The following is a 57671-nucleotide window of genomic DNA, read 5'->3' as shown; positions in this document are numbered from 1 at the left end:
ATTCTACTTGGCAACGTATTTTGCGGTTCCCAATTTCGTTTCACAATCGACAATGTGTTTCGAACTCTTTCACTTGAAAATGGTAAAAACGGTTCAAGGAGATTTGCAAAATTAGCGATAAGATACACACAGTTATAAATCGTTTCTTCACATGAAACTGGATCATCTTCTCTTTGTTTCCAAGGCTGCTTTTCATCAAAGTATTTATTTGCAAAACGTACTGCATCAAATATTGTTTCTAGCGCCACCTTAAATTTAGTTTGCTCAATCGCCTCTCCTACACGCTTATATAATCCTTCTACTTTATCTTTCAGCTCTACCTCAATGCTTCCCTTCGGCACGATACCACCATAATATTTTTCGATAAACTTTAATGTCCGGTTCACAAAGTTCCCGTATGCACCTAATAATTCACTATTATGACTGTAAATAAATTCCCGCCATGAAAAATCAGTATCGCGATTTTCTGGTGCGTTGACGGTTAAAAAGTAACGAATAGAATCTGGATCATAGCGTTCTAATATGTCAGGCACCCATACTGCCCAGTTTTTACTTGTAGATAATTTTCTTTTTTCAACTGTTAAATATTCATTCGAAACGATATGACGCGGGATTGCTTCCTCCCCTATTCCAAGTAATACCGCTGGCCAAATGACGGAATGAAACGGAATATTATCCTTTCCGTGCACATAATATGTTTTCGCTTCGCTATCCCAAAACTCTTGATCATCTTTCCCTGTTTCTTCAGCCCAATGTTTACTCGCTGAATAATAGCCTGTCACTGCTTCAATCCATACGTAAATTTTCTTATCTTCATACCCTTCTACTGGAATTGGTACTCCAATTGGTAAATCACGTGATACGGCCCTATCTAGTAATCCTTCCTTTACATATCTCTCTGTTAGTTGAATCGCATTGTCGCGCCATGTCCCTGTTTGCTTGGCAATTTCTACAGCCCTTTTAATTTGCTCCTGAAATGTATGCAATGCGAAATAGAAATGCTCTGTTTCCTGTACAGATGGTGTACTACCACATAACTTACATTTCTTTTCTAACAAATCGAGTGGATCTAAAATAGCAGAACACGCATCGCATTGATCTCCTCTTGCTGCTTCATGGCAATGTGGACATATTCCTTCTACATAACGATCCGGTAAAAACTGCGTACACGTTTCACAATACGCTTGTTCCACTATTTTTTTATAAATATGTCCTTCTTCTAATAAACGTAAAAAAACATTTTGAACCGTTTCATGATGGTGCTCACTATCTGTACGTGTATAGCAATCATAAGTAAAACCAAGGCTACGAAAACATCGCTGGAACTCTTCATGATACTGATCAGCAATTTCCTTCGCCGTCACACCTTCTTGTTTTGCCCTAATTGCAATCGGTGTTCCATTACAATCACTTCCTGAAACATACAGCACACTCTCACCTTTTGACCGGTAATAACGTGCTAAAATATCTCCAGGTAATAAACTCGCAATATGACCAAGATGTAATGAACCATTCGCATACGGCCAAGCGCCCCCAATAAAAATACTCATCTTACATTCCTCCTTTAAAATATAAAAAGCCCCACCCCTATCTTAAAAAAGATAAGGGCGGGGCTGTATAAACAGTCGCGGTACCACCTTATTTCGCCAATTACTCACATAATTAGCCTTAACAAGTACGGAGCTCTATGCTCTTATACTGTGGTTTTGATAACGAGTACCAACTCTCGTCGCCGCCTACTATTATCATTTGATAAGTTCAGGACGAAGCTCAAAGGCCATTGTTCAAATGAATATTCTTGCTTCTTCTCAGCTACCGAAGCTCTCTGGAAAGAATATTTCCATTCTACTTTTCCTTTTCAACGCTTTTACGTATAACACGTATTTTACGACTAACTAACAGAAAAATCAAACTTTAAATCAAAAAAACAGGAAATCCCATCCTCCCGCCGAATACCTATACGTTCACAAAAGGAGTGATAACATTGAACCAAAAACAACTAAGCACTATAAATGAAAAAAGCTGGAATACAGCTGCTTATGAAGCTTGGACGAATCGCCATGGGGCACCGGAGGATTATGCGAAAAAAATCATGGAAGATCCCACACGCGAAGTAGCACATTATTTACCTTACATACAATCTCCAAAAGGAAAACGTATTATTAACTTACTCGGCTCAAAAGGAAATAAAGCTGTCGCACTTGCCCTTTTAGGCTCTAACGTAACAGTTGTTGATATTTCAGCAAGTAATGCAAAATATGCAAATGAACTTGCGGACGCAGCAGGTGTCTCTATCCAGTATGTCGTTTCTGATGTATTAAATGTGCAGCTCTCTGAATCATTTGATATCGTATTGCTGGAACTTGGTGTACTCCATTACTTTCTAGATTTAAAACCACTCTTTCAAAAAATTGCTACTTTACTTAAGCGAGATGGAATGCTTATCCTTCGTGACTATCATCCTGTTTACACGAAATTATTAGGAGTCGACCACCCATCATTTCAGGCCAATGGAAATTATTTCGATGAAGAATTAATTGAAGATGATGTTGCTTATAGCATCCTTCTTACAGAAGCACAGAAAGAATCGCTACCTAAAACAACCATCCGTCGCTGGACGCTAGGAGAAATCATTACAACACTTGCGGAAGAACGTTTTAAAATTGAAAAACTAGTTGAAGAACATGGATCTCATCAAAGATGGGTCTTCCCTTCTACTGCACCAGAAGGAATCGAAGAACGTATCCCTGGTCTATATACAATAATTGCGACAGCATGCAAAAAAGGATCCCTTCACGGATAGGATCCTTTTTGCATGCTCACGCATATAAGTTGAGGTTGGAGATTACCATAATTCTGTAGAATAGGACACAAGATATTTCAACATTTCGTCTCTGACTTACGTCGTCAAAAAGGGGTATGACCAACATAACGAAGAGTAATGTTTTTAGTTGATACTGATAATCGTTATCAATTAATTAGAAGTATACATGATGTCATTTCAAATTTCAATAGCATTTCTAATATTTATTTATGAATTTTATGATATGCAAATGTATACATTTTAAGAACTTTTTCTAATACCAATCTGACCCCTTCCATTATCTGCTATAATTTTTATTGAACAGATTAATAACTTCATAATAATGTTTTTATTAATTTTGTTTTAAATATCTATAAATCATAATAAATAGTTTAAATGAGGGTAGGGGTAACGATGAAATATGTTAGTATTCGAAAAAAACTACTGTTCACACTCTTAAGCATTTCTTCTTTATTTAGCATTGCTCTTATTGTTATTCTTTCATTCGCCATGAATCAAGCAAGTGAAATCGAAACGTTAAAAAATGATGTATCGAAAAGAGCGACGATTTTAAAAGAACGTGGCGATTGGTTCCAAGCACAAGTTGCTGGTTTACAAGAATATTTGCTATCACATGATCAAAAAGGATTAGATAAGTTCAACCGAGAAGGGAAAAAATTAGCTGATACTAGAGAGAAAGTAACAAGTGACAAAAAGCTCCCAGAAGGAATGAAAGAAGCCATTTTAATGGGAGGAAAATGGCGTAGCGTCATAGATAATGAGGTACTCCCTCTTGCGCGTGAAGGAAAATGGGACGAAGCATCCAAAATTGCTTTATCACAAACAGATTATGTAAATGATCTTTTAGGTCGTTTTAATAAATATACAAATGAAGAAAATGAGAAACGTGACGCATTAATTGCTGATGTCGAGTCTTCTTCATCACTTATTCAATATATTATTTTCTTCTCACTCATTACATGTACATTAACGTCTATTTTATTAGCATGGTGGTTCTCTGGTAAACTCGTTAAACCAATTCGAAAAATTGATGAGAAGTTAAAAGAATTAGCTTCTCAAGATGGAGATTTAACGGCTAGATTACACGTAACGAGTAAAGATGAAATTGGTGACATTGCAAATTCCTTTAATCAAATGCTCACTAACTTACAGCATATAATAAAACAAGTTCAACAAACATCAACAAGTGTAAAAGAAGCTTCCGAAAATGTATTTATCGAAACAACCGCTTCTATGGAAAATACGGCAAGGACCCAAGAAACTATGAATGCTCTTGAACACAATATTCGTTCACAAGTTTCTAGCATTGAAGAAAGTTCAACCGCAATGGATGACATGGCAACGAGTGTTCAGCGTATCGCTGAGTCCGCCTCTTCTGTTACTAGTTTAGCTGTCACAACGTCAGAAAAAGCAGATGATGGGAATAAAGTCATTGAGAAATCTATTACACAAATGCATACAATTAACGAAGCTGTTAACGCTACATCACAAGTAGTTGAGCGACTCATTACACATACAAATCATATAGATACTGCACTTCAATCTATTTCGAATATCGCCGACCAAACAAATTTACTCGCTTTAAACGCTTCTATTGAAGCAGCTCGTGCTGGTGAACACGGCAAAGGATTCGCTGTTGTTGCCGATGAAGTTCGAAAACTTGCTGAACAATCTCAACTAGCCGCAACTGACATTAACCATTTACTTCATCAAATTCAAGCTGATACAAAAATAGCAAATGACATGATGACACAAGGTCAAGCAGAAGCTTCTGAAGGAATTACGGTTATTCGTACCGCCGGATCTTCATTCTCAGAAATTGTTAACCACATTAACAAAGTCTCTACGCAAATGCAAGAAATGTCTGCAACTGCTGAAGAGATGGCTGCAAGCTCTGAAGAAATGAATGCAGCTTTAAATAATATCGCTTCCATTTCAAACGAAGTTGCTGCAGAAACATCACAAACAGCACATTCGGCTGGTGATCAAGTAAACAAAATGAGTATCGTGGCTAACAAATCATCTGAAATGAAAACAATCGTAGTAACTACTCAGCCACCTTTCGGTGTCTTTTTTAAATTTTACTAGTTTCATATGCCTCCCATTTGTAAATACTGAGTATATCAAACAGGGGAGGTGAATCTTATGGTCGATCGAAAAATTATTTTAGATACATATAAAAAAGGACCTGAAGCTGTTATTTCTTTATTTGAAGAAACATTTTCTAAGTTAGAAAAACGTATACAAGAACTAGAAAATGCTTCAAAAAAAAACTCCAAAAATAGTCATAAGCCACCTTCTACAGATGGTTTGGGTAAGCCCGTTACAAAAAGTTTGCGCAAACCGTCTCATCGTCAAACGGGTGGCCAGTTGGGCCACAAGGGACATACTCTTGGTTTGACAGCGACTCCAGATCATACGATTACACATTCTCCTACATATTGTACTTGTTGTCATACTTCCTTGAACCACGAGCCTGTAAAAGGGTATCGCATTCGCCAAGTGTATGACTTACCACCTATTCAGATCGAAGTGACAGAACATAAAGTAGAACAGAAAGAATGCCCACATTGCCATTCTATCCAAGAAGCCCAATTTCCTTCGACAGTATCTCGTCCTGTTCAATATGGTCCAAATATAAAAAGACTGATTCCCTATTTAACGCATTATCAATGCATTTCTTTGAAGCGAACAAAAGAATTCTTTCAGGATTGTTTTGGACATTCTATAAGCGAAGGAACCCTGGTAAATCATACACAGGCTTTCGCTTCTCAATTGCAGCCATTCATAAAAGAAGTAAAGGAAAAGATTCTGCAGTCTCCTGTTGTCCATTTTGATGAAACTGGTATGCGTGTAGAAAACAAAACACAATGGTTACATACTGCCAGTACACCGGAGGTGACATTGCAACATATTCATCAAAAACGTGGAAAAGAAGCAATGGATGCTGGAGAAATCTTGCCATCTTTTTCTGGAATTGCGATGCATGATGGTTGGAAATCGTATGATGCGTATACAGATTGTCGTCACGTTTTATGTAATGCCCATCTCTTACGAGATTTACAAGGAATTATAGATAGTACTGGAGAACAATGGGCACAACAGATGCAGAAATTTCTAACGCAAGCGTTGACGATGAAAAAGCAATCCGAAGGTACCATGCCAAAAGCGACGCAAAAGAATCTGTTTATTATGTATCAATCCATATTGAAAGAACAACAGATTCTTTCCACGAAACAAAAGAAGAAAGGAAAGCAGACGCCTTCTCAAAATTTATGGAATCGCTTCGTCAAGTATTCTGACAGAATTCTAGCGTTTTTAGAACATCCAGCCATTCCATTTGATAACAATCAAGCAGAACGGGATATTCGGATGACGAAAGTAAAACAGAAAGTGTCTGGGACTTTCCGAAGTAAGAAAGGCGCAGAATCTTTTTGTCAGATACGAAGCTTTATGAGTACCATGAAAAAACAAAAACAATCGGTCTTACAAGCGATAAACCAAGTCATAGAAACTAGAACGGTTCCTTGGAATAACACGACTTCATAAGAGAATTTCTCTATTTGGCATAGATTCTTTCTCTGATTGGAGTATTTTCTTTTCATGTTTTCGAATCGGAAACATGTATTTGGCCTGTTTTTTTATTTGAAGAAGCTGAGTAGTTACGAATTATGTATGTTATTTTGTTTCGCCAAGTTCACCTTCTTTTTGTTCGATCGAACTGCTGTTACGATTATTCCAACTACAACAAATAATAGTATGACAATAATAAATCCCATATAAAAGCCTCCCCTATTCCTCGAATAATTGAATGATTCTCTCTAGATTTTCAAGTGAAATGAAGCGTGATTCACGAAGAATTTCTTTTCCATTATGAAATAATAAAATTGTTGGTCCTGTAAATACTCCATATCGCCCCGCAATCTCTTGCATGTCTTGTAGTAATATCTCTATTTTCTCTACGTAATCATAATTCTCTAATACGCAATTTACTTTTCTTAGCATAACATCACAAACACCACAATTTTCCGTTTTAATAAACAGAAGTACCAATTGTTGTTCTTCGATATAGGTCGCTAATTCTTCTATCGTTTTAAATGTAGTCATCTTATCCCTCTTAGCGTAATTTACGAAATAATTTGCCTTGATACATACGAAAAGCTGAACTATCTTTAATCTTGCTCTTTTCCATTACCTGCTGAAAACGAAGAGTTTTTGCTGTTAACTCTTCTCGTAATTTCTTTCTCTCTTCTTCATCATAACAGCAAGCAATTAGATCCTCTATTTTTAATATATCTTTTTGTAGTTCCATTTCTGGTGGAATCATTCCCGCATTTTTTAAAATTTTATAACTCATTCTAAGTTCTGGAGGTACCATTGAAAGATCTTCTAATTGTAGTGGTTTTCCTTTTCCCGGAAGATAATCAAGATCACCATTCCGTATTGCTTGTCGAATTTTTTCTTCAGCAATGTTCAAAAACACATCCACACCATTCCCTCCTTTACATATTTTTACTATTATTTTACATGATATTTCCTTATCTTTCTACGTCTTTAATAATTGGCTCCATACAATTTTTTCTCAAATTTATTTATAATGAGCTTTTTCTTCCCATACCAATCTTTCGTTTTCATATATAGTTTGTATTCAAGCCTTTTTGTATTGAGAAAGTCTTTTTCAACTTAATAAAGCGTTTACACTAAATCTTACATTTGTTACGATTTAATCACCCCCAGCTCCCTTGTATAGACTTCGTGATGTCTGATCATTTTATCTAGACGTTTCATACGTCTAGATTCATTTTGGTTTATTGGCGTATGCCTTTAAATATATCTTTTATTTTGAAAGGAGAAATGGCTATGAGGTCTCAAAAATTCACACTGCTATTACTATCTCTACTACTTTTCTTACCTCTTTTTCTCACAAATTTTATTACTCCAAATCTCGCATTAGCAGATTCACCAAAGCAAAGTCAAAAAATTGTTGGGTACTTTCCTTCGTGGGGCGTTTACGGACGTAATTATCAAGTTGCTGACATTGATGCATCAAAGCTTACTCACCTTAACTATGCTTTCGCGGATATTTGTTGGAATGGAAAACATGGAAACCCTTCTACTCATCCTGATAATCCAAATAAACAAACGTGGAGCTGTAAAGAATCTGGTGTACCATTGCAAAATAAAGAGGTTCCTAATGGTACTCTCGTACTCGGTGAACCATGGGCTGATGTTACCAAATCGTATCCTGGCTCAGGGACAACTTGGGAAGATTGCGATAAATATGCCCGTTGCGGAAATTTCGGGGAACTAAAACGATTAAAAGCTAAATATCCTCACTTAAAAACAATTATTTCCGTTGGTGGCTGGACTTGGTCTAACCGCTTTTCTGATATGGCCGCTGATGAAAAAACAAGAAAAGTATTTGCTGAATCTACAGTAGCTTTTCTTCGCGCATATGGGTTTGATGGCGTAGATTTAGACTGGGAATATCCGGGCGTTGAAACGATTCCTGGTGGTAGTTATCGTCCTGAAGATAAACAAAATTTCACTCTCCTTCTTCAAGATGTCCGAAATGCTTTGAATAAAGCAGGTGCTGAAGATGGCAAACAATATTTACTAACAATCGCTTCAGGCGCAAGCCAACGCTACGCTGATCATACAGAGCTAAAGAAAATTTCTCAAATACTCGATTGGATTAATATTATGACATATGATTTCCACGGCGGATGGGAAGCTACTTCTAATCATAATGCAGCTCTATATAAGGATCCAAATGACCCAGCAGCAAATACGAATTTTTACGTAGATGGTGCTATAAATGTTTATACAAATGAAGGTGTTCCAGTCGATAAACTAGTATTAGGCGTACCCTTTTACGGACGTGGCTGGAAAAGTTGTGGCAAAGAAAATAACGGACAATATCAACCTTGCAAACCAGGTAGCGATGGGAAACTTGCTTCTAAAGGTACTTGGGATGATTATTCTACCGGTGACACAGGTGTGTATGATTACGGTGATTTAGCAGCCAATTACGTTAATAAAAATGGTTTTGTACGCTACTGGAATGACACAGCTAAAGTACCTTACTTATATAATGCGACTACAGGCACATTTATTAGCTACGATGACAATGAATCTATGAAATATAAAACAGACTATATAAAGACGAAGGGTTTAAGTGGAGCAATGTTTTGGGAACTAAGCGGGGATTGCCGTACAAGTCCAAAATATAGTTGTAGTGGTCCAAAATTACTTGATACGCTAGTAAAAGAATTACTTGGTGGACCTATTAGTCAAAAAGATACTGAGCCACCAACGAATGTTAAAAATATTGTAGTTACGAATAAAAATTCAAACTCAGTTCAATTAAACTGGACTGCATCTACTGATAACGTAGGGGTTACGGAATATGAAATTACTGCTGGAGAAGAGAAATGGAGTACAACAACAAATAGCATTACAATTAAAAACTTAAAACCTAATACGGAATACACATTTTCAATAATTGCCAAAGATGCTGCTGGAAATAAATCACAACCTACCGCTCTTACTGTCAAAACGGATGAAGCTAATACGACACCTCCTGATGGAAATGGTACTGCTACATTTTCAGTCACTTCGAATTGGGGCAGCGGTTATAACTTCTCGATTATAATCAAAAATAATGGAACGACTCCTATTAAAAATTGGAAATTAGAATTTGATTATAGCGGTAATTTAACACAAGTTTGGGATTCTAAAATTAGTAGTAAAACAAATAATCATTATGTAATTACGAATGCAGGATGGAATGGTGAAATTCCTCCTGGTGGATCTATTACAATTGGCGGTGCAGGAACAGGTAATCCTGCCGAACTTTTAAATACCGTCATTAGCGAAAACTAGACGTAATATCCATTAATTAATTCACTAAAGTTTGAATTTAGGTTTGAGCAATACCTCCTAAATTCAAACTTTTAATTTTACGAAAAATCAAAAATATCATAATAACCTATTATAATTATATTTAATTTCTAATATGGAGTTTATATGAAGTTCATTTGAATTTTACATGAATTTCCTTTAATTTCTATTGTCTTCCTATAATATCCATATTATCCTTTACATAAAGGAATTATTTTCATTCCATTTTGAACTATCTATATATATAAAGAAAGATAGTCACCTGTTAGGGAAAGGCTTTCGTATTATAAATATAACAAAAGAAAAAGCACGCTTATAAGCGCACCATAAGAGTGCTTCTTCATACAATTCTCATGTAAGAGTTCTCGAAAATCATGTTAATCACAAAGAAAAGGCATTAGCTCCTAAAAGCTAATGCCTTTTCTTTATTCATATTGTTCAGTATTCCAATCTTCTATATTCCATACTTTTGTTATCCACGATTCATAGAAAGAAGGTTCATGTGAGACAATTAAAACCGTTCCTTTGTATTGTTGTAACGCTTCCTGTAAAGCCATCTTAGTTTCTACATCCAAATGATTAGTCGGTTCGTCTAAAATTAAAACATCAGCTTTTTCTATTTTTTCATATAAGGAGCTAACACACTTAAAATCTCTTCTTTATCCTTTTTTAATTCGAGTGATGTTAACATATCCATCGTTCTCGGCCTAGGTAATTTCACTTGTACCTCGCCAACTATTGACGCTGGTCTTTGAGATAAAATAAATACGCGATCTGAAAGCAAGATTGCCTCATCTAAGTCATGTGTCACCATAACGATTGTTTGCTTTTCTTGATGCCAAGAGTTTAAAAGCCAGCTATGTACTTCCATTTTTGTAAATGCATCTAATTTACCAAAAGGCTCATCCAGCAGCATAATTGGCTTTTCACATAAATATGTGCGCAGAAAACTAATTCTTTGACGCATACCACCAGATAATTCATCTGGATAATGGTCTGCATATTCATCTAGTTGGAACTGCTTTAATGCTTCCATTCCTTCTGTCAGCCTTTGTTTTTTCAGCTTTCCTTCAATTTCTAACGGAAGAACGATATTTTGCAAAGCTGATCGCCACGGTAGTAATAAATCTTGTTGTGGCATATAACTAACAACATCTTGCTCTTGTACTTGCTTATCGTTATACGTTACGTTCCCGCTTGTTGGTTTTTCAACATTTGCAATCATGTTTAATAATGTGCTTTTCCCGCAACCACTCGGTCCTACAAAGGAAACAAACTCTCCCTCTTGTATAGAGGCACTAATATTCTCTAATACATTCTTTCCGTCAAAAGATTTCACTATATTTTTTATTTGTAATCCGCTCATTTTTCACTTGGAAGGAATTCATTTGTAAAAGCATCTTTTACATCGATTTTCTTTTTAATAACTTTGTTGTCATATAAGAAATTCATGTAATTCGTCCAAATTTCTTCCTTCTGTACTCCCCATGCTTTAGCATCATCTTGATACTTCGTACTTAACCATTTTTGGCTTTCTTGAACTAAATCTTTATTTACATCTGGAACAGCTTTAATTAAAATATCAGCAGCCTCTTTCGGTTCCTTAATTGCAAAATTATAACCTTCTGTCGTTGCACTCATAAACTTTTTCACAAAGTCTTTATCTTGCTTCGTATGTTTTTCACTCGTAATAATAACAGGACTATAGAAATCAAGCGCTGGATCTAAGTCCTTCACCATAATCGTATTTAACTCTTTTCCTTGGCGCTTTGCTTCAATACCATCCCAACCGTAATAAATCCATTCGAAATCTGCATCACGACCGATTGATTTAAAGAAATCTGTTTGTCCTAAGATGATTTTTTCAACTTTATTAAAATCAGCTTGATGTTTATCCATAATCGTCTTTAATGTCGCTTCTTCCGCTGGTCCTCCCCAGCCGCCGTAACGTTTACCTTCAAAATCTTTCGGTGACGTCATATTATCTTTCTTAAGCGATGCAAACGCTGAAGTGTTATGCTGAATAATCGCTCCTACAGATACAACAGGAATTCCTTCCACACGAGCTAACGTTACATTTTCTTGTGCGCTTATTGCGAAGTCTGCTTTTCCTGATGCTATCATTTGCTCTGCTGTTACATTGTCACCTGGTTGAATAATTTCTACATCTAATCCTTGCTTTTTGTAATAATCTTTCGTTTGCGCTACATACAAGCCAGTATGATTCGTATTTGGAAACCAATCTAATACTACTTTTACTTTTTGATCTTTACTTGCACTTTCTTCTTTCTTCGCCGGATTACATCCAGCCACACCTACCGCTACTAAGGCAGCTAACATAACTTTCAAACCTTTTTTCATTTTCTGCCGTCCTTTCTATATATCCATGGTGCTGTTATTCTTGCCATAAACTCTACGATAAAATACAGGCATAATGTCACCATAACGATGATTGCTGCAACACCAAATACTCGGGCAGTCAAAAAGGATTTTGTAGCCCTCGTAAGCATAACGCCTAATCCTTCACTTGCACCGAGCCATTCTCCGATAATTGCCCCCATTACGCTATATGTAACTGCAATTTTTAAACCTGAGAAAAAGTATGGAAGCACTGCTGGAAATTTTACTTTCTGGTAAACTTGCCATTTTGTCGCCTTCATTGTTTGTAACAGTTTCAGCATGTTTTTATCTACTGTTTGAAAACCTTCTAAAATACTAAGCGCAATTGGGAAGAAACAAACGAGTATTACGACCATTACTTTCGGCAACATCCCATATCCAAACCAAATAATAAATAGCGGTGCAAGTACAACAATTGGAATTGTTTGCGAAATAACGAGCAATGGATTTATTAAAATACGAAATAACGGTATAACGTCCATAATAATTGCGATGCTCGTCCCCAATAAAATTGCAAAGAATAGTCCAATTATAACTTCCTGCAGTGTTTGCATCGTATTTGGTAATAGTAAATCTTTCATCCCAATTAATTCTTGAACAATGGCAGAAGGCTTTGGTAAAATCCACGGTTCGATTTTAAATAATGAAACAGATCCTTCCCATATCGCAATGAGAAGGATAAGCCAAATAGTTGTAATAAGTTTAGATTGCTTCTGGTTTTGCATATTCATCACGGTACTTCCAAACCTTTTCATCTATCGTTACACCAGTGCTTGGACGATAATGGATTTTAATAGAAGTAATCACTTCTTCTGCTCCAGCATCGACGCAAGCTTGTTGCGCACGTTTAACGACATCAAGAAGTACATCTAATTCTCCTTCCAAAGTTGTTTCCATTGCCCCTACTTCATAACGAACTCCCGATTGTTGCACAACTTCAATTGCTTTATCGACAACAGAATATACATCTTTCGTTTTTGCTTGTGGTACTACTGAAAATGACATTGTAACTTGTTGTGACATAATAAAATCCCCCTTATAAAAATAAATTTCAAAAATAAGAAAAGGCTTTCCTACTGCGTAGGAAAGCCTTGTATGCAAGTTATTACAGAATAACATATGCTACATCACTTTAAGTAACTCCCTACGCTGGCATTATCCAGATCAGGTTGAGGGTCGATGTTTACTTACATCCTCTCAGCCAATTGGCTCCCCGGTCCTTAATTCGTTTTCATTGTAGCATGATTTATTTTATTGAACAAACAAAAGCATGCATAATCATTTCATTATTTTTGGAAAATAACCAACTTTTTCACCATGAGCTAATAACTGCTGAATAAATTCTTTATTAATTGCTGGTACTATCAATTCTTTTTTCTTAATCCATTTATTCGTTCTACGCGTACCCATTACAATTTCAGATTGCTGCGCTCCATCTCCTGCAACTTGAGAAGCAATTAACTCTGCTATTACTTCATTTCCCTTCGCTAATGCAAGTCCGGTATTTACATATTCTGAAAGTGGAACCATTTCAAGATTGTATCCACACTCTCCAATTAGCTGTATAAATTGTTCAAACTCAATTTGATGTGGATGACAAATATGTAACGTCTCTCCTATAATTTGCGCATCTTGCAAATACGATACAATTGATTTACTAGCAAAATCAATTGGTGTGAAATCAACTTTCCACTTCACATTTGGTGCTTCCCCAATTAATAGCATTGTTTTAATAAGACGATAAAATGCGTTTCCTTCAATATTTTGTTGGAACGAACCTGTTTCTGAATGACATGCTAAATTACCTGCACGATAAATATTTCCACGCAAACCATTTTTCATTGCTTCACGAACAATGTTTTCCGCTTGTAGTTTACTATTTGAATATACATTCTCTAAGTCTACACTGTAATTAAAATCACCAGTTTTCATGTATGTATCCCATTGATCTACCGCTAATTCTAACGGGATACCAATTGTAGAAATAAAATGGAATGTAGCACCTTTCTCCGCTAATGTTAGCATACGGCTAGTTCCTTGGACATTTATATTTTCAAATTGTTTTACATCTCCAAAATGTCTTACATCTGCACCGCAATGAATTATCGTATCCATCTTAGAACTGATGAACATAAATTGTAACTACTCAGCCACCTTTCGGTGTCTTTTTTAAATTTTACTAGTTTCATATGCCTCCCATTTGTAAATACTGAGTATATCAAACAGGGGAGGTGAATCTTATGGTCGATCGAAAAATTATTTTAGATACATATAAAAAAGGACCTGAAGCTGTTATTTCTTTATTTGAAGAAACATTTTCTAAGTTAGAAAAACGTATACAAGAACTAGAAAATGCTTCAAAAAAAAACTCCAAAAATAGTCATAAGCCACCTTCTACAGATGGTTTGGGTAAGCCCGTTACAAAAAGTTTGCGCAAACCGTCTCATCGTCAAACGGGTGGCCAGTTGGGCCACAAGGGACATACTCTTGGTTTGACAGCGACTCCAGATCATACGATTACACATTCTCCTACATATTGTACTTGTTGTCATACTTCCTTGAACCACGAGCCTGTAAAAGGGTATCGCATTCGCCAAGTGTATGACTTACCACCTATTCAGATCGAAGTGACAGAACATAAAGTAGAACAGAAAGAATGCCCACATTGCCATTCTATCCAAGAAGCCCAATTTCCTTCGACAGTATCTCGTCCTGTTCAATATGGTCCAAATATAAAAAGACTGATTCCCTATTTAACGCATTATCAATGCATTTCTTTGAAGCGAACAAAAGAATTCTTTCAGGATTGTTTTGGACATTCTATAAGCGAAGGAACCCTGGTAAATCATACACAGGCTTTCGCTTCTCAATTGCAGCCATTCATAAAAGAAGTAAAGGAAAAGATTCTGCAGTCTCCTGTTGTCCATTTTGATGAAACTGGTATGCGTGTAGAAAACAAAACACAATGGTTACATACTGCCAGTACACCGGAGGTGACATTGCAACATATTCATCAAAAACGTGGAAAAGAAGCAATGGATGCTGGAGAAATCTTGCCATCTTTTTCTGGAATTGCGATGCATGATGGTTGGAAATCGTATGATGCGTATACAGATTGTCGTCACGTTTTATGTAATGCCCATCTCTTACGAGATTTACAAGGAATTATAGATAGTACTGGAGAACAATGGGCACAACAGATGCAGAAATTTCTAACGCAAGCGTTGACGATGAAAAAGCAATCCGAAGGTACCATGCCAAAAGCGACGCAAAAGAATCTGTTTATTATGTATCAATCCATATTGAAAGAACAACAGATTCTTTCCACGAAACAAAAGAAGAAAGGAAAGCAGACGCCTTCTCAAAATTTATGGAATCGCTTCGTCAAGTATTCTGACAGAATTCTAGCGTTTTTAGAACATCCAGCCATTCCATTTGATAACAATCAAGCAGAACGGGATATTCGGATGACGAAAGTAAAACAGAAAGTGTCTGGGACTTTCCGAAGTAAGAAAGGCGCAGAATCTTTTTGTCAGATACGAAGCTTTATGAGTACCATGAAAAAACAAAAACAATCGGTCTTACAAGCGATAAACCAAGTCATAGAAACTAGAACGGTTCCTTGGAATAACACGACTTCATAAGAGAATTTCTCTATTTGGCATAGATTCTTTCTCTGATTGGAGTATTTTCTTTTCATGTTTTCGAATCGGAAACATGTATTTGGCCTGTTTTTTTATTTGAAGAAGCTGAGTAGTTACCATAAATTCTTCTTCGCTCATCCCAAGATACTCTTCTCCCAGATCACCAGCTACGGCTTGTATACGCTGTAACCATTCTTCACATATATCATTAAAGTAGCCTGTTAATGTATCTATAATTCTTTGCTGCACATCTTTAGTTGGTCTTACTAAACAATAAATAGTAGCAGATGTATCTCTCAACAATTCATATAATATGTGTGATCCTAAATAACCAGTAGCTCCTGTTAAAAAGACATTTGAAATCTGGTTTTCTTCCAAAACGTTTGCATACGTGATAGTATCTGGTTCGTGAATCACTTTATATTCACGAAATACTTCTTCTTTCTCTACTTTTACTTCTCGCTCAATTCGAGCTAATCCATATATCGTTCTTTCTTTAAAGAAATCTTGAATTGTTAAATGTGAGAAATCTTCTTTTAACAATGTTAAGACTCGTAATACTTTTAATGAATGTCCACCAATTGTAAAGAAATCATCATGCACTCCAACTTTTGAAATTCCTAATACTTCCGCCCAGGCGTTCGCTATTTGTTTTTCTGCTTTATTAGAAGGTGCAACATATTCTTGTAGCCGAACCGGTTCATACTTTTCTTCTAACTGAGCTAACTTCTTAGCATCAATCTTTTTATTAGGTGTAAGTGGTAATTCATTAATATAAATTAGTTTAGATGGCACCATATAATCTGGTAATTGCTCTTGTAACTGATAAACTAATTCTGGTATTTCTTTTTTATTTAAAGTTGTATAGAACGCGATTAAATATTGGCTACCTTCCTTACTCTTCTTAGCAAAAACAGCATTTTCTTTTATATTATGATTTTGAGAAATTTTACTTTGGATTTCGCCTAGTTCAATACGATGTCCTCTAATTTTTACTTGATCATCTTTCCGATGTAAAAACTCTATATTTCCATCCTCTAGCAACTTAACGATATCACCTGTTTTATATATATATTAACTATAGGATTAAAAGGGTTCGGAATAAAAGCTTCAATTGTTTTATTAGGCTTATTAAAATACCCTTTTGCTAATCCCACTGAATCTATATATAATTCACCAGGTACACCAATTGGACAAAGATTCATATTCTCATCTAAAATCATAACTTGATAATTAGCACATGGTTTACCAATGGGAATACTCGCAACATCCTCATTTAACTGACTAGGTATTTTATAGGTTGTCGTCACTACAGTACATTCTGTCGGTCCGTATACATTATGAATTTCAACATTTGTACCTATTCTTTCTCTCCACAATTTAATAACCTCTACAGGCAACATTTCACCGCCAATCGCAATTCTTTTTAGGGAAGCTAGCTTATATATATCTTCTTCTGCTAAATAAGTTGCTACTTGTCGAACAAAAATTGTTGCTAATGCCAAGATTGAAGTTGCTTTCACTTTATAGATTGCATTTGCAAATGCCTCTACAGACAATCGCTCTTCCTCTAATAGTACATATAAGTTTCCTCCACAGAATAAAGAAGCAAATGACTCCCATACAGAAGCATCGAAACTAAAGGAAGGAAATTGGGCAAATACATCCTCTTCTGTCAATTCATATTGCTTTTTCATCCAAGTATACAGATTAACAACGCCTCTATGTGCTAACATCGTTCCCTTTGGATTCCCTGTTGAACCAGATGTATAAATCATATAAGCTACATCATCACAATGAATAGACAACTTTACATCTGTATCTTCATAAGTTTCACTATCATACATTGAAACTGTTTGAACCCCATCACATGTTATAGGCGTCTCTTTCATCAATATAACTTTCGCTTGGCTATCTTGAATAATGTACTGTATTCTACTTTCCGGATAATCTGGATCAATCGGAACATACGCTGCACCAGCTTTTAATATAGCTACCATACTTACTACTGTGTCTATGCTACGTTTCATAAATATTCCAACATAGTCTCCTAATTGGACGCCGTTTTTAATTAACATATGAGCTATTTGATTACTTTTTTTATTTAGCTCCTCATAAGTTAAAGTACCTTCCCTTGAAGATAAAGCTATACGATTTTGAAATTGAGTAACAGTATTATAGAACATATCGACGATACTTTTCTCAGGATATACTGCTGTCGTATCATTCACTTGACTATAAAGTGCCATCTCGGCCTCTGTAATAACATTAAAATTATTTATATGATTATTATTATTTTGTGATTTATTAATTAAAACACCTTGTATTTGTTGTGCATAACGAGTAATTGTTGTCTCTTTCCAATTAACACTATTAAATATTATTTCTACACTTTGCATATTTTTACTAAATACAAATTGTAATGTATTCGTGTCTTTTAGCTCATAATATGTTTCACCAATAATAATAGGTGACATTTCATATAACGTATTACCGTTTTGAAACTCTTCTATTTCTTCCTCATTCATTTCTTTAATTTGCTCCAGTTGCTCTTCAATTTGTAAATTTAAACTTTCATAGGAGAGAAAATTAGAAACTTCAATAGTAATCGGAAATAAACTTCCTCTTACATGATAAAGCACGACAATATATTTTTCTTTAGAAATATGATATAACCACGTTGCAGTCGCTCCTATTAAATCTACAATGTGAGTCAAATTTGAAAACAGTTCCGTTTTCCTTTTTATCCTAAGTTCTGTTCCTTGCACATCTTTAGGTATTTTAATACTTCCTTCTACTTTTCCTAAAAATTCTTTTACCATCTCACTATAAGAAATTGCTAATTTCATATTTATGTAAATTCCTCTCTTAAATATAATAAAGGGCAGATTCGTTCAATTCATAATCAGTAGCGGAGATACCCCCTTGATTAGAATTGAACTTTCTCCTTATTCGCTTTTAAACTCACCAATAAGCTCTTGTAATTCCTGAGAGAGCCAACTTAAAGAAGTCGCTAATTCTGCAATATCTTGTACTGATATTTCTTGCTCTTTCATGCTTTCTTCAACATTACTACTGCTGTTGGCATAAGTATTTGCAATATGTGATAATTCATTTACGACTTGAACAATATTTTGGCTATTTTGTAAAATATCACTCGAATTACCAGAAACAGCTTTTACTTGATCTGTAACAGATTGCGCTGATTTTGAGATTTTTTCAAAGAAATCTCCGCTACTTTGAACAAGCGAAATTCCAGTTTCTACTTCTTTTGAACCTTTTTGCATGGAAACTACAGCATCTTCTGTCTCAGCTTGTGTTTCACCAATTAATTTCGCTATATCTTTAGCAGACGCTTCCGTCTGTTCTGCTAATTTTCGTACTTCATCAGCAACAACTGCAAACCCTCTTCCAGCTGCTCCAGCACGTGAAGCCTCAATAGAAGCATTTAAAGCTAATAAATTTGTTTGATTTGAAATGCCTGTAATTACAGTTACGATATCACTAATTTCTTTTGACCTTGTTTCTAACGAATAAATGATGGAAGATAAATCTTGTACTGCATTTTGAATTAAACTCATTTGATTAATAATTTGTCCAATCACTTCATTACCTTCAATTGAATGTTGCTCCATACCTTCAGAAGCAACCGCAACTTGTTTCGCAGCCCCAGTTATCTCTTCTACCTTATCTTCCATTCCATGTACAATCCCTAAACATTGTTGTACTGAAGTTTTTTGAGACTGTGCCCCTACTCTTAAACCTTCAATAGAACTTGCAATCTCTTGAACTGCCATGCTGTTTTCCTCTGTACTCGCCGACAATTCTTGTGAAGAAGAAGAAACTTGCTCAGCAGTTTGCCTTACTTTATCTATAATCCCTTTAAACTTTTCAATCGTGTTATTGAAATAAACATTAATAATTCCAATATCATCTGGTCTTTCTTTTAATTTAATACTCAAGTCACCTTCACCAATTTTACGTAACCCTTCTCGTAAATCTTTTAATGGAGCTAGCGAGTGACGCACGATAAAGAATTGAGTAATAGTCGCAATTGCTAATGAAATAATGATAAAGAGTAAACCCTGTATCATAAACTTCTCTTTTGTAATAGGAACAATGGAAGCATCTAAGTCAGCGGCAACAATTGCAATAATATTGTTTTCTCCATCTGTAATTGGTTCTAATATTGTCACCCACGAACCTATTTCATCTTCATATACTTCTGTCATTTGAGCCTTTTTCGTATCAATCACTTTATCGTATGCCTTCATCCAATGAGCGGGTTGTTCATAATAATCTCCCGGCTTTATAGGAAACGCATTTGTTAACTCTGTAGTCAAACCAACGAGTTGTAATTCTCGCTTTTCATTCGGCTTTGCTCCTGTAACATACGTTTGTCCAACGCTTTTCAATTCTTTTGATACTTCATCTAATTTCTCTGTTAACTTTTCTTTTTTCACTTTTTCGGCTGTAGGATCTTTCGCCATGTCTCTAACTAATTCTACATCCAGTTTTTTCAATACTATTTCTCCTGTTTCAATAGACTGCCTTTCAAATAAAGACATCATACTATTTTGAAACATATTGAAACTTAATGCACCCATACTTCCAACAAGTGTCAAAATAACTAATACGGTTAATAAGACGTTCTTTTGAAGGAACGATAACTTATGCCAATATTTTTTCATTAATATCCACCTTCCTTAATCAACGCAAACAAAAAAACAAAATATATGGATATTTTGTTTGAAAATGTTTCTCAATATGTTCGAGAATAAAAAAAAGCCAATGTAAAAGCATTGGCCAAGACCAACCCTATCCGTCCGGTAACTGGCTAGCGTAGCCTTTCGACCTTAGCTCCTGTAGTTTTGCGCCCTCATGTTTCCATCAGTTTGCCTTTCTCGCTGAACGAGTTGAACGATATGGGAGTTCTATGAGAATTAATTTATTCTCTTTCAAAGATTACAACATATAAATCAAAATGTCTACTTATTTAGAGATATAAATACAAATTTTTAATGCATTGCTTTTTCGAAATAATTTCAAAAAGTACGTGAATGTTACTTTTTTTGTGTTATATAATAAAAAATGTATAAATAACAAGGATTTCTTCGGGTATTTATTTAATTTTCATTCAAATTAAACTATTCGAATATATCTTAACTAATGAATTTCGGAGGTAGTTTATCATGTTTTGGCTACAATTTCTTACCTTGTTACTCTGTATTTTTATTGGTGCACGCCTAGGCGGAGTTGGTTTAGGAGTAATGGGTGGAGTTGGTATGGCAATACTCGTTTTTGTCTTCCACCTACAACCAACCGCGCCTCCTATCGATGTAATGCTTATGATTTTGGCAGTAATTACAGCTGCTGGTGCTTTGCAAGCTGCTGGAGGAATGGACTATCTTGTTCATCTAGCTGAAAAGGCATTACGAAAAAATCCAAAGCGTATTACTTTTTTTGCTCCAATTGTTACTTATTTATTCACACTATGTGCAGGTACTGGTCACGTTGCCTATTCTGTACTTCCTGTTATTGCAGAAGTCTCTCGTGAATCAGGGATTAGACCGGAACGCCCAATGTCGATTGCCGTAATCGCTTCTCAACAAGCAATTACAGCTAGTCCAATTTCAGCTGCCACAGTTGCTCTTTTAGCAATGTTAGCTGACTATAAAATCACTTTATTAGATATTTTAAAAGTGAGTATTCCTTCCACTTTCATTGCTTGTATGTTAGCAGCATTCGTTGCTAGTAAGATGGGAAAAGAATTAAATGAAGACCCTGAATACTTAAAACGATTAAAAGAAGGAATGATTCCTAAGCTTGAAGAGAAAAAAGAATTTGTAGGTGTAAAGGGCGCAAAATTATCAGTTATCCTTTTCCTTGTAGGAACCTTCCTTGTTGTACTTCTTGGTTCATTTGAAGCACTTCGTCCAGGATGGATAGTTGATGGGAAGTTAGCCCGTCTTTCCATGCCGAATACAATTGAGATGGTTATGTTAACTATCGCGGCTCTTATTATTATTTTCTGTAAACCAAATGTAGAAAGCATTGTGTCTGGTAACGTCTTTAAAGCGGGGGCAACAGCAGTTGTTGCTATTTTCGGTATCGCTTGGATGGGAGATACTTTCTTTAATGGAAACTTAAATATGATTCAAGGATCCATTCAGCATTTAGTAACAAGTGCACCTTGGCTATTTGCCATCGCACTATTCATTCTATCTATTCTACTGTACAGCCAAGCAGCAACTGTTCGTGCCTTAATGCCACTTGGACTATCCCTTGGTATTCCACCAGCGCTACTGATTGCGATGTTCCCTGCAGTAAATGGATATTTCTTCATTCCAAACTATGGAACAATCGTTGCTGCTATTAACTTTGACCGTACTGGTACAACAGGTATCGGTAAATACGTATTAAATCATAGCTTTATGATTCCAGGCTTAATCGCAACATTTACTTCTATCGGAATTGGAATGCTCTTAATTTCAATTATGTTTTAAAGAAAAAGCACAAACCTTTATTTAAAAAGGTTTGTGCTTTTTTAATCAAACGTTTGTTTAAATTTTGGGGCAGTCTATTTCTCCATGTAGCACTTAAAATACTACACGTCCTTCCCTACAAACTTCTCTTTACTTCTTCAGCTAATTTTCTCGTACTTTCATACGCAGATTCAGCTAAACTAATTGCTGAAATAACTGAAACACCTTCCGCACCCGCTTCTATAACTGCCGCTGTATTTTCAATTGTAATCCCACCAATACCAACGATTGGCACTGTAATTCCTTGTTCTCTAAAATAGGCTAATCCTTTCGTTCCTTGAACCGCTTTCGTATCTTTTTTCGTACTCGTTGGGAAAATAGGTCCAACGCCTAAATAATCTGCTCCATTTTCGATTGCAAAGCGTGCTTCTTTAATTGTATGAGCAGATACGCCGATAATTTTATCTCCCATTTTTTCACGAACAGATGTAATTCCTTCATCATCTTGTCCTACATGAACACCATCTGCATCTAATTCAATGGCTAATTCTACATCATCATTTACAATGAAAGGAACACTATATTCCTTACAAAGCGTCTGCAATTCTTTTGCAAAGCGCACTCTATCTTCTCCGATTAAAGAACCTTCCCCCTTCTCGCGAAACTGAAAAATTGTCACTCCACCATCTAACGCTTCTTTCAATACAGCTAAAGGATCCCTCGTGCAGTTATTACTTCCCATAATAAAATACACTTGCAATAGCTTAGACATTTTATCTATTTCAATGCGTACCATTTCTTTCACTCCCTCTTACTCTAACTCCTCAATCTTTCCATACTTCTCAATATCACCAGAAGTAGTATTCGCTAACTGATTTAAAAATTCAATTTGGAAACTACCAGGTCCCTTTTCCACGGTCTTAGCAGCTGCCAGTTCCGAAGCTACACCATAAAACGTTAATGCTGCTACTGCTGCTTTTACATAATCTTTTTCCACTGCTACAAATGCTCCTATTACAGAAGTTAGTAAACAACCTGTTCCCGTAATTTTCGTTAAAATAGGGTGACCATTTCGAATAACAATAGTTCTCTCTCCATCTGTAACAACATCTTCTTTTCCAGTAATGACCGCAACTGTATTTAGTTCATCTGCTGCCTGCCTTGCAATACTTACAACATTTCCATTTCCAGTACCAGCGTCTACCCCTTTAATTTCCCATTTCTCATTAATAACATTTGCTATTTCAGCTGCATTTCCGCGGATAATTGCTAACTCAATTTCAGCCGGAATATGTCTCGCAACTTCTGTTCGATATGAAGTTGCTCCTGCACCAACTGGATCAAATAGTACTGGCACATTGTTCGCATTTGCTGATTTACCCGCGAGTAACATCGCTTCTACTTCTTCAGGACGAAGTGTCCCCATATTTAATACTAACGCTCCAGCAATGCTAGCCATTTCTGCTACTTCTTCTTTTGCATACGCCATTACAGGCGATGCCCCAAGTGCCAACAAACCGTTAGCAGTAAAATTTGTTACAACAACATTTGTAATATTATGAACAAGCGGATTAGATTCTCTCACCAAATCCACTACTTTACTAATTTCTTTCATATTCATCCTTTTCATCTCCTAACTATAATGATGGGAGATACACAAAAAGACACTTTGCGCGTACGCAAAGTGCCTGAATATGTGCTTTTACACTCTCCCTACGCTGGCATTATCCAACAGGTTCAAATGGTCAATGACGGACTAGTAGCCATACTCTCAGTTTGTATCCACAAACTCCCATGTGTTTCTTATTCATCTACTTCAAAGTCTACTCTTATTCTAGTAAAATAACAAGTTCTTTACTTTTCTATTTGATATAGAGGCAACTGATAAAGTGAAACTTTAATCAGTTGGGATTTTGTTAACTCCATTAAAAACAGCTGAAATATGGAGCGAAACTGAATCTCAAGAAGATGTATGCTATATTTAACTTATGGAAATTTGAAAGGATGTTTTTAATATGTCAAAAAGCGTTGTAATCGCTGAAAAACCTTCCGTTGCACGAGATATTGCTCGTGTACTGAAGTGTGATAAAAAAGGAAACGGCTATCTTGAGGGTAGTAAATATATTGTAACTTGGGCTTTAGGCCATCTCGTTACATTAGCAGACCCAGAAAGCTATGATGTGAAATATAAAAAGTGGAATTTAGAAGATTTACCGATGCTACCGGAGCGTTTGAAATTAACGGTTATTAAACAAACTGGGAAACAATTCAATGCTGTGAAAAGCCAGCTACTTAGAAAGGATGTAAATGAAATTATTGTAGCGACAGATGCTGGACGTGAAGGAGAATTGGTCGCTCGCTGGATTATTGATAAGGTTCGCATTAATAAACCGATCAAACGTCTATGGATTTCATCTGTAACCGATAAAGCAATTAAAGATGGTTTTGCAAATTTAAAACCAGGTAAAGCCTATGACAATTTATACGCTTCAGCAGTTGCGCGTTCAGAAGCTGACTGGTATATCGGTCTTAATGCAACTCGTGCTTTAACGACTCGCTTTAATGCCCAGTTAAATTGCGGCCGTGTACAAACCCCTACTGTTGCTATGATTGCTAGTCGTGAAGATGAAATAAAGAACTTCAAAGCTCAAACTTACTACGGCATCGAAGCTCAAACAATGGAGAAGCTCAAACTTACTTGGCAAGATGCAAATGGCAATAGCCGTAGTTTTAATAAAGAAAAAATCGATGGTATTGTAAAAAGTTTAGATAAACAAAATGCTACTGTTGTGGAAATTGATAAGAAACAGAAGAAGTCATTCTCTCCTGGTCTTTACGATTTAACTGAATTGCAACGTGATGCAAATAAAAAGTTCGGTTACTCTGCTAAAGAAACATTAAATATTATGCAAAAATTGTATGAACAGCATAAAGTACTAACGTACCCTCGTACAGATTCACGCTACATTTCATCTGATATCGTTGGAACACTTCCAGAACGTCTAAAAGCATGTGGTGTTGGAGAATACCGTCCCTTCGCACATAAAGTATTACAAAAGCCTATCAAACCTAACAAATCATTTGTTGATGATAGTAAAGTAAGCGATCATCATGCGATTATTCCAACAGAAGGATACGTTAACTTCTCAGCATTCACAGATAAAGAACGCAAAATTTATGATTTAGTTGTAAAACGTTTCTTAGCTGTTTTATTCCCAGCATTCGAATACGAACAACTAACGTTACGCACAAAGGTCGGCAATGAAACATTCATTGCACGCGGAAAAACGATTTTACATGCTGGTTGGAAGGAAGTATACGAAAATCGATTTGAAGACGATGATGTAACTGATGACGTAAAAGAGCAGATTCTACCTCACATTGAAAAGGGCGATACATTAACTGTAAAGTTACTTATGCAAACATCAGGTCAAACGAAAGCACCTGCACGCTTTAATGAAGCAACTTTACTTTCAGCAATGGAGAATCCTACAAAATATATGGATACGCAAAATAAACAACTTGCTGATACGTTAAAATCGACTGGTGGATTAGGTACTGTAGCGACACGTGCAGATATTATCGACAAACTTTTCAATTCTTTCTTAATTGAAAAACGTGGTAAAGATATTCACATTACATCAAAAGGTCGTCAATTACTTGATTTAGTACCAGAAGAATTAAAATCACCTACACTAACTGGTGAGTGGGAACAAAAACTTGAAGCAATTGCAAAAGGAAAATTAAAGAAAGAAGTATTCATTTCGGAAATGAAGAACTATACGAAAGAAATTGTTTCTGAAATTAAATCCAGTGATAAAAAATATAAACATGAGAACATTTCAACGAAGTCTTGTCCAGACTGCGGTAAACCAATGCTAGAAGTAAACGGCAAAAAGGGAAAAATGCTCGTATGCCAAGATCGTGAATGTGGTCATCGTAAAAATGTATCTCGTACAACAAACGCTCGCTGTCCGCAATGTAAGAAGAAACTAGAATTACGTGGTGAGGGTGCAGGCCAAATTTTCGCATGTAAATGTGGCTATCGTGAGAAATTATCAACATTCCAAGAACGACGTAAAAAAGAATCTGGAAACAAAGCCGATAAACGCGACGTTCAAAAATATATGAAACAACAGAAAAAAGAAGAAGAACCATTAAATAACCCATTCGCAGAAGCATTAAAAAAATTAAAATTTGATTAAACAAAAAGGTTCCTACCTCTATCGGTAGGAACCTTTTATTTTAGTGAATGATTTTACTTCCTTTTGCATTCTCAACAAATTTTTCACTTGATTTGTTAATTGGTGTTTTCAGTAATAACGCAGCAACAATCATAACTACTACGAAAGCACTTAACACAAGTAAATCTCGTGTTACGATATCCCAAAGCATTCCGCCAACTGTTTCACGAATTGCGCTAATTGCGTATGTGAATGGTAAGAACGGATAAATCGCTTGGAAGAACGCTGGTGTCATTTGGATTGGGAATGTTCCGCCCGATCCTGCTACTTGTAGTACAAGTAAAATGATCGCCATCGATTTCCCAACGTTTCCGAAAATAGAAACGAGTGAGTATACGATACAAACGAAGACTCCACCAATAAATAAACTAAATAACACAAACCAGAACTTATCGACTACGTACGTACCGAGTAAGAATATATCTCCCATCGATACGATAAACGCTTGTGAAAGACCTATCGTTAAGAATGTTAATAAACGTCCGAAGTAAATTTCATGGCTCTTATAATTCGCGCCCTCTTCGTGTACTTCTACCGTTAATAATGAAACCATTAATAATGCGCCTACCCATAATGCAAGCACTGTATAGAATGGTGACATCGCTGAACCGTAGTTCGGCATCGCAAATAATTTATTTTCTTTTAAATTTACTGGATTCGCAAAGTAATCACTTTGCTTTTCAACATCATTTTTCAATAAACGTATGATGTCTTTTAAATCCTCTTCAGATTCAAAATCACGAATTTTATCTGCTAATTCTTTAATCTTTTTCTCAGTCTCCGGCATTTCAGCTTTAATATCTGCCAATTTCTTTTTCCCGTCTACTAAGCCTTTTGATGAATCTTCTAGTAATTTTTTAACATCTGGAAGCTTTTTATCTGCCTCTTTTAAAATTTGAGATGTGTTTTTGGACATACGTTTCGTACGTTCAATTGCTGTGTTAAAGTTTGGAACGATTTCTGAATCATATGTTGCTAAGAAATCACCTAATTGAGCTGAAGCATTTTTAGTCGCTTCATTAATGCTTTCTACAACCTCTTTTGTAGGCTTCTGTCCATTATTAATTAGTGTAGTTGCTTTATTCGTTGCATCTATACCTTTTTGAACAGAATTTTGTATTTTGTTCAATTTTGCAATTCCGCCATTAAGGTTTTTTCCGCTATTTACATCTGCTAATACCTTATTTGTGCTTTCTAGAACCGGAATCGCATCACCAATTAGATTATTAGTAGCTTGTAGTTGACCATTTAAATCGTTTAAAGCCACTTTTGTACTATCTAATCCATTAACACCTCTATTATTTACGTCTGCTATAACACCTTCTAAATTATTTTTTGCCTTTTCATATTCATTTTTCACACTATCGTATGCTTCATTTGCATCAGCTTTAGCTTGATCGACTGTGCTGACTGCTTTTTTATAATCTGCTACAAACGTTTCATTATAATCTTTTTCCGCTTGATCAATTAATCCATTTGCTGCATCTAACTTTTGATTCGCTACATCTGTTACATCTTTCTTTACTTCTTGTCCTGTACCGATAACATTTACAATATCTTTAATACCCTTGTTTGCATTTTCCATACCGCTTTTTAGCTTAGTTAAGCGATCCACTCGCCCTTGGAAAAAGCTTTGACCAAAATCAGTCGTCGCTGACTTTTGAAGTTCAGTAAATACATTAATAAGATATGCAATACTATCTGTACGCCCTTGAAGATTTTCAGAAACCGCATTAAGGTCTTGTTTTGCCTTTTCTGGATCAAACTGACCATTTTGCAATCCATTCACAACACTTTTTCCGTATGCTGTTCCTGCACGTGCTGAGTTTAAAACGTTATTAACTGTTTGATTAATGTTTCTTGCAATGTTTTTATAACCTTCATCATTCATCTTTGAAAGATCAGGGCGTGCTGGGAACTCCGGTAATCCCTTCATACCAGAAAGGTCTATCCCTGGATTCATTAAAAAGTTCGTAAAAGCATTGGCCTTATCCATTACATCTTTTGCTACAGTTAAATTGTTTCTCATTGTTCCAGGTGCGTTCTTTAAAGTTTCATCATTATTTGCAAAGAATTTATCTAAATTCCCTAACGCTTCTTGCCCATCATTCATAACACTCTCTACAACTGGCAACTCTTTTTGCGCTACTTTCACAACATCTTCTGCTCGAGTTGCATCATCTAACGCCTTATCCATAAGTGTATTCATTTCTGGGAACTGCGCTTCTAACTTAAAGACAAGATCTTTTACTTTCTCGATACTTGGTAAGTTTGTTTCTAAATCGATTCCAAGGTCATTGAAGATTTTAAAAATCTCACCGTTCGCTGTTTTAACGAAGTTTTTACTAATTTCTTCCGTAATACCTGATGCACCTTTTGCTGTAATCTTCGGTGCAATCGCGTTTACTTTTTCATTCACATAGTAATCCAGTTCTGGTTTTTTCGGATTTTCATCCAGAACAGTTGCGATTTTTTCAGAGAAGTCTTTTGGAATCGTAATACTTGCATAATAATCCCCACGCTCAACTCCGTAAATTGCTTGTTTTTCATCTACAAATTTCCAGCCAAGATTTTTGTTTTTCTTAAGGGAATCTACAATCTCTTTCCCGATATTAATATCTTTCCCTCTTAAATTAGAACCTGCATCTTGGTTAGAAACTGCAATGGGAACCTCTTTTGTATTTCCATACGGATCCCAAGAAGCTTTAATGTTAAACCATGCATATAACGATGGTAAAATCATTAATCCTAAAACAATAACAATTGCAGCCCAATGTTTGGCTACATTCCGTAAATCTGTCTTATAAATACGCCAAATTTGTTTCATAGAAGTTATCACCTAATTATATATTTTTCCTTCTTTAGAAAATGATACATGCATTTTGCAATTATATCACTTTCTACATCGTGTATTAACCAAAAACGTACTATTTTTTCCCATTAACTTTCACTTACTTCATTATATAACGAAGTGAGTCAAAGTATGAATACAAAATGACCAAATCGGTTTTACATTCAATAATAACAAATATATATGAAATGTCATAAAAAATACAAGTATTTTCTCTTGGAAATACTTGTATTCCTAAAAAAAATCCTCACAGCTTTTATTCTCTGTGAGGATTTCTTCTATTATATATCCAATTGAACCTCTACACCGAAATGATCTGAAATTACATTTCTGTTTGTACCATTAAAAATAACTTTTGAAGAATGAACTTTTTTACTTTGGTTACACAATATTAGATCGATTCGCAAATTATGTTTATTTTCATCCCAACCAGCAATCTCACCTTGGACAGTCGTTCCTTCATCCTTCTCTATTGCTAATTCATATGTGTCATACAACCCTTTTTGCATCATATACTCATAACCTTCGCCTTCCAACCGAGCATTGTTATTAAAATCCCCCATTAAGAAGGCGAGCTTATTGCTATCTACACGCTCCATCAAACGATCGACTTGACCTTCGAATGACTCTTCTTCATCATTCCACCAACCGAGATGGCAAGAGTAAAACGTTATATCCTTACCATTATAAGCAATTGTTGCACTTACAATTTTACGCGTTTTCCAATACGTTGTATCCTCGTTTTCTGAAATGAAGAACGTATCTTCTTTTATAATATTATGCTTCGTTATAATTGCTAATCCTTCTTCATACACGTCATAACCAATATGAGAGAAATCCCAAGTAATATTGTAATCTTTTACATGTAGCGCTTTTAACTCTTCTAATAGTAAAAGTCCAAAATTATCTTCTTTCTTGTTACCGCATACATTTTCAGCTTGTATGGACTGACTTACTTCTTGCAATGCGATGACATCGTACTCTTCTTCTTGAATTACTTTAGCAAGGTATTGTATCTTTTCTATTTGATTCTCTTCTTGCCAAGAATGACAGTTTAAAGTTAGCAATTTCATATTATTACGCACCTAACATATCTTGAATGTCTGACTTTAATACGTCAGCTTTCGGACCATATACCGCTTGTACACCTTTATCTTTTACAATAAGCCCTAAAGCACCATTTTGTTTCCACTGTGCTTCTGGTGCAACAACATCTAAATCTTTTACTGTTACACGTAAGCGTGTCATACAAGCATCTACGTCAGCAATATTTTCTTTTCCACCTAATAAATCGATAACTTTTGTTGCTAATGAACCGTCTTGTACATTTCCTGTTCCTTCTGATGCCTCATCTTCATTATCAATATAGTTACCTGCACGCCCTGGTGTTGGTAAATTGAATTTTTTAATTAAGAAATTAAATAGTGTAAAGTTAAGACCGAAGAACACTAATGAAACAATAACAAAGTTGATTAAGTCTCTTGTTAAACCTGCGTTAACCATCATTGGCGTACGAGTAATTAACTCAATAAATCCAAATGCATGAACACGTAAGTTAATTAAATCAGCTAGCGCGAATGCAAGTCCTGTTGTAATAGCATATACAACATATAATACTGGAGCAATAAACATGAACATGAATTCAATTGGTTCTGTTACACCTGTTAAGAATACTGCTAATGCTGCTGATAAAAACATTGGTTTATATTTTGCACGCTTTTCTTTATCAACGTTACGGAACATCGCAAATGCAATTCCCATTAAAGCTGCTGTTGAGCCGATAACTTGTCCAGCTTTGAAACGAGCTGGTACAACGTTATTTAATAAATCGTTATATGCCTTCGTATCTCCATTTGCTAATAAATTATTTAAATCTGTAATCCATGCAAGCCATAATGGATCTTGTCCTGCTACAACTTGTCCAACTTTTGAACCAGTTAGCATCGTATATGTTCCGCCTAGCTCTGTATAGTTCATCGGAATCGTTAACATATGGTGTAAACCAAATGGTAATAATAAACGCTCTAACGTTCCATATACAAACGGTGCAACAACTGGTGCACTATCTTTTGAAGCTGCAATCCAGCGACCAAATTCATTTAACCCACTTTGGATGAATGGCCATAGAAGTGATAATACAATCGCAGTAACTGTAGACCAAAGAATTACAACGAATGGTACAAATCGTTTTCCATTAAAGAATGCTAATGCCTGTGGCAGTTTATTATAGTTATAATATTTGTTATATAAAGTAGCTCCTAAGAAACCTGTGATAATCCCTACGAACACTCCCATGTTTAATGCAGGTGCACCAAGTACAGAAGTAAAGTAATCTTTTACAATTAAATCTCCCGCTATTACTGAAGAAACTTTCGCTTTTGAATCCGCTAACATTTCAGCGTTTACCCCAAATATAGCTCCTGTAATTCGGTTTGTTAAGACGAATGCTAATAGCGCTGCAAATGCACCACCTGCGCGATCTTTCGCCCAAGATCCCCCAATTGCTACTGCGAATAAGATGTGTAGATTTGTAATGATTGCCCAACCGATGTCTTCCATTACGCGAGCGATTGTATGAACTGCGTTAACATCCCCAGCAGACATACCAATTAACTTACCGATGGAAATCATTAAACCAGCTGCTGGCATTACGGCTACAACAACTAATAACGCTTTCCCGAACTTTTGCCAAAAATCAAAAGACGTAATTTTCATCTGTTCTTCCTCCCCTTTATTTATAAAAACATAATGATTTAAATTATAATTTCTGTTCCCTTTATGAAAACGATTCCTTATGTTACTTTATTTTTATCTTTACGCAACCGTTTTCATAAATCTATTTTAATAAAAGCGTTTTCACTTTGCAATAGAAATTTATTTTTTTTCATAAAAAAAGATGCTCAAAGAGCATCCTTTTTTATTATGAAATGCGATAAACCCTTGTTTCATAAGGCTTTAAAGCAATTGTTGTTACTTCTTCATGTTCCGCAACTTCATAGTTATTTAAAAGCAAACGTTTGCGTTCTAGTGCAAATGAACCCTCATTATACACAGCTTCCTCTTTTGAGATATTACTAATTACAATGACTTTTTCATCCTGTAACGTACGTGTATATGCATAAATTTGTGGATCGTCTTCTAAAAGTAAATCATACGTACCATAGTTCAGTACATCGTGCTCTTTTTTCAGGGCAATCATTTTCTTATAGAAATTGAAAATAGACTTTTCTTCATTTTTTTGCTTTTCAACATTAATTTCTTTGTAATTTGGATTCATGCTAAACCAAGGTGTACTTGTTGTGAAACCAGCATTCATCTCATCATTCCACTGCATAGGTGTACGTGAATTATCGCGGCAAGAAGCCCATATAATCTCCATCATATCTTGATGTGGTACGCCCTCTGCAATTTTCTCGCGATATAAATTTTTAATTGCTACATCATCGTAATCTTCAATATTTGGTAACTGAACATTTGTCATACCAATTTCTTGGCCTTGATAAATAAAAGGTGTACCGTGCATAAAGAAATACATCGCCCCTAGAGCTGTTGCACTTTCACGCCAATATTGTTTATCATCTCCCCATGTTGAAACGATACGTGGTTTATCGTGATTCTCAATATATAAAGCGTTCCATCCTTTATTTTCTAATCCTTTTTGCCATTTCGTTAATACTTTTTTCAATCCTACAACATCAAGGTCTTTCTTCTTCTCTGCATCCCATAAACTTAAATGTTCAAATTGGAATACCATATTGAACTTACCTTGCTCTTCTCCAACCCAAAGCTCAGCATCTTCAATCTTAACACCATTTGCTTCACCAACAGTCATAATATCGTACTTAGAGAATGTATTTTCTTTTAGCTCTTCTAATAAAGGTTGAATACCTTTCACATTCATATGTTTATCAAAAGATGGCACATATTTTAACCCTTTTGGATTTGGCATATCCTTGAGGCCTTCTTCTTTTTTAATATGACTGATCGCATCAACGCGGAAACCATCAATACCTTTATCAAGCCACCAATTAACCGTATCGTATAGTACTTCGCGAACTTCTTTATTCTCCCAGTTTAAATCTGGTTGTTTACGTGAGAATAAATGTAAATAATATTGTTCTGTTTCTTCATCATATTCCCATGCCGAACCATTAAAAATACTTTCCCAGTTGTTTGGCTCCGCACCATCTTTACCATCATGCCAAATATACCAATCACGCTTCGGATTATCTTTAGATGAACGTGATTCAATAAACCATGGATGTTCATCACTCGTATGATTAATAACTAAATCAATAATAAGCTTCATATCACGCTTATGAACTTCATCTAGTAAAGCATCAAAGTCTGCCATTGTACCAAACTCATCCATAATATCTTGATAATCACTAATATCATAACCATTATCATCATTAGGCGACTTATACATTGGACAAATCCAAATTACATCTATACCTAAATCTTTTAAATAATCCAGTTTTGCAATAATACCTTGTAAATCTCCAATACCATCACCATTTGAATCCATAAAGCTTCGTGGATAAATTTGATAAGCAACCGCTTCTTTCCACCATGTCTTATTCATAGTCATTCTCTCCTTTTGCATCCCATCGGAATTTTATGCAAACGTTTTCGTAACACTATCATAACAAAATATGAACAGTTTGCAACTGTTTTCATTGAACTCTATGTAGATTCTTTATTCTTATGCTTTATTTATTTCTCACAAAGGTAAATCTCATTCTTCACCTCTCCTTGTCCACGCGTATTACAGACATTTTTCATATATTAATAAAAAACTCTGATTATTTTAGAAAGGAGTAATAAATTGAAGCAAACAAAATTAACAGGTCGTATCGTTGTTCCCACAGATCCTGACTACGACGTAGCCCGAATGAATTTAAATTTAAGTATTCCAAAACTCCCTTGTATTATTGTTTTTTGTCAAAATAACAAGGATGTCTGTAACGCCTTAAAATGGGCACGTGAACGTCATATACCATTTCGGTTAAGAAGTGGACGTCATAGCTATGAAAATTTTTCTCTTTTAAATAGAGGACTTATTATTGATGTGAGTGAAATGCATCGCATTACATTACTGTTAATACAGAGAAATTAACAGCAACAATTGAGGCTGGTGCAAATCTTGGCACTGTTTATAAAGAACTTTGGAATTACGGTGTTACAATTCCTGCTGGTACAAGTGCAAGCGTTGGAGTTGTTGGATTAGCACTTGGCGGTGGTATTGGTATGCTTTCGCGCTTATTTGGATTAACATGTGATCAATTAATGGAAGTGGAAATGGTACAAGCGTGTGGAAAATTTGGTGCAAAACTCATTCGTGCAAATGAACAAGAAAACTCTAACCTTTTTTGGGCATGCCGTGGTGGCGGTGGTGGAAACTTCGGAATTGTCACTTCCTTAACTTTTCGAGTCCACCCGATAAAAAATGTATCAATTTTCTCAATTACATGGGAATGGGAAGACTTTATTGCTGCATTTCAAGCGTGGCAAAACTGGGCACCTTATATAGATGAACGTCTCACTTCATCGATCGAATTATTCGCCAAGCAACGAAATAAAATTGAAGCACAAGGCGAGTTTGTCGGTTCTCCCTCTGAACTCCATTCCCTATTATCCCCTCTTCTTGAAACTGGTAGCCCCTCTCTCTTTATAGAAGAAGTTCCTTATATAAAGGCTGTTGAATTTTTTAATGGAGGTAACATCCCTGAAAATTTTAAGCGCTCTGGTTCCTATGTCTATAAACCTATTCCCCTTAAAGGCATTCAAATCATGCAATCCTTTCTTTCTCATGCACCAAATAAAGATGCTAGTATTTGGCATCAATCGCTCATAGGTGCTGTTGAAAATATTTCGCCGAATGAAACGGCTTATTTTCATCGTAAAGCAATTATTGCTCAAGAATACATTACCTCTTGGAAATGCGATGATGAAGAAAATCGAAATATACGCTGGGTTAAAGGTTTACGAGAAAGCTTAGATCCTTATACACTAGGTGACTATGTGAACTGGCCCGATATCGACATTAAAAATTGGCAAACTAGTTATTATGGCTCTAACTTTCACAGATTACGTAAAGTAAAAACCATGTATGATCCTTGTGATGTTTTTCATTTCCAACAAAGTATTCCTCCTTTTCATACGTGAAAAAAGGGGATAACATAAAAAAATCATCCAATATACCGTTACCTCGCAGTATGTTGGATGATTCAAGTTGATTTTCTATATCGTTTCAAATTCTTGCTCCTACTCATAAACTTTTACTTACAGATTAATTGTATTTCGTATCATTTTCATGCAATGAATGTAATTTAATATTTGGTACTTTATCTTTTTCAATACCTCTATTATAAGAAACAGGAACTTGAAATTCAAATTGCTTTGTCTCATGTTTTTGTAAATAGACTGGTTTCGGTACTGGATAGCTTTTTGAATTCTCGTTTGCATTATCATATAAAACAACTTTTAATGCTTGTGAATGATTACGATAATTTTTTAAAGTAACAATGCACTTCGGTTGGATATTCTCTCCATTTTTCTCCATTCTACACTGGCTATCTTCTTTTTTATATTCTATTGCTTCTACCCCTGTTTTTCCTGCATAATACCATGTTTTATTCAATGTCTGGAGGATTGTATTTAAAATAAACGGCATCATTACAATCAAAATACTAGTACCTACTACTTTTATTTTATTCATTTTTCTAAATGTACTAGACTCCTTTTTTCCTAGCCATTTTAAAAATAATATAAATGCAATTACATGTAGTATGAAAGAAACAATCAATATATTTGAGACTTTATAATCCATATAAACATACGTATGTATCGGAATCTTATAGACATTGAATAGTTTTTCCCCAATTAATTCATTATCATTTGGAATTTTTAATAATAACAAAACCCCTATACTGTAACAAATAGCTACTAATCGATCATACTCAATACGAATCATTCTTTCTCCCCTTCACTTTGTATTTTATTATCGATTTTAGCTATTATTACCATACTATACAATCTTTTTATAGAGGATAACGTAAAAAAGTTCCTTATAAATATATAAAGAACCTTATTAATATACACTATGAATTAAAAAATCAATATACAATTTTCACATAGAGATTTCTTCAAAATATGTTGGATCATGTATTGTAATTTTTTTATCTAAAATTGTAACAATGCTATCATTTTTTAATTGTTTTAATACGCTGCTAACTGTCTCTCGAGATGTTCCAGATATTTTGGATATTTCAATTGTTGTAAGTGGACATGAAATTACAATCTTTTCTCCGCTCTGTTCTCCTAAATCCTGCATTAAATAATTTAACGTTTGGATAACACGATCTTGTGCATTAGGAATTGTAATATTTTGCACTCGATTTTCGTTCAATTTTAATATAGATGATAATTGCTGAACAACGTACATCAATTGTGTTCTGCTGGACTTTACCATATCTTCAAAGATTACCGTTGGAATATAATATACCTCCACATCCGTCATTGCTTCTGCTGTATAGTTATATCCTCTGTCTGTAAACATACCACCATAAGGAAAAATAGAATACCGCTTTACATAGTCATCGTATAATAAGTTCCCATTTTGATTAACCCGCTCTAACTTTACAAAACCATCTAACATGAAGTAAATTCTTTCCCTTGAATCCCCTTCTAAAAATAAAAATTGACCTTTTTTATAAGTTCGCCAATAAACAAACTCTGTTAAGCCTTTCAATTTTTTTTCTGTTAAATGAGCAAATAATTCGAACTGCTTTAAGTCTTTCACTACGTTCCGTCTATTCATAAAATTCCCTCTCTCTTGCTGTATGTTGGAGCGAAAAATCAAGAAAGCGTATTCAATTTGAATTTTATCATAATTAACTTGTATATTCAGATTTCATCATGAAAACTTTATGAACAATGAGTACAAAAAATATTAATAAATAAAAAGAATGAAGTTATTAACCTCATTCTTTTTTTACTACTAAGTAGCGTACATAATAATTTAAACATACATGCATACATTCTGTTTTGAAATAATAGTACCGGCTTTTTCTTCTAGTGCTTCATATACTTTTTCTAAAGACGTAATAATCGTTTTTCTTTTTGGATTTGTATTAACAAAATTAATAGCAGCTTCGATTTTTGGAAGCATGCTTCCCGCAGCAAATTGTTGTTCTTCAATATATTCTTCTAATTGATTCACTGTGACATGCTCTAATTTTTTTTGATTCGGTTGATTATAATTTACATACACATAATCAACTGCAGTTAAAATAACGAGCGTATCGGCATCTACTAATTCTGCTAATTTCTGCGCAGCGAAATCTTTATCGATAACCGCTTCAGTTCCTTTTAACCCTTCTTCAGAATCAATTACTGGAATTCCACCTCCGCCCACAGCTATCACTATGTTTCCATCTTCGACCAAAGAATTAATCACTTTATGTTCATGAATACTTACAGGCTTCGGTGATGGAACAACACGTCTCCATCCTCTACCAGCATCTTCTTTAAACACTGCTTTTGTTTCATCCATTAATTTTCTGGCCTCTTCTTCTGTATAAAAAGGACCAATTGGTTTAGTTGGATTTTTAAATGCCTCATCTTTTTTATCCACAACAACACGTGTTATAACCGTTGCTACATCTTTGTTTATATTCCGTTTTTTCAATGCCTTTTCAATTGCATTTTCCATCCAATATCCAATCATCCCTTGGCTCATTGCCCCACAAGTATCTAATGGCATTGCAGGTGTCTTTTCCGTTTCTGCAGCTTTTTGCTGTAATAAAATATTCCCCACTTGTGGGCCATTTCCATGCGCAATTACTATATCCACATCATTTTCCATTATTTTCACAAGTTGTTCTGCCGTTTTTTCCAACGCTTCTTGCTGCGCTCCCGCAGTAGCTTCTCCAGACTGTATCGCATTTCCCCCTAGTGCAACTACAATTTTTCTTCGTGCCATATTCCAGCCCTCCAGTTGATTTCGCTTTCACAGCGCTTTATAAAGTAATACTGCCTGTAATTAATCCATAAATCGCAAAGAATGCTAAAGCACCAATTGCTACGGATGATGCTAATTCCACTCGAGTAAATATTTGCTTCGAACTCTTTTGCTTTTGAACATTGTAAAAAATAAAAATACCTGGCGCATATAAAGTCATTGTTAATAATAAATACTCTAAACCGGCTGCATAAACTAACCACACGCCATAAATACTTGCGATCAAGCCAATTATTATATTTTTATTTCGATCTGCTTCTTCAGACTTTAAGCTATGCTTCAGTTGATAAAATGCTGAAAAAGCATATGGGATTAAAATAGCTGAAGATGCTAAAGAGAATGCAAAGTTATACGCCTGATCAGAAACGACGAATGTTAACAAGAATATTTGTATTAAACCATTTGTTATCCATAATGAATTTACTGGAGCCTTATTTTTATTTTCTTTTGCGAACCATTTTGGAAATACTCCATCTTTAGCCGCTAAATATGGAATTTCAGAAGCGAGCAAAGTCCAACCTAACCAAGCACCTAATACAGAGATGACTAAACCTAAATTAATAAAGATAGCACCCCATTTTCCAACAACACTTTCAAACAAATAAGCCATAGCCGGATTTTTCAAACCTGCAATGTCTGCTTGCTGCATAAGTCCAAGAGACAATAATGTGATTAAAATGTAAATGATGAGTGTACCAATTAAGCCAATAACGGTTGCTTTCCCTACATCACTTCTATTTTTTGCTCGACTGGATAAAACAACAGCCCCTTCTACCCCAATAAATACCCATAAAGTTACAAGCATTGTACTTTTAACTTGGCTGCCAACTGCTCCCCATGAAAAAGAACCAGTTTGCCCCCAAAATCCATCTAAGAACGTATCAATATGAAACGCAAAGATTCCTATGACAATAAATACAAATACAGGTACTAATTTTGCGATTGTAGTTACTAAATTCACAAGGGCTGCTGATTGAACTCCACGTAAAATTAACATGTGAACACACCATAATAATACGCTTGCACCAATAATGGATTCTACATTTTGACCGCCTTCAAAGATCGGGAAGAAATATCCTAATGAAGAAAACAATAATGTACCGTAAGCTACATTCCCAAGCCAAGCAGATAGCCAGTATCCCCACGCACTATTAAACCCCATAAAATTACCAAACCCTGCTTTTGCATAGCTAAAAATACCACCATCTAAATCTGGCCGTTTTACAGTTAGATTTTGAAAAGATAATCCGAGTGCGATCATCCCAATTCCTGTTATAACCCAGCCAATAATAATGGCTCCAGCACCAGCACCTTTTGCCATATCACTCGCTAAATTAAAGGCTCCACCGCCAATCATAGACCCAACTACAAGAGCCGTTAGTGTAAACAACCCTAATTTCTTATCTTCACCCATTCCACTCACCTGTTATGAAGTGACCTTTGTCAATAGTTTTTCACCCATAATATTTTTCTTGATGGCATACAAAAGCTTCAGAAATAAGATCTATCGACAGTTAACCACTCTGTTATTCGTGGATTGGTTACCTCAGGTTAATGGTTCGTCGTTAGGCTCTTATAATCTCACTGCGTGGATCACACCTTTTCAAATTCTAATAAATAGCTTGTTTATCAGAATTTCAGCCATGCCAGAAGAGGTGAGTCATAGATAGCCAGACCTGTAATTCACTATCTCTGAAGCTCATCTATGCCATCAATTGATACCTTTGGTTTCTAACTATGAATGAATCAATCAACTTCATATCCTTCCCTCTTTATTTTCGGTGAATTTTACCTGTTTCTAATCCCCATATAAAACACCCCAGTTCTCTTGCGATAGCTGTAACGGCAACATTTCTAGGTTTCCCTTGATATATCATGCGATAATATTTTCTTTGTAACCTTTCTACAGCCTGATCCGCATAAGCAATCACTTCGCTTCGTTGCCCTTTTTGTCTTGCTTTCACTCGCTTCGATTTTAATCCGATTGTTCCTTTTACCAACGCATTTGCACATTCTACAAGAGTAGACCTAACGGTCGAATTTCCTTGTTTTGTAATCGAACGTCGACTGATTTTTTCTCCACTTGAGCTTTCGCTTGGTGTCAATCCTACATAAGCCATAAATGCTTTAGCCGTGGGAAAACGAGTGAAGTCTGCAATTTCCACATGAACAGTCATTGCCGATGTTGTATCTATACCTTTTAAGCATCTTAAATTTGCGATTGGTTCTTCGTACCTTTCACGATGAGATAATTCTTCTAATCTCAGACTGAACCGCTCAATTTTATCGACTAGAACATCATACTGTAATAGGTATTCGCCTAACGTTTCTTTGAATAATCCTTGTAGATCAAGATTCTTTAACCATTTCATATAAGCGATTGTCCAGCTTGATTTCCCTTCATACACATAGCCATGCCTTAAAAGGAATGCTTTTATCTGTTGTTTTATTTTTTTCAAAGATGTTTTAAAATCACCTAACATGCGGATATACTCTTTCACGGCAACATCCTCTTCTTCTGGAACATATACTTCTTTATAGGTGCCATTTGCTAAATTAAGAGCAATCATTTTGGCATCGAATTTATCATTTTTAACCATTTTATTTTTTGATGAACTGTACATTGTTGTGGGAGCTAAAATATCACAATCAATTCCATTTTGTTCAAGAAGATTATGAAGTGAATACCCTAAACAACCAGCCTCATATCCAGCTTTAATTTTTATATCTTCACCATATTTTGTTTTCAGTTTCTCAACGAATTTTTTTACGAGAGATACATTTGAAGCACATCGTGCTTCTCTTACAATTTCCCCAGTTGTTCCGTGTAGTGCACATAAGCTAAAACTTTCCTTGTGGACATCCATCCCAATATAGATTATATTTTCCATAGTGGCCTCCTATTATCATAGGGTATAACCCCATTCATAATGTTTTCATTCATTATTATGGGTTAAAATCCCTGACTTGATAATCTAGGAGGTCGCTTCATATTATCTCTCTTTAATTGCAATAACAATACAAAAGCAATAGTGAATGATAGTGTCTAAAGGAGGAGAAAGAAGAAAGGAAGACTCCCTTTCTTCTTTACTCCATGTTTCCTAAAGTAGCTGCCATAACCGCTTTAATTGTATGCATTCTATTTTCAGCTTGATCAAATACTTTTGAATGTTTACTGCGGAATACTTCGTCAGTTACCTCCATTTCTTTCAACCCATATTTCTCATAAACTTCTTCGCCATACATCGTTTCAACATCATGAAATGCAGGTAAACAATGTAAGAAAATCACGTTTTCATTCCCTGTTGCTTTAATCATTTTCATATTTACTTGATAAGGTTTCAATAACTCGACACGTTCAGCAAATTTTTCTTCTTCCCCCATAGACACCCATACATCTGTATAAATTACATCTGCATTCGCAACAGCTTCTTCCACATTACTTGTTATCATTACTTGTTCATTATATTTTTTTGCTAAATCAATTACTTCTTGTGCAGGCCATAAAGATTCCGGTGTACAAATACGTACATCCATTCCAACGATTGCTCCACCAACTAGTAAGCTATTAGCAACATTATTTCGCCCATCGCCAACGTAAACGAGCTTCACATTTTTCAATTTCCCTATATGTTCTCTAATTGTTAATAAATCTGCTAGTGTTTGTGTTGGATGCCACATATCTGTTAATCCATTCCAAACTGGCACACCAGAATTTTGTGCTAAAGATTCTACAGTTTCATGATTAAATCCACGAAACTCAATTCCGTCAAACATACGCCCTAACACTTTTGCTGTATCCTCTACAGATTCTTTTTTCCCAAGTTGAATATCACCTTTCCCTAAATATTCAGGATTTGCCCCTAAATCTGTACATGCTACTGTAAATGCACAACGCGTACGAGTAGAAGTTTTTTCAAATAAGAGCGCTACATTTTTACCTTCTAAATAATGATGCGGGATACCGTTTTTCTTTTTCTCTTTTAATTCTGCTGCCAAATCTAGAAAATATAACAATTCTTCTTGTGTAAAATCTTTTTCTGCTAGAAAGCTTCTTCCTTTTAAATTTGGTCTAGTCATTAACATAATTCATCCCTACTTTCTCCGTTATTTATACTAAATATCTTTACGAACAATTGGCATACTCATGCAACGTGGACCCCCACGACCACGAGATAATTCCGAACTTAGCACCTCAATCACTTCTATACCGTGTTCACGTAATAACGTATTAGATACATAGTTACGATCATATGTAACAACTACACCTGGCGCAATTGCTAATGTGTTCGAGCCATCATTCCATTGTTCACGAGCAGAAGCAATTACATCTCCTCCTCCACATGGAATAAGAACTAATTCACTTAAGCCTAATACCTCTTTTAATGCTTCCATTAAAGAAGTACGATGTGTAATTTTAAGAGTTTCCTCATCTGATCCTTTTTCTAAAATATAAATATTCATATTCCCTTTTGGCCCTTGAATGGCTGGGTGAATTGTAAACTTGTCATAATCAACCATTGTAAATACTGTATCTAAATGCATAAATGCTCGACATTTTGGAATTTCTATTGCTAACACTTTCTTAATTTTATTTTGTCGGCTAAAAAGATTTTTAGCTAAACGTTCAATTGCTTTAGCTGAAGTACGAGCAGATACTCCAATCGCAATTGTTTCTTCATTTAAAATTAGCTCGTCGCCACCTTCAATTGGAAATTTATAATCACGATCTAACCAGATTGGTACATTATGTTTTGCAAATCTTGGATGATATTTAATGATGTACTCCATGAATAATGATTCACGTCTACGCGCTGGTTCTCTCATCTTATTTATCGTTAAGCCATCGCCCACGCTAGCTGCTGGGTCACGAGTAAAATATAAATTAGGCATTGGATCTAAGTAAAACGGATAGTGATCTTCCATTAATTCATATAAATGTGTCTTCTTACTTGTTTCAATTTCGTTTTTCCGTACACCGCCCATAATTTTTTGAATTAATTCTTCATTTGAAAAGGAAAGTAAATATTCTTTTAAAGTTTGATGTGCAACATTTACGTCGGCCTGTCCTTCTTTTAAAATACGATCAACAAATTCTTCTCGAAGTTTTTTATCTACTAACGCCTCAGCGGCTAGTTTTTCTAAATAAAGAACTTCAACACCCCGATTGCGTAACGTTTGTGCAAAATAATCATGCTCTTTTTGAATAATTGGTAAGTATGGAATATCGTCAAATAATAATTGCTGCAAATAATCTGGCGTCAAGTTTTCCACTTCTTTACCCGGTCGTTTTAATAAAACCGTTTGTAATTCCCCAATTTCTGAAGTAACATGTATCGGATGTTTCATTTGTTGTACCTCCTTTTAAATATGTTTGATGTCTTACAAGTACATAATAAATGCTCTGTACTTTCATCTTTGTGAAAGCATCCACATTATCATTGTGAAATATTAAACAAGTTATTTTTTTAAAATCATACGAATATGTATTTTTATAACAAACTATCTTGCTTTCTCAATAAAAAATACATATATTACGCATATATATTGAATATTTAACTTCCGTATTTAAACAAAAATCCTGTTTTTAATTTTATTAAAAACAGGATTTTTGCATCTAAATAATTAAATTTAATCTTTCTTCTATAATCTCCCTATCTGATTTCGACTGTGAAATTATAAGGCATGTATCATTTCCACATATACATCCTATTTTTTCTTTCCAATCTAACTCATCAAATAAAACACCAATAACATGTGCATTACCAGGTAATGTTTTAATAACCATTAATTGATCTACACAATCAATTTTTACAACAACTTCTCGTAATTTTTTCTTTAACTTTATATCAGTTTGTAAATGCTCTTCTGAGAAAACTTTATATATCATTAATCCTTCTTGAGAAGGTACCTTCGTTAAGTTTAACTCACGAATATCGCGAGAAACCGTAGCTTGTGTTACTAATACATCTTTTTTTGCTAACAATTCTACTAATCTTTCTTGCTTATCTATTTCATACTCCTTTACAAATTGTTTAATTAACCGTTGTCTTTTTTCTTTTTTCATAAAAGACACCCCTTTTAATATTATAGCTCGCTATAATTTTCATCCGAAAGGGACAGAAAAGAATGTTGCGGAAACGTTCATAGTTTAACTGTAAATATTAAATCAAGCTAAATAAAAAAGAGAAGAACAATATTCTGTTCTTCCTTTTACATTGAAAATCGTTCAATTGTTTGTTTCAAATCAGTTGCTTGCTTCTCTAAATCCTTTAATAATTGATCGATTACTATCATATTTTTAGATTGTTGTAGCGTCACACGTGCTACTTCTTGCGAACCAGCTGACGTTTCTTCAGCAATTGCTGCTACAGCTTTTGTTTGTGCTCCTGTTTGATGAATGTGGCTCACTTGTTCATTCATATAACTACTAATTTGCTGAGTTGCATCGGCTACTTCCATAACACTTGATGACATTTCTTTTAAAATTAATTCCGTAGCTTCCCCACGTTTCGCCTCTTCTTTAGCTATTTTCACTTGTTCTGTCATTTTCATTGCAACTTGTTGTACTTCATCTTGCATATTCCGTAATAACTGCGATATGTTTCTTGCAGAATGATCACTTTCATCAGCAAGTTTACGTACTTCTTCCGCAACAACCGCAAAGCCTCTTCCATGCTCTCCTGCGCGAGCTGCCTCAATAGAAGCATTTAGTGCTAATAAATTCGTTTGGCTAGCAATCGCACTCACAACAGACACAATATGTTCTACTTGTTTCATTCGTTCTTCTAACTTCTGTACATTTTGCATTGAATCTTCATTTTCTTTTGCCAATGTTTGAATACCTTGAATTAAAGACGTAAAGACACGAGTACTATGCCCTAAAGCTTCAACCATTTCTGAAGACAATGTATCAGACTGCTTCGCTTTTTCTTCTACTTCACTTGCAATAGAAGTCGTTGTATCAACAGCAGAAACAATTGCTTGAATTGATGCCGCTGATTGCTCAGCGCCTGAAGAAATCTCTGCAAGTGTCTCAGATACACCTTGCGCTTGTCTCGTTGCTTCGCCTGTTTGTTTTCTAATCTGCTGTACTTGATTATTTGTATACGAAAATGTTGTATCAATATTTTTTACCATGCCCCTTAAGTTTCCTAACATCATATTAAATGCAACACTTAAAGATTTAATTTCATCATCTGTCTTCGGTAATGGAACATCTTCACGAATATCACCCTCAGCTGCTTTTCTTGCCGCTTCCTCTAACTTGCGAAGCGGTTTAATTAAAAATACGGCTGCTCCATATGCTAAAATTCCAGACCATACTACCCCTAATAACATAACGATAATATTATATACAGTTTGACTTACATAACTTTGAAAATAATCGTATATCACGTAAATAAAAAATATACTTGTTGAATATGTAATGAAAGCTAAAACTGTAGTGAATAGCATAAGTTGTGTACGTAATCCAAAAGAAAATGTTTTTCTTTCTTTTTCCATCTTCCCTTTCCCCCTTTTTATAAGCAATATAAATACTACCTATATATTATCATCCATATTTTCATTATAGAAGGATATAGAGATTTTAAAAATCATTATTTCTTTGAATATCAAATTGCACGAAAAAAATAAAGGATTCTGACAATTTATGACTAATAACAGAAATACAGGGCAACATTTGTAAAATATATTTTTAACTGGGGGTTTTGTATGATTCAAGTTCGAAATCTAGTAAAATCATTCGGTTCACTTGATGTGTTAAAAGGAATTGATTTAGAAGTAAAAGAAAAAGAAGTTGTTGTTTTAATTGGTGCCAGTGGTTCTGGTAAAAGTACATTACTTCGCTGTCTTAACTTTTTAGAAATGTACGATGAAGGCGAAATTCACTTACAAGGTGAGCGAATTGATCCAAAGCATTCAAATTTAAATAAAGTCCGTGAAAATGTCGGTATGGTTTTTCAGCACTTTAACCTCTTTCCTCATATGACCTCACTAGAAAACATCATAGAAGCACCTATTCACGTAAAAAAATTAGAGAAAGCAAATGCACAGGATATTGGAAATCAACTTCTCCAAAAAGTCGGCCTTCAAGATAAAGCGGATGTAACTCCTCATCTTCTTTCAGGTGGTCAAAAACAGCGCATTGCCATTGCACGAGCTCTTGCAATGAGCCCTAAGATTATGCTATTTGATGAGCCTACCTCAGCTTTAGACCCTGAACTTGTTGGAGAAGTATTGCAAGTTATGAAAGAACTTGCTGAAGAAGGGATGACAATGGTTATTGTTACTCATGAAATGAATTTCGCAAAAGATGTAGCTGATCGCGTCATCTTTATGGACGATGGAAAGATTGTAGAAGATGCTCCGCCAGTACAATTCTTTTCAGCTCCATCACATGAACGGGCAAAACAATTTTTACGCAACGTTTTATAATGTAACTTTTGTTTCAAACGAAAAGGAATACATTCATACGGTGCACAACTAATCATCCAAATAAAATATTTCAATAACATACTAAAAAACTATCCGTATGATCAATATATAGGAGGGGTTTTATGAAAAGAAAACTATTAACCATTGTTGCGAGCATTACACTATGTACATCCTTCATACTAGGAGCTTGTAGCAAAGAAAGCTCTACTACTTCATCAAATAGTGAAAAAGAATTTCGCTATGCGATGAGTGGATTATACAAACCTTTTAACTATAAAGAAAATGACGGCAAACTTGTCGGCTTTGATGTAGAAATCGGTGAAGCTCTTGCTAAAAAGATGAACATGAAGGCTACGCCCGTTACAAACCCATGGGAAACGCTGATTCAAGGTCTTCAAGCGAAGAAATATGATGTAATACTGGGTAGTATGGCAATTACAGAGGAGCGCTTAAAAGCTGTTAGTTTCTCAAATCCGTACTATCGCTCTGGCGCCCAAATTTTTGTGGCTAAAAAGAATACCGCTATCTCTTCTCCAGAAGATTTAAAAGGTAAGAAAATTGGTGTTGTAAAAGCTAGTACCTTTAAAAATCTTGTTGCAAAATATACAGATCAAATCACAGAATATGACAGCGATATTACTGCTCTTATGGACTTAGAGCCTGGGCGTGTTGACGCAGTAATTACGGATCAAATGGTTGGTCTACGTATGATAAAAGAAGGAAAATCGAAGATAAAAGAAGCCGGAAAACCATTAAATCTTGATGAAATGGGAATTGCTATTCGCAAAGATGATAAAGAAATGGTTGAGAAAGTAAATAAAGCGTTAGATGAAATCATTAAAGATGGTACGTATGAAAAGATCAGTAAAAAATGGTTCGGGCGTAATATTCTCGGTGAAGAGGAAAAAACGAAGTAAGTTAGCCATTCAAAAGATTTATAAACAATGCCCCACTGATTAAATGTTCATTTTATGTGGGGCATTTCATTCTCTACTAAAATCTATACAATATGAGGTGAAACGCATGTTTGAAATTTTTATCTCTTCCTATCCCACACTCTTAAAGGCTACTATTGTCACATTACAATTAACATTAACTTCCCTAGTACTCGGTTCATTAATTGGATTATTATTCGCTTTCTTTCGAATCTCTAACAATAAAGTTTTAAATAGTATCGCTCATGTCTACATTGCTATTATTCGTGGTACACCTTTAATTGTTCAAATTGCCATTCTCTATTTTGGAATTACATCCGTTGTTGTTTTCACCCCTTTTTGGGCAGGTGCAATCGCTTTAGCAATTCATAACGGAGCATATATTACGGAAATTTTCCGTGGATCTATTCAATCCGTTGACCGGGGACAATTAGAAGCAGCTCGCTCTTTAGGCATGCCTTATCCTTTAGCTATGCGACGAATTATATTACCACAAGCATTTCGTCTGTCTCTTCCTCCTCTAGGAAACCAATTTATTATCGGATTAAAAGATTCTTCACTTGTTGCTTATGTAGGAATGTCCGAATTATGGGGTTCAGGTTTATCAATTGCAGCAGGTAATTTCCAACAATTAGATACTTACATAATCGTTGGTGCATACTATCTCATACTTGTTCTTCTATTTACTTATTTTGTTAATCTTTTAGAAAAACGACTACAACGAAAAGAAACTAACTCCGTCCAAGTCCATAAAAGGAACAAAAAGGAAGTTTCTTTATAAGAAAAAGCAAGCCTGAGATGGCTTGCTTTTTCATTGCAAAAATATATTAATTTTTACTGATTTACTTTTTTAATACTCTTTTCTTCTTCTATATGTTCCTCACGATATGAAATATTATGAGGATCTAGTCCATTTCCTAAAGAACCATAGAAATGCTCTCTATGCGGATCCACTAATTCACTTCCTTGATAATACACACGTGGTGTATTCCATAGCGCTGCCAAAGCTTTTGTCATCGGCATCTCATGATAGCGTTCCGGCCACATTTCTTTAATCTTCTCTTTTACTAACGGATAGTATTTAGAACTCATAGCGGGAAACAGATGATGTTCTGTATGATATGAGAAATTGAAATGTAAAACGTCTACCCAGCGCGGCACTGTTACTGACAAACAGTTTGCTAACGGATCATTTACTGGAACAATTGGATTTAAGCGGTGATTTGTTGCGATATATGCCATTACAATAAAGTTAGCAATTAACAACGGAATGACATATGCAAATAACCATTTTCCAGGTCCCATAATAAACAATAAACTAATCCAAACTGTCCAAGGCAAAAGAAGTTGAAGCCATACAGATTTTTGATTGGATGACTTGAACTCTTTTATAAAATGAAAGAACATTCGAGTCGAATGCAATGTAAATTGAATTGTTAGTGACAAAAAACTAAAGAATGAACGTACATGTAAAGGCATACGATATACCCAACTCAAAAACTTACTCTTCTTAAGTTTCTCAAGTGTCGGCCATGCATCTGGATCATTCTCTTCATGCTGTGTATGAACATGATGCGTTGCATTATGCCACTTTCGCCAAAGCTTTGGCCCTGTTGATAATGGCATAAATGCAATCGCGCCTAAGAAGTCACGAAGCCATGCCTTTCTTACAACAGTTCCATGTAAAATTTCATGCCCTAAAAATCCTAGTGAAGCAAAACATAATCCAAGAACAATCGCAATTCCTAGATTCGCCCACACATTCAATTCAAATACACCAATCGATATTAACCCCGCCAATGCCACAAGCAAATAAGCCAGTCCACCAAATAAACGAGTAGGCACTGGTTTAAATGCTTTTTTCGGCAAATGTGGTGATACACGTGCTGCATACCACCCAAACGTATGAAGCTCCTTCATCCTTTTGCTCCTTTCTTATGCCGCGCCTTGCGCAACTTACATATATCAATTCTTGCTTCCAGATTGATTTTACTAGATGATCCAAAAAGCATCTATTATAAGGAAAATATACTCACTCTATCGTCACTTATTTTTCGCTTTTATTATCAATGAAAAACATTTCTCTTTTTACTCTCTATCAACCTTTCCACATGATGAATCATAACAATAGAATTTCTATATTGTCAACACCTTTTATGACCTAGTAATAAAAGGTGGTTATATTTTTATAATCATACTTTATTTCACTAAAGAAAATGTATAGATTCCATAAGGATTTACCCACTATATATAGACATTTTCTTAAACGCCATAGACTCTATCTCATTCAATAACTCCCTATGTAATCAACAAACAGAATCACTTGAATTTAGTTTTATATAAATCCTACTACATCATAATGCCCCACCTAATTAATTATATTAAAATAATTTATAACCTCTTTTAATAAAAATAGACTACTTCTAAAACAACACACATGAATTTCATATAATATGGAAATATTAAAAGGAAAATTGTTCTAAAATCAGGAGGTTTCCGCAATGACAAGTGATACATTTCCACAACTGCCGCTATCTTATTGGATTGAATCTACTCAGTTTCCTACTTTCCCTCGTTTATCCGAAAATATAAAGACGAAAGTTGCTATTATCGGTGCTGGTATTACAGGTATTACTACTGCCTATTTACTTGCAAAAGAAGGCATCGATGTTGTTTTAATTGATTCTGGTCGTATTTTAAATGGAACGACTGGGCATACAACAGCGAAAGTAACAGCACAACATGATCTTATTTATGATGAATTAATAAATCATTTCGGTGTAGAAAAGGCCCTGCTTTACTATGAATCAAATAATCAGGCTCTACAATTCATAAATAAAACTGTTCAAACATATAAAATCGACTGTAATTTCTCAAATGAAGATTCATATTTATATACAACTGCTGATAACGGATTAAGAAATTTATCGAAAGAATATGAAGCTTATCAAAAATTAAATATACCTTGTGACTATGTTCAATCTCTATCGATTCCTATTCCAGTACAATCTGCGCTTGTAATGAAAAATCAAGCACAATTCCATCCCCTTCTTTATTTAAAAACACTTTTAGAAAAGTTTGTGGAGATGGGCGGAAAGGTCTACGAACAAACAACAGCTATGGATGTGGAAAAGGGCGATTATTCACAAATAATTACAAAAGAGGGCCATCATATCACTTGTGAATATGTCGTCTCTTGTTCACATTTTCCTTTTTATGATGCGAATAGCTTTTTCTTTACGCGAATGTACGCAGAACGCTCCTACGCTCTTGCAATAAAAGCAAAAACGGAGTATCCAGGTGGCATGTATTTAAGTATTGATGATCCAAAGCGCTCCTTACGCTATATAACAAACAATGGAGAAAAATTAATTTTGATTGGCGGAGAAAGTCATAAAACAGGTCAGGGAATAAATACGATGCTTCATTATGAAGCACTCTATTCTTTTGCTGAAGCCACTTTTGGAATAGATGAAGTTCCTTATAGATGGTCAGCACAAGATTTAATTACTCTAGATAAGCTTCCTTATATCGGACATATTAACGAAAGAAATCCAAATATATTTGTTGCAACTGGATATCGCAAATGGGGAATGACAACTGGAACTGCTGCCGCTCACCTACTGAAGGACTCCATCCTAAAAGTTCACAGTCCCTATAAAGAACTGTATGCACCATCACGCTTCCATGCAAATCCAGATATAAAAACGTTCCTCTCCCAAAACATTGATGTTGCGAAACATTTAATTGCAGGAAAGATTGAAACCGCATTACGTAAGCCAGAAGATCTCGAAGTTGGTGAAGGATCTGTCGTACATGTTAACGGTAAACGAGCAGGTGCTTATAAGGACAAAGAAGGAAAATTACATATCGTCGATACAACTTGTACACATCTCGGCTGTGAAGTTGAATGGAATAATGGTGATTGTACTTGGGATTGCCCTTGCCATGGTTCTCGTTTTTCAATTGAGGGAGACGTTCTTGAAGGCCCAGCAGATCAACCGTTAAAACGAGTTGATAATGAGTAAACAAATAAAGAAGTTCAACAAAATTACTGTTGAACTTCTTTATTTGTTATAAACCCTTTTCAGATAAAATTCGACACAAGGAGGAAAATATTAACATCAAATAAAATAATATATTCATCTACAAATTAAAAGGGGTGAATATTATGCAACCTTCAGCTCCACCTCATCTAGAATCTACAGAAACTATCTTTCCAAGCTCTATTACAAAACTTGTTGTTTTTATTTGTTGGCTAGCCATTTTAGCTGATGGATATGATTTAGGTATTTACGGTGCCGTTCTACCAAAGCTCCTAGAAGACAAAAGCTGGGCGCTATCACCAGCGCATGCTGGTACAATTGCAAGCTATGCTTTATTTGGGATGTTTATTGGGGCTATTCTAGTTGGAACGATTACAGATCTAATTGGGCGTAAATGGACGCTTATATGCTGTTTAGCACTTTTTTCTATCACAATGGGTTTAGCGGCTATCGCTCCTTCTCCTGAGTTATTTGGATTATCTCGATTTATAGGAGGAATCGGATTAGGCGGTGTTATCCCAACAGCTTCAGCACTTACTGTTGAATATTCACCAAAAAAAAGGCAATCTTTTATTTATGCTCTTATGTTTACTGGCTATCCTTTAGGTATCGTGTTAGGTGCTATTTTGTCCATGCTTATGTTAGAAGATTTCGGATGGAGAATTATGTTTGGTATCGGAATGATTCCACTACTCCTCATCCCTTTCATTATTCGCTATTTACCCGAGTCCATTCAATTTTTATTATCACGTAATCACCAAGAAGAAGTGAACCAAATTCTTAATCGTTTTCAAATTGAATTTCATGTAAAAGATAAAACTCATCAAGACCCATCTACTATACGAAAGAAAAATGGATTTTTTACTTTATTCTCAAAAGAATACATAAAAGCAACGCTACTTTTTTGGATCACTTATATAATGGGAATGTTTTTAATATATGGTTTAAACACTTGGTTACCACAGATGATGCGCCAGGCAGGATATCCTCTTGGGTCTAGTCTGTCATTTCTACTTATGCTAAATATTACCGCAGCTATCGGCGCATTATTCGCTGGAGCAATTGCTGATCGTATAGGAGCAAAAATCGTTATTAGCATCTCTTATCTTATGGCAGCCATATGTATCGGACTATTAACAATCAAACCATCTGTTACAATCATTTATCTTTTAATTGGCCTTGCTGGTATTGGATCAGTCGGTATTACTCAAATATTAAATGCATATGTAACACAATACTTCCCATCACATATCCGAGCTACCTCCTTAGGCTGGGGACTGGGGCTTGGCCGAGTTGGTGCAATTGCTGGCCCAATTCTCGTCGGTATTATTATGACAATGCAATATGACTTAGCATGGAATTTTTACTTATTCTCCTTTGCAGGTCTTATCGCAGCTATATCTGTTTTCTTCATTCCTACAAAATAAAAAGAGCACAAACTTACTTGTGCTCTTTTTCATATGCTTCAAACAACATATCTCGAAACAATGTATTTAAACTCTCAATATCGATTCCTGATCCCTTTTCAATTCCTTTTACATATTGCTGATAGTAATGAATTTGTTCTTCTAAAAATTGATTTAGCACCTTAATTTTCAATCCAACATCTAATTCAGTACCTGCTTTTTTCTTTATTAACAACTTTTCAATTTCATCTAATACGCTACGTTCTAATGATAATTCTGTAATTAATCGATCAAATTCTACAGGAGGTAAAGTCGTTTTCTCTTCTAGCCACTTACAAGCTAAAATGGGACGTAATACATAAAAGTACTTTTTCAGCTTTACATTCTCACCTTGCAAAAATTCACGATAATTTTTCGACGCCATATGTAAATAATGATATATCGTTGCTTTTGGATCAAAATTCTTCTCACTCATCTGTTGAAGTAGTTCTGGAAAATTAGAGTTTTTCGAATAAAAAATTGGTGATCGAATCCACTCAAGTAAAGCAGGATTCGACTTCGCGAATAGTTGCAACGCCTTTTTAATATCCCAACCACTTATATCTAAATCATCACTAATTGGATATTCAATTACATCTCGTTTGTCATGAATTGATAAATACCATTCTACCGGATGTATATAAACAAACCTAACATCATAATCGCTATCTTTCGATGGAAACCCCCAAGCACGACTCCCTGATTCCACCGCAAATAAAATTTTTACATCATTCTCTTTTTCAATTCTTTCTAACTCCAACTCGATTTTCTCTCTCATTTCATAACATCTCCATTTTTTGATTATTTCCTTGGAAATTCGACAATACACTATTAATTTTACTACATACTAAAAAAACTGTCAGAAATTACTGACAGCCTAATGAAACGTCTACTGTTGCTGTTCAATTACAGTAGCAGCAATTCGTTCAAACTCTTTTTGAATCTCCTCTTTATATGCATCTACTATTGAAAAATCCATAGCAGCAATATAAATTCGTTCTAATTTATCACGAATCGATTTTGCTTTCGCTAAGAAAGACATCGCCTCATTCATTTTTGCTTTATATTGAATGGAAACATCACGAATTTCCTTCGCATATTTCTCATCCGTCCCTGGCGTAACAATAAGGGCATACATATCAATAATTTCATCACCCTCGCGACTTGGAAAATATTCATGTGGTGCGGTGCTATCAAAAATTGCAAAACCTAATTCTCTTACGATAACCATATCAAGACTATTCGGGTCAAATCCGCAATGATATACTTCAACTTCAAATCCTTTTTCTTCAGCTGCCTTAGCTAACTTTTTGAGCATCGTTGATTTTCCAGAACCTGGGCGCCCTTTTATAAAATAACGATGTGGTAACCCTTCTGTTAAATTAGGAACAAAATCAACTGCTCCTTTCGGTGTAGCTGCTCCTAAAAAACGATGTTTTACAAGCGATTGTCTCCCGCTTTTATCTGCAAATAATTTCTGGATTAGCTGATCGGTTAGTTCATTTGCTTTATTAAAATCTATATTATCAATATATATCTTCTCCCACTCATCATGTATAACCAATGCCTCTTTAAAACGTGCGTAAGCAGACTGAAAAGCTTTGCTTGCTTCTGAAACAAATCTTTCAATTTCTAACTTCTGCTTTCTTAGTTTATCTGAGTCCCAAGCAATTCCTAAATTTATATACTCTTCAACAACTCCTGGCATTTTTGGCTCAATAACATGCGGCGATGTCCCATCAACAATTCCTACTTTTAATTTTGGGATAATTACACCATCAACCGATTTATTATCAGAAGAACAATGTAAAAATTCAATATCATATCCTTTTTCAATCCATTCACGACCTATTGCTTTTATTAAAGAAGATTTTCCCGTTCCTGGGCCACCCTTTAAGATAAATAATCTGTCTAATCCTTTTAAATTCTCTTCGTATAAATTGTGAAATCCCCTAGCTGTATTACCACCAGCATAATAATTTAATACATTTCCTGTCACTGCACTCACTCCTTCGCAGCATTCTATTTACATAAGCTACAATATGCGAGCAGCTTTATTTGGGTGAATACCTATTTTGTATTGCACGCAAAAAGGAAATGAATTACAATTTAACTATCGGAAAATTCCGATTTTAAAAACTGAATACTTCTTTATCAAGAGAGGCAGAGGGACCGGCCCTTTGAAGCCCAGCAACCTCAGTTTATACAAACTGAATAGGTGCTAATTCCTGCAAAATGCAATGCATTTTGGAAGATAAAACTCAACTAGCATGTAAAGCTCATCTTTCTTGATACTGAAGGATGAGCTTTTTATTATTTGAAAAACATATATTGGAGGTATGTAAAATGAAAGTAATTGATTTATCACAAACATTTGAAAATAATATGTCTCAATTTCCTGGAACACCTAAAATACAACTAGAAGCTGTTACAAGTGTTGAAGAATCAGGATATCAAGTTACAGATTTTCATTCTGTCGTTCATGTTGGCACGCATTGTGATGCTCCTGCGCATTTTATTTCAGGCGCAACGACCATCGATCAATTACCGCTGGATCAATTTGTAGGTGAAGCTGTTCTTATAGATGTAACACATATTCAAGAGCGAAAATTACCTAAGACAGTATTGCATAATACTGACATAAAAGAAGGTGATATTGTTATTTTTCATTCTAATCTATCCACAAAATGGAATACAGAAGCTTATGAGAAGGAAGCATTTTATCTTTCTGAAGAATTAGCTAAAGAACTAGTGCGATTAAAAGTAAAATCTATCGGTTTAGATTTCATTTCTCCTGATGAAGTCACAACAGAAACATCACCGATTCATCACATATTACTAGGGAATGATATTTACTTAATTGAAAACTTAACAAATCTAGATGCTATCGAAGCAAAACGTTTCTTTTTCTCAGCAGCACCTTTAAAAATTAAAAATAGTGACGGTGCTTTCGCAAGAGCATTTGCTGTTATTTTTTAAACATAGCCTATAAAAAAAGCAAAGGCCACTACTGGTCTTTGCTTCTATATTTTCTATTTAAATTAAGAAAGAATTGTTCCACACGAGGACGCACCCAAGCTAAACAATCTATCTCTTTCTTCTTTGTGCAAGCTATCATCTCTTCTCCATCTACCATTTCAACAAGTTCTAGTTCTAACAGTTGCCTCGTGAATGCTAACATATTCACTTCTTCGGATGGATACTCTTCTTTTAATTTCTCCTCAATTTCCCCCAACAAAAAACCGTCACGCATCATTGCCAATGCATCAATCCAAAGTGGCGGCATTTCATATTTTTCTCCTGTAATTGTATCTTTTACAATATAATTCTTTTGCTCTTTTCGAAATTGAATCGTGTGTAAACATACAGTCGAATTTAATGTTAATTCCATCATACCACCTCTTTCATAATATCTGCATAGAAAAAAGGATGCGTGTGCACCCCTTCTTATCTTTTCATAACACTACTGAACCGCTACATGAGCAATCAATCTCATGTCGATATTTTCCTCCATTATAAACGAAGTATTTTATAAAAAAAACCCTTCTTGAAACATTTTATAAAATGTTTATATTTACACAACAAGAACACTTTTCTGAAAAATCTTTTCTCCCAATACATTAAAAGGTCGGCAAAAAAATTTCTACTTTCGTTCCTACTCCTACACTACTTTGGATCGTGATACTCCCTTGATGTTCCTTAATAATTTTATATGTAATCATTAATCCAAGTCCTGTACCAGTCTCCTTTGTTGTGTAAAACGCCTTGCCAATTTTTTCTAACTTCTCATTCTCTATACCAAATCCTTGGTCTTCAACAGAAATACACAAATGTCCTTGCGTTTTTTGATATGCACGGATATGAATTTCTCCACCCTCTGGCATTGATTCTATTCCATTTTTAATGATATTTAATAACACTTGTTTTAATTGCTTATCATCACCGTTTATAGCCGGTAAATTCCCATCTACTTGTAAATGACATTTAACTCTATATTGCGTTGCATAACTTTCCATTAGATGCACAACATATAGAAGGATGTCTCGTATATTACACCTTTCATAATTTGTTGGCTTTGGTTTTCCTAACAACATCAATTCACTAACAAATCCATTGACTCTTTCAATTTCTTGTAGCATAATGTCGTAGCTCATCGTATCAGTTGGATTTCTTTCTTTTTGCATTTGCGTAAACCCTTTTAACGCTGTTAACGGATTTCGAATTTCATGAGCAATTGTTGTAGACATAGTCCCAATCACAGCTAAATTTTCCGTCTCTTTCATATTGTTCATCATTTCAACCACTGTTCTTACATAAGATTGAAATCGTTTTAATAAAGAATGTGAAATAATGAAATAAAATACACATAAAACAAGTGGAATTATCACTTTTAAATCTTGTAATAGCAATGTGAAAAATACGTACTTTCC

The 57671-nt window shown here is 35.1% G+C and carries 40 protein-coding genes, 6 pseudogenes, 4 riboswitches and 1 other annotated feature (2 of these 51 running past the window's edge); of the genes and pseudogenes, 14 read left to right on the top strand and 32 right to left on the bottom strand.

Going from position 1 to position 57671, the window contains the following annotated elements:
- On the bottom strand, positions 1 to 1550 hold the 5' portion of the coding sequence (gene metG, locus MHH55_RS23355; protein WP_033696592.1) for a methionine--tRNA ligase. Its footprint begins 85 nt before the window's first position; the window shows 1550 of its 1635 coding nt (coding positions 1-1550); it begins with the start codon at positions 1548 to 1550; the stop codon falls past the left edge of the window.
- 50 nt (positions 1551 to 1600) lie between these two features.
- Positions 1601 to 1871 (bottom strand) — a binding site (T-box leader).
- Between the two features lie 113 nt (positions 1872 to 1984).
- Here metG and MHH55_RS23350 point away from each other — a divergent pair.
- From MHH55_RS23350 to tnpC (MHH55_RS23340), 3 genes are all read left to right on the top strand, one after another.
- Positions 1985 to 2803, top strand: a complete 819-nt coding sequence (locus tag MHH55_RS23350) for a class I SAM-dependent methyltransferase (RefSeq protein ID WP_033696591.1) — start codon at positions 1985 to 1987, stop codon at positions 2801 to 2803.
- A 414-nt stretch (positions 2804 to 3217) separates the two neighbouring features.
- Positions 3218 to 4912, top strand: coding sequence for a methyl-accepting chemotaxis protein (locus MHH55_RS23345; RefSeq protein ID WP_078187305.1), 1695 nt, complete (start codon positions 3218 to 3220; stop codon positions 4910 to 4912).
- A gap of 57 nt (positions 4913 to 4969) precedes the next feature.
- A complete protein-coding gene (gene tnpC, locus MHH55_RS23340) occupies positions 4970 to 6373 on the top strand; it encodes an IS66 family transposase (RefSeq protein ID WP_100910632.1) in 1404 nt (467 codons plus the stop codon).
- Between the two features lie 243 nt (positions 6374 to 6616).
- Here the strand turns inward: tnpC (MHH55_RS23340) and MHH55_RS23335 are convergent, their stop codons facing one another.
- Both MHH55_RS23335 and MHH55_RS23330 read right to left on the bottom strand, forming a co-directional pair.
- The gene (locus MHH55_RS23335; protein ID WP_000206515.1) at positions 6617 to 6931 is read right to left on the bottom strand and encodes a thioredoxin family protein; all 315 of its coding nucleotides are present in this window, start codon (positions 6929 to 6931) and stop codon (positions 6617 to 6619) included.
- Positions 6932 to 6941: 10 nt separating this feature from the next.
- Complete coding sequence (locus MHH55_RS23330) at positions 6942 to 7313, bottom strand: DnaJ family domain-containing protein (protein WP_078187768.1); 372 nt, start codon at positions 7311 to 7313, stop codon at positions 6942 to 6944.
- A gap of 371 nt (positions 7314 to 7684) precedes the next feature.
- Here MHH55_RS23330 and MHH55_RS23325 point away from each other — a divergent pair, with 371 nt between their 5' ends.
- Positions 7685 to 9709, top strand: a complete 2025-nt coding sequence (locus MHH55_RS23325) for a glycosyl hydrolase family 18 protein (RefSeq protein ID WP_078187766.1) — start codon at positions 7685 to 7687, stop codon at positions 9707 to 9709.
- 443 nt (positions 9710 to 10152) lie between these two features.
- On the opposite strand, the pseudogene MHH55_RS23320 reads toward MHH55_RS23325, so the two are convergent.
- The 6 genes and pseudogenes from MHH55_RS23320 to MHH55_RS23295 all read right to left on the bottom strand — a co-directional run.
- A pseudogene (locus tag MHH55_RS23320) lies at positions 10153 to 10347 on the bottom strand (ABC transporter ATP-binding protein); the annotation flags it as partial.
- Positions 10344 to 11093 carry an ABC transporter ATP-binding protein gene (locus tag MHH55_RS23315; protein WP_078187764.1) on the bottom strand — a complete coding sequence of 250 codons (750 nt, stop codon included), beginning with the start codon at positions 11091 to 11093 and terminating at the stop codon, positions 10344 to 10346. The gene MHH55_RS23315 and the pseudogene MHH55_RS23320, both read right to left, overlap by 4 nt.
- On the bottom strand, positions 11090 to 12088 hold the full coding sequence (locus MHH55_RS23310) for an ABC transporter substrate-binding protein (protein ID WP_000715573.1): 999 nt from the start codon (positions 12086 to 12088) through the stop codon (positions 11090 to 11092). The genes MHH55_RS23315 and MHH55_RS23310 overlap by 4 nt, the downstream gene beginning before the upstream one ends.
- Positions 12085 to 12858: an ABC transporter permease gene (locus tag MHH55_RS23305; RefSeq protein ID WP_001057166.1), complete on the bottom strand. Its 774-nt coding sequence runs from the start codon at positions 12856 to 12858 to the stop codon at positions 12085 to 12087. The genes MHH55_RS23310 and MHH55_RS23305 overlap by 4 nt, the downstream gene beginning before the upstream one ends.
- On the bottom strand, positions 12830 to 13150 hold the full coding sequence (locus MHH55_RS23300) for an MTH1187 family thiamine-binding protein (RefSeq protein WP_000082906.1): 321 nt from the start codon (positions 13148 to 13150) through the stop codon (positions 12830 to 12832). Before MHH55_RS23300 ends, MHH55_RS23305 begins: the two co-directional genes overlap by 29 nt.
- A 101-nt stretch (positions 13151 to 13251) precedes the next feature.
- Positions 13252 to 13353: riboswitch (TPP riboswitch) on the bottom strand.
- Between the two features lie 52 nt (positions 13354 to 13405).
- A pseudogene (locus tag MHH55_RS23295) lies at positions 13406 to 14266 on the bottom strand (SDR family oxidoreductase); the annotation flags it as partial.
- A gap of 101 nt (positions 14267 to 14367) precedes the next feature.
- Between MHH55_RS23295 and tnpC (MHH55_RS23290) the strand changes: the two are divergent.
- A complete protein-coding gene (tnpC, locus tag MHH55_RS23290) occupies positions 14368 to 15771 on the top strand; it encodes an IS66 family transposase (protein ID WP_100910632.1) in 1404 nt (467 codons plus the stop codon).
- A 117-nt stretch (positions 15772 to 15888) separates the two neighbouring features.
- Here tnpC (MHH55_RS23290) and MHH55_RS23285 read toward each other — a convergent pair.
- Positions 15889 to 18620 (bottom strand): annotated as a pseudogene (locus MHH55_RS23285) (amino acid adenylation domain-containing protein); the annotation flags it as partial.
- Between the two features lie 99 nt (positions 18621 to 18719).
- Positions 18720 to 20462, bottom strand: coding sequence for a methyl-accepting chemotaxis protein (locus MHH55_RS23280; RefSeq protein WP_000761079.1), 1743 nt, complete (start codon positions 20460 to 20462; stop codon positions 18720 to 18722).
- A gap of 134 nt (positions 20463 to 20596) precedes the next feature.
- Positions 20597 to 20681: riboswitch (cyclic di-GMP riboswitch) on the bottom strand.
- A gap of 282 nt (positions 20682 to 20963) precedes the next feature.
- On the opposite strand from MHH55_RS23280, the gene MHH55_RS23275 reads away from it, so the two are divergent.
- A complete protein-coding gene (locus MHH55_RS23275) occupies positions 20964 to 22277 on the top strand; it encodes an anaerobic C4-dicarboxylate transporter family protein (RefSeq protein WP_000498704.1) in 1314 nt (437 codons plus the stop codon).
- A gap of 115 nt (positions 22278 to 22392) precedes the next feature.
- On the opposite strand, the gene thiE is transcribed toward MHH55_RS23275, so the two are convergent.
- Positions 22393 to 23052 (bottom strand): thiamine phosphate synthase, encoded by a 660-nt coding sequence (thiE, locus tag MHH55_RS23270; RefSeq protein ID WP_078187546.1) that lies wholly within the window; start codon positions 23050 to 23052, stop codon positions 22393 to 22395.
- A 15-nt stretch (positions 23053 to 23067) separates the two neighbouring features.
- A complete protein-coding gene (thiM, locus tag MHH55_RS23265) occupies positions 23068 to 23877 on the bottom strand; it encodes a hydroxyethylthiazole kinase (RefSeq protein ID WP_078187547.1) in 810 nt (269 codons plus the stop codon).
- 72 nt (positions 23878 to 23949) lie between these two features.
- Positions 23950 to 24062: riboswitch (TPP riboswitch) on the bottom strand.
- Positions 24063 to 24271: 209 nt separating this feature from the next.
- Between thiM and topB the strand changes: the two genes are divergently transcribed.
- Entirely contained in the window at positions 24272 to 26461 is a 2190-nt protein-coding gene (gene topB / locus MHH55_RS23260) for a DNA topoisomerase III (RefSeq protein ID WP_078187548.1), read from the top strand.
- A gap of 40 nt (positions 26462 to 26501) precedes the next feature.
- Here the strand turns inward: topB and MHH55_RS23255 are convergent, their stop codons facing one another.
- The 4 genes from MHH55_RS23255 to MHH55_RS23240 form a co-directional block, all read right to left on the bottom strand.
- Positions 26502 to 29327: a YhgE/Pip domain-containing protein gene (locus MHH55_RS23255; protein ID WP_074555646.1), complete on the bottom strand. Its 2826-nt coding sequence runs from the start codon at positions 29325 to 29327 to the stop codon at positions 26502 to 26504.
- A 305-nt stretch (positions 29328 to 29632) separates the two neighbouring features.
- Complete coding sequence (locus MHH55_RS23250) at positions 29633 to 30424, bottom strand: endonuclease/exonuclease/phosphatase family protein (RefSeq protein ID WP_000771985.1); 792 nt, start codon at positions 30422 to 30424, stop codon at positions 29633 to 29635.
- A 4-nt stretch (positions 30425 to 30428) separates the two neighbouring features.
- Positions 30429 to 32066: a PTS transporter subunit IIBC gene (locus MHH55_RS23245; protein WP_000705560.1), complete on the bottom strand. Its 1638-nt coding sequence runs from the start codon at positions 32064 to 32066 to the stop codon at positions 30429 to 30431.
- 205 nt (positions 32067 to 32271) lie between these two features.
- Positions 32272 to 33936 (bottom strand): glycoside hydrolase family 13 protein, encoded by a 1665-nt coding sequence (locus MHH55_RS23240; protein ID WP_001044710.1) that lies wholly within the window; start codon positions 33934 to 33936, stop codon positions 32272 to 32274.
- A 243-nt stretch (positions 33937 to 34179) separates the two neighbouring features.
- Here MHH55_RS23240 and MHH55_RS23235 point away from each other — a divergent pair.
- Positions 34180 to 35519 (top strand): annotated as a pseudogene (locus MHH55_RS23235) (FAD-dependent oxidoreductase).
- A gap of 124 nt (positions 35520 to 35643) precedes the next feature.
- On the opposite strand, the gene MHH55_RS23230 reads toward MHH55_RS23235, so the two are convergent.
- The 10 genes and pseudogenes from MHH55_RS23230 to MHH55_RS36450 all read right to left on the bottom strand — a co-directional run.
- Positions 35644 to 36327, bottom strand: coding sequence for a hypothetical protein (locus MHH55_RS23230; RefSeq protein ID WP_000619186.1), 684 nt, complete (start codon positions 36325 to 36327; stop codon positions 35644 to 35646).
- Positions 36328 to 36483: 156 nt separating this feature from the next.
- Positions 36484 to 37173, bottom strand: coding sequence for a Crp/Fnr family transcriptional regulator (locus MHH55_RS23225; RefSeq protein ID WP_001081905.1), 690 nt, complete (start codon positions 37171 to 37173; stop codon positions 36484 to 36486).
- 201 nt (positions 37174 to 37374) lie between these two features.
- Positions 37375 to 38337 carry a carbamate kinase gene (gene arcC / locus MHH55_RS23220; protein ID WP_000113951.1) on the bottom strand — a complete coding sequence of 321 codons (963 nt, stop codon included), beginning with the start codon at positions 38335 to 38337 and terminating at the stop codon, positions 37375 to 37377.
- A gap of 37 nt (positions 38338 to 38374) precedes the next feature.
- Complete coding sequence (gene arcD / locus MHH55_RS23215; RefSeq protein ID WP_000503412.1) at positions 38375 to 39790, bottom strand: arginine-ornithine antiporter; 1416 nt, start codon at positions 39788 to 39790, stop codon at positions 38375 to 38377.
- Between the two features lie 358 nt (positions 39791 to 40148).
- A complete protein-coding gene (locus MHH55_RS23210) occupies positions 40149 to 41267 on the bottom strand; it encodes an IS110 family transposase (protein WP_340880263.1) in 1119 nt (372 codons plus the stop codon).
- A gap of 196 nt (positions 41268 to 41463) precedes the next feature.
- Positions 41464 to 42462, bottom strand: coding sequence for an ornithine carbamoyltransferase (argF, locus tag MHH55_RS23205; RefSeq protein ID WP_000930289.1), 999 nt, complete (start codon positions 42460 to 42462; stop codon positions 41464 to 41466).
- Positions 42463 to 42492: 30 nt separating this feature from the next.
- On the bottom strand, positions 42493 to 43725 hold the full coding sequence (arcA, locus tag MHH55_RS23200) for an arginine deiminase (RefSeq protein ID WP_000682331.1): 1233 nt from the start codon (positions 43723 to 43725) through the stop codon (positions 42493 to 42495).
- A gap of 268 nt (positions 43726 to 43993) precedes the next feature.
- Positions 43994 to 44443, bottom strand: coding sequence for an arginine repressor (argR, locus tag MHH55_RS23195; RefSeq protein ID WP_000711826.1), 450 nt, complete (start codon positions 44441 to 44443; stop codon positions 43994 to 43996).
- Positions 44444 to 44589: 146 nt separating this feature from the next.
- Positions 44590 to 45162 (bottom strand): annotated as a pseudogene (locus MHH55_RS36455) (methyl-accepting chemotaxis protein); the annotation flags it as partial.
- 369 nt (positions 45163 to 45531) lie between these two features.
- Positions 45532 to 45717 (bottom strand): annotated as a pseudogene (locus tag MHH55_RS36450) (HAMP domain-containing protein); the annotation flags it as partial.
- Positions 45718 to 46092: 375 nt separating this feature from the next.
- On the opposite strand from MHH55_RS36450, the gene MHH55_RS23185 reads away from it, so the two are divergent.
- The 3 genes from MHH55_RS23185 to MHH55_RS23175 all read left to right on the top strand — a co-directional run bounded on the left by MHH55_RS23185 (position 46093) and on the right by MHH55_RS23175 (position 48531).
- The gene (locus MHH55_RS23185; RefSeq protein ID WP_000616927.1) at positions 46093 to 46815 is read left to right on the top strand and encodes an amino acid ABC transporter ATP-binding protein; all 723 of its coding nucleotides are present in this window, start codon (positions 46093 to 46095) and stop codon (positions 46813 to 46815) included.
- A 122-nt stretch (positions 46816 to 46937) separates the two neighbouring features.
- Positions 46938 to 47732 carry an ABC transporter substrate-binding protein gene (locus MHH55_RS23180; RefSeq protein ID WP_000823765.1) on the top strand — a complete coding sequence of 265 codons (795 nt, stop codon included), beginning with the start codon at positions 46938 to 46940 and terminating at the stop codon, positions 47730 to 47732.
- 43 nt (positions 47733 to 47775) lie between these two features.
- Positions 47776 to 48531 (top strand): amino acid ABC transporter permease, encoded by a 756-nt coding sequence (locus MHH55_RS23175; protein WP_002025246.1) that lies wholly within the window; start codon positions 47776 to 47778, stop codon positions 48529 to 48531.
- Positions 48532 to 48584: 53 nt separating this feature from the next.
- Here MHH55_RS23175 and MHH55_RS23170 read toward each other — a convergent pair whose 3' ends face one another.
- Complete coding sequence (locus MHH55_RS23170; protein ID WP_000661226.1) at positions 48585 to 49670, bottom strand: fatty acid desaturase family protein; 1086 nt, start codon at positions 49668 to 49670, stop codon at positions 48585 to 48587.
- Between the two features lie 581 nt (positions 49671 to 50251).
- Here MHH55_RS23170 and MHH55_RS23165 point away from each other — a divergent pair.
- Both MHH55_RS23165 and MHH55_RS23160 read left to right on the top strand, forming a co-directional pair.
- Positions 50252 to 51778, top strand: a complete 1527-nt coding sequence (locus MHH55_RS23165) for an FAD-dependent oxidoreductase (protein ID WP_078187329.1) — start codon at positions 50252 to 50254, stop codon at positions 51776 to 51778.
- Positions 51779 to 51921: 143 nt separating this feature from the next.
- Positions 51922 to 53223 carry an MFS transporter gene (locus MHH55_RS23160; RefSeq protein ID WP_001183078.1) on the top strand — a complete coding sequence of 434 codons (1302 nt, stop codon included), beginning with the start codon at positions 51922 to 51924 and terminating at the stop codon, positions 53221 to 53223.
- A 13-nt stretch (positions 53224 to 53236) separates the two neighbouring features.
- Here MHH55_RS23160 and MHH55_RS23155 read toward each other — a convergent pair whose 3' ends face one another.
- Positions 53237 to 54019 carry a nucleotidyltransferase domain-containing protein gene (locus tag MHH55_RS23155; RefSeq protein WP_001208237.1) on the bottom strand — a complete coding sequence of 261 codons (783 nt, stop codon included), beginning with the start codon at positions 54017 to 54019 and terminating at the stop codon, positions 53237 to 53239.
- A 111-nt stretch (positions 54020 to 54130) separates the two neighbouring features.
- Complete coding sequence (locus MHH55_RS23150) at positions 54131 to 55240, bottom strand: PRK06851 family protein (RefSeq protein WP_074554014.1); 1110 nt, start codon at positions 55238 to 55240, stop codon at positions 54131 to 54133.
- A gap of 149 nt (positions 55241 to 55389) precedes the next feature.
- Positions 55390 to 55502, top strand: a riboswitch (SAM riboswitch).
- 85 nt (positions 55503 to 55587) lie between these two features.
- Between MHH55_RS23150 and MHH55_RS23145 the strand changes: the two genes are divergently transcribed.
- Entirely contained in the window at positions 55588 to 56220 is a 633-nt protein-coding gene (locus MHH55_RS23145; RefSeq protein ID WP_006926178.1) for a cyclase family protein, read from the top strand.
- Positions 56221 to 56248: 28 nt separating this feature from the next.
- On the opposite strand, the gene MHH55_RS23140 is transcribed toward MHH55_RS23145, so the two are convergent.
- Positions 56249 to 56632, bottom strand: coding sequence for a hypothetical protein (locus tag MHH55_RS23140; protein WP_078187328.1), 384 nt, complete (start codon positions 56630 to 56632; stop codon positions 56249 to 56251).
- Between the two features lie 229 nt (positions 56633 to 56861).
- On the bottom strand, positions 56862 to 57671 hold the 3' portion of the coding sequence (locus MHH55_RS23135; protein WP_001046103.1) for an ATP-binding protein. 417 nt of this gene lie beyond the right edge of the window; the window shows 810 of its 1227 coding nt (coding positions 418-1227); its start codon lies beyond the right edge, outside the window — the gene reads right to left on this strand; its stop codon occupies positions 56862 to 56864.

Origin of the sequence: Bacillus sp. FSL K6-2944 (assembly GCF_038005385.1) — a bacterium.
GTDB classification, from domain to species: Bacteria; Bacillota; Bacilli; order Bacillales; family Bacillaceae_G; genus Bacillus_A; species Bacillus_A cereus.
This window is presented reverse-complemented; position numbering and strand designations above follow the sequence as displayed.

Bases quoted from the DNA above. Each gene is read 5' to 3' on its own strand.
- MHH55_RS23345 (WP_078187305.1), top strand. From the start codon at position 3,218: ATGAAATATGTTAGTATTCGAAAAAAACTACTGTTCACACTCTTAAGC.
- tnpC (WP_100910632.1), top strand. From the start codon at position 4,970: ATGGTCGATCGAAAAATTATTTTAGATACATATAAAAAAGGACCTGAA.
- MHH55_RS23335 (WP_000206515.1), bottom strand. From the start codon at position 6,931: ATGACTACATTTAAAACGATAGAAGAATTAGCGACCTATATCGAAGAA.
- MHH55_RS23325 (WP_078187766.1), top strand. From the start codon at position 7,685: ATGAGGTCTCAAAAATTCACACTGCTATTACTATCTCTACTACTTTTC.
- MHH55_RS23315 (WP_078187764.1), bottom strand. From the start codon at position 11,093: ATGAGCGGATTACAAATAAAAAATATAGTGAAATCTTTTGACGGAAAG.
- MHH55_RS23310 (WP_000715573.1), bottom strand. From the start codon at position 12,088: ATGAAAAAAGGTTTGAAAGTTATGTTAGCTGCCTTAGTAGCGGTAGGT.
- MHH55_RS23305 (WP_001057166.1), bottom strand. From the start codon at position 12,858: ATGAATATGCAAAACCAGAAGCAATCTAAACTTATTACAACTATTTGG.
- MHH55_RS23300 (WP_000082906.1), bottom strand. From the start codon at position 13,150: ATGTCACAACAAGTTACAATGTCATTTTCAGTAGTACCACAAGCAAAA.
- tnpC (WP_100910632.1), top strand. From the start codon at position 14,368: ATGGTCGATCGAAAAATTATTTTAGATACATATAAAAAAGGACCTGAA.
- MHH55_RS23280 (WP_000761079.1), bottom strand. From the start codon at position 20,462: ATGAAAAAATATTGGCATAAGTTATCGTTCCTTCAAAAGAACGTCTTA.
- MHH55_RS23275 (WP_000498704.1), top strand. From the start codon at position 20,964: ATGTTTTGGCTACAATTTCTTACCTTGTTACTCTGTATTTTTATTGGT.
- thiE (WP_078187546.1), bottom strand. From the start codon at position 23,052: ATGGTACGCATTGAAATAGATAAAATGTCTAAGCTATTGCAAGTGTAT.
- thiM (WP_078187547.1), bottom strand. From the start codon at position 23,877: ATGAATATGAAAGAAATTAGTAAAGTAGTGGATTTGGTGAGAGAATCT.
- topB (WP_078187548.1), top strand. From the start codon at position 24,272: ATGTCAAAAAGCGTTGTAATCGCTGAAAAACCTTCCGTTGCACGAGAT.
- MHH55_RS23255 (WP_074555646.1), bottom strand. From the start codon at position 29,327: ATGAAACAAATTTGGCGTATTTATAAGACAGATTTACGGAATGTAGCC.
- MHH55_RS23250 (WP_000771985.1), bottom strand. From the start codon at position 30,424: ATGAAATTGCTAACTTTAAACTGTCATTCTTGGCAAGAAGAGAATCAA.
- MHH55_RS23245 (WP_000705560.1), bottom strand. From the start codon at position 32,066: ATGAAAATTACGTCTTTTGATTTTTGGCAAAAGTTCGGGAAAGCGTTA.
- MHH55_RS23240 (WP_001044710.1), bottom strand. From the start codon at position 33,936: ATGAATAAGACATGGTGGAAAGAAGCGGTTGCTTATCAAATTTATCCA.
- MHH55_RS23230 (WP_000619186.1), bottom strand. From the start codon at position 36,327: ATGATTCGTATTGAGTATGATCGATTAGTAGCTATTTGTTACAGTATA.
- MHH55_RS23225 (WP_001081905.1), bottom strand. From the start codon at position 37,173: ATGAATAGACGGAACGTAGTGAAAGACTTAAAGCAGTTCGAATTATTT.
- arcC (WP_000113951.1), bottom strand. From the start codon at position 38,337: ATGGCACGAAGAAAAATTGTAGTTGCACTAGGGGGAAATGCGATACAG.
- arcD (WP_000503412.1), bottom strand. From the start codon at position 39,790: ATGGGTGAAGATAAGAAATTAGGGTTGTTTACACTAACGGCTCTTGTA.
- MHH55_RS23210 (WP_340880263.1), bottom strand. From the start codon at position 41,267: ATGGAAAATATAATCTATATTGGGATGGATGTCCACAAGGAAAGTTTT.
- argF (WP_000930289.1), bottom strand. From the start codon at position 42,462: ATGTTAATGACTAGACCAAATTTAAAAGGAAGAAGCTTTCTAGCAGAA.
- arcA (WP_000682331.1), bottom strand. From the start codon at position 43,725: ATGAAACATCCGATACATGTTACTTCAGAAATTGGGGAATTACAAACG.
- argR (WP_000711826.1), bottom strand. From the start codon at position 44,443: ATGAAAAAAGAAAAAAGACAACGGTTAATTAAACAATTTGTAAAGGAG.
- MHH55_RS23185 (WP_000616927.1), top strand. From the start codon at position 46,093: ATGATTCAAGTTCGAAATCTAGTAAAATCATTCGGTTCACTTGATGTG.
- MHH55_RS23180 (WP_000823765.1), top strand. From the start codon at position 46,938: ATGAAAAGAAAACTATTAACCATTGTTGCGAGCATTACACTATGTACA.
- MHH55_RS23175 (WP_002025246.1), top strand. From the start codon at position 47,776: ATGTTCATTTTATGTGGGGCATTTCATTCTCTACTAAAATCTATACAA.
- MHH55_RS23170 (WP_000661226.1), bottom strand. From the start codon at position 49,670: ATGAAGGAGCTTCATACGTTTGGGTGGTATGCAGCACGTGTATCACCA.
- MHH55_RS23165 (WP_078187329.1), top strand. From the start codon at position 50,252: ATGACAAGTGATACATTTCCACAACTGCCGCTATCTTATTGGATTGAA.
- MHH55_RS23160 (WP_001183078.1), top strand. From the start codon at position 51,922: ATGCAACCTTCAGCTCCACCTCATCTAGAATCTACAGAAACTATCTTT.
- MHH55_RS23155 (WP_001208237.1), bottom strand. From the start codon at position 54,019: ATGAGAGAGAAAATCGAGTTGGAGTTAGAAAGAATTGAAAAAGAGAAT.
- MHH55_RS23145 (WP_006926178.1), top strand. From the start codon at position 55,588: ATGAAAGTAATTGATTTATCACAAACATTTGAAAATAATATGTCTCAA.
- MHH55_RS23140 (WP_078187328.1), bottom strand. From the start codon at position 56,632: ATGGAATTAACATTAAATTCGACTGTATGTTTACACACGATTCAATTT.